The 57,120-nt window shown below is 48.2% G+C and carries 56 protein-coding genes, 2 tRNA genes and 1 riboswitch (2 of these 59 only partly in view); of the genes, 20 read left to right on the forward strand and 38 right to left on the reverse strand.

Annotated features, from left to right (window positions below; genetic code table 11):
- Positions 1–213 carry the 5' end (the start) of an LPS export ABC transporter permease LptF gene (gene lptF, locus ACTHRE_RS03765; protein WP_004519285.1) on the reverse strand. It extends 903 nt beyond the left edge of the window, so 213 of the gene's 1,116 nt are visible here — the first part of the coding sequence; its start codon is at positions 211–213; its stop codon lies beyond the left edge, outside the window.
- A gap of 157 nt (positions 214–370) precedes the next feature.
- On the opposite strand from lptF, the gene ACTHRE_RS03770 reads away from it, so the two are divergent.
- From ACTHRE_RS03770 to znuD, 3 genes are all read left to right on the forward strand, one after another.
- Positions 371–1,780 carry a leucyl aminopeptidase gene (locus ACTHRE_RS03770; RefSeq protein ID WP_440344844.1) on the forward strand — a complete coding sequence of 470 codons (1,410 nt, stop codon included), beginning with the start codon at positions 371–373 and terminating at the stop codon, positions 1,778–1,780.
- Positions 1,781–1,881: 101 nt separating this feature from the next.
- Positions 1,882–2,364 (forward strand): cupin domain-containing protein, encoded by a 483-nt coding sequence (locus tag ACTHRE_RS03775; protein WP_377072104.1) that lies wholly within the window; start codon positions 1,882–1,884, stop codon positions 2,362–2,364.
- Positions 2,365–2,584: 220 nt separating this feature from the next.
- Positions 2,585–4,870, forward strand: coding sequence for a TonB-dependent zinc receptor ZnuD (znuD, locus tag ACTHRE_RS03780; RefSeq protein WP_377072102.1), 2,286 nt, complete (start codon positions 2,585–2,587; stop codon positions 4,868–4,870).
- A gap of 84 nt (positions 4,871–4,954) precedes the next feature.
- Here the strand turns inward: znuD and ACTHRE_RS03785 are convergent, their stop codons facing one another.
- The 17 genes from ACTHRE_RS03785 to ACTHRE_RS03865 form a co-directional block, all read right to left on the reverse strand.
- Complete coding sequence (locus ACTHRE_RS03785; protein ID WP_101755271.1) at positions 4,955–5,788, reverse strand: phosphatidylserine decarboxylase; 834 nt, start codon at positions 5,786–5,788, stop codon at positions 4,955–4,957.
- 225 nt (positions 5,789–6,013) lie between these two features.
- Positions 6,014–6,280, reverse strand: coding sequence for a hypothetical protein (locus ACTHRE_RS03790; RefSeq protein ID WP_070608048.1), 267 nt, complete (start codon positions 6,278–6,280; stop codon positions 6,014–6,016).
- On the reverse strand, positions 6,261–6,668 hold the full coding sequence (locus ACTHRE_RS03795) for a phage holin family protein (protein WP_377072099.1): 408 nt from the start codon (positions 6,666–6,668) through the stop codon (positions 6,261–6,263). Before ACTHRE_RS03795 ends, ACTHRE_RS03790 begins: the two co-directional genes overlap by 20 nt.
- A 112-nt stretch (positions 6,669–6,780) precedes the next feature.
- Entirely contained in the window at positions 6,781–7,149 is a 369-nt protein-coding gene (locus ACTHRE_RS03800) for a DUF883 family protein (RefSeq protein ID WP_070608049.1), read from the reverse strand.
- A 189-nt stretch (positions 7,150–7,338) separates the two neighbouring features.
- Positions 7,339–8,229, reverse strand: a complete 891-nt coding sequence (gene sucD, locus ACTHRE_RS03805; protein WP_002221113.1) for a succinate--CoA ligase subunit alpha — start codon at positions 8,227–8,229, stop codon at positions 7,339–7,341.
- A gap of 10 nt (positions 8,230–8,239) precedes the next feature.
- Positions 8,240–9,406, reverse strand: coding sequence for an ADP-forming succinate--CoA ligase subunit beta (sucC, locus tag ACTHRE_RS03810; protein WP_440344845.1), 1,167 nt, complete (start codon positions 9,404–9,406; stop codon positions 8,240–8,242).
- A gap of 71 nt (positions 9,407–9,477) precedes the next feature.
- Complete coding sequence (locus ACTHRE_RS03815) at positions 9,478–9,765, reverse strand: hypothetical protein (protein ID WP_004519272.1); 288 nt, start codon at positions 9,763–9,765, stop codon at positions 9,478–9,480.
- A 124-nt stretch (positions 9,766–9,889) separates the two neighbouring features.
- Complete coding sequence (gene lpdA, locus ACTHRE_RS03820) at positions 9,890–11,323, reverse strand: dihydrolipoyl dehydrogenase (RefSeq protein ID WP_101755269.1); 1,434 nt, start codon at positions 11,321–11,323, stop codon at positions 9,890–9,892.
- 259 nt (positions 11,324–11,582) lie between these two features.
- A complete protein-coding gene (gene odhB / locus ACTHRE_RS03825) occupies positions 11,583–12,764 on the reverse strand; it encodes a 2-oxoglutarate dehydrogenase complex dihydrolipoyllysine-residue succinyltransferase (RefSeq protein ID WP_377072094.1) in 1,182 nt (393 codons plus the stop codon).
- Between the two features lie 99 nt (positions 12,765–12,863).
- Positions 12,864–15,692, reverse strand: a complete 2,829-nt coding sequence (locus ACTHRE_RS03830; protein ID WP_377072093.1) for a 2-oxoglutarate dehydrogenase E1 component — start codon at positions 15,690–15,692, stop codon at positions 12,864–12,866.
- Positions 15,693–15,901: 209 nt separating this feature from the next.
- Entirely contained in the window at positions 15,902–17,185 is a 1,284-nt protein-coding gene (gene gltA, locus ACTHRE_RS03835) for a citrate synthase (RefSeq protein WP_070645446.1), read from the reverse strand.
- Between the two features lie 124 nt (positions 17,186–17,309).
- Positions 17,310–17,558 carry an FAD assembly factor SdhE gene (locus ACTHRE_RS03840; RefSeq protein WP_003678830.1) on the reverse strand — a complete coding sequence of 83 codons (249 nt, stop codon included), beginning with the start codon at positions 17,556–17,558 and terminating at the stop codon, positions 17,310–17,312.
- 3 nt (positions 17,559–17,561) lie between these two features.
- Positions 17,562–18,269, reverse strand: a complete 708-nt coding sequence (locus ACTHRE_RS03845; protein ID WP_002241462.1) for a succinate dehydrogenase iron-sulfur subunit — start codon at positions 18,267–18,269, stop codon at positions 17,562–17,564.
- Positions 18,270–18,388: 119 nt separating this feature from the next.
- On the reverse strand, positions 18,389–20,152 hold the full coding sequence (gene sdhA / locus ACTHRE_RS03850) for a succinate dehydrogenase flavoprotein subunit (protein WP_070461322.1): 1,764 nt from the start codon (positions 20,150–20,152) through the stop codon (positions 18,389–18,391).
- A gap of 2 nt (positions 20,153–20,154) precedes the next feature.
- Positions 20,155–20,496 carry a succinate dehydrogenase, hydrophobic membrane anchor protein gene (sdhD, locus tag ACTHRE_RS03855; RefSeq protein WP_004519264.1) on the reverse strand — a complete coding sequence of 114 codons (342 nt, stop codon included), beginning with the start codon at positions 20,494–20,496 and terminating at the stop codon, positions 20,155–20,157.
- Complete coding sequence (gene sdhC / locus ACTHRE_RS03860; RefSeq protein ID WP_004519263.1) at positions 20,490–20,867, reverse strand: succinate dehydrogenase, cytochrome b556 subunit; 378 nt, start codon at positions 20,865–20,867, stop codon at positions 20,490–20,492. Before sdhC ends, sdhD begins: the two co-directional genes overlap by 7 nt.
- A 626-nt stretch (positions 20,868–21,493) precedes the next feature.
- On the reverse strand, positions 21,494–21,766 hold the full coding sequence (locus ACTHRE_RS03865) for a hypothetical protein (protein ID WP_003686206.1): 273 nt from the start codon (positions 21,764–21,766) through the stop codon (positions 21,494–21,496).
- Positions 21,767–21,973: 207 nt separating this feature from the next.
- Here ACTHRE_RS03865 and ACTHRE_RS03870 point away from each other — a divergent pair, with 207 nt between their 5' ends.
- Positions 21,974–22,357, forward strand: coding sequence for a YkvA family protein (locus ACTHRE_RS03870; RefSeq protein WP_377072089.1), 384 nt, complete (start codon positions 21,974–21,976; stop codon positions 22,355–22,357).
- Between the two features lie 84 nt (positions 22,358–22,441).
- Here ACTHRE_RS03870 and ACTHRE_RS03875 read toward each other — a convergent pair whose 3' ends face one another.
- From ACTHRE_RS03875 to dapF, 4 genes are all read right to left on the reverse strand, one after another.
- Entirely contained in the window at positions 22,442–22,942 is a 501-nt protein-coding gene (locus tag ACTHRE_RS03875; protein ID WP_371444493.1) for a membrane lipoprotein lipid attachment site-containing protein, read from the reverse strand.
- Positions 22,943–23,096: 154 nt separating this feature from the next.
- Positions 23,097–24,029, reverse strand: coding sequence for a cysteine synthase A (cysK, locus tag ACTHRE_RS03880; protein ID WP_100066632.1), 933 nt, complete (start codon positions 24,027–24,029; stop codon positions 23,097–23,099).
- Between the two features lie 106 nt (positions 24,030–24,135).
- On the reverse strand, positions 24,136–24,738 hold the full coding sequence (locus ACTHRE_RS03885) for a hypothetical protein (protein WP_101755263.1): 603 nt from the start codon (positions 24,736–24,738) through the stop codon (positions 24,136–24,138).
- On the reverse strand, positions 24,735–25,586 hold the full coding sequence (gene dapF, locus ACTHRE_RS03890; RefSeq protein WP_377072086.1) for a diaminopimelate epimerase: 852 nt from the start codon (positions 25,584–25,586) through the stop codon (positions 24,735–24,737). The genes ACTHRE_RS03885 and dapF overlap by 4 nt, the downstream gene beginning before the upstream one ends.
- Before the next feature lie 180 nt (positions 25,587–25,766).
- Between dapF and ACTHRE_RS03895 the strand changes: the two genes are divergently transcribed.
- Entirely contained in the window at positions 25,767–26,258 is a 492-nt protein-coding gene (locus ACTHRE_RS03895; protein ID WP_377072085.1) for a NemA protein, read from the forward strand.
- A 139-nt stretch (positions 26,259–26,397) separates the two neighbouring features.
- Positions 26,398–26,473, forward strand: a tRNA-Asn gene (locus ACTHRE_RS03900).
- Between the two features lie 262 nt (positions 26,474–26,735).
- Here ACTHRE_RS03900 and ACTHRE_RS03905 read toward each other — a convergent pair.
- The 3 genes from ACTHRE_RS03905 to dnaX form a co-directional block, all read right to left on the reverse strand.
- The gene (locus tag ACTHRE_RS03905; RefSeq protein ID WP_377072083.1) at positions 26,736–27,302 is read right to left on the reverse strand and encodes a hypothetical protein; all 567 of its coding nucleotides are present in this window, start codon (positions 27,300–27,302) and stop codon (positions 26,736–26,738) included.
- Positions 27,303–27,594: 292 nt separating this feature from the next.
- Entirely contained in the window at positions 27,595–27,930 is a 336-nt protein-coding gene (locus ACTHRE_RS03910; protein ID WP_377072081.1) for a YbaB/EbfC family nucleoid-associated protein, read from the reverse strand.
- A 90-nt stretch (positions 27,931–28,020) separates the two neighbouring features.
- Positions 28,021–30,021, reverse strand: a complete 2,001-nt coding sequence (gene dnaX / locus ACTHRE_RS03915) for a DNA polymerase III subunit gamma/tau (RefSeq protein WP_377072079.1) — start codon at positions 30,019–30,021, stop codon at positions 28,021–28,023.
- Positions 30,022–30,219: 198 nt separating this feature from the next.
- Here dnaX and ACTHRE_RS03920 point away from each other — a divergent pair, with 198 nt between their 5' ends.
- Positions 30,220–30,933, forward strand: a complete 714-nt coding sequence (locus ACTHRE_RS03920) for an aldose epimerase family protein (protein WP_377072077.1) — start codon at positions 30,220–30,222, stop codon at positions 30,931–30,933.
- A 57-nt stretch (positions 30,934–30,990) separates the two neighbouring features.
- On the opposite strand, the gene mltB is transcribed toward ACTHRE_RS03920, so the two are convergent.
- From mltB to rpsF, 5 genes are all read right to left on the reverse strand, one after another.
- Positions 30,991–32,070 carry a lytic murein transglycosylase B gene (gene mltB / locus ACTHRE_RS03925; RefSeq protein WP_377072075.1) on the reverse strand — a complete coding sequence of 360 codons (1,080 nt, stop codon included), beginning with the start codon at positions 32,068–32,070 and terminating at the stop codon, positions 30,991–30,993.
- Between the two features lie 209 nt (positions 32,071–32,279).
- Positions 32,280–32,732, reverse strand: a complete 453-nt coding sequence (gene rplI / locus ACTHRE_RS03930) for a 50S ribosomal protein L9 (RefSeq protein WP_003678862.1) — start codon at positions 32,730–32,732, stop codon at positions 32,280–32,282.
- A 16-nt stretch (positions 32,733–32,748) separates the two neighbouring features.
- Entirely contained in the window at positions 32,749–32,979 is a 231-nt protein-coding gene (gene rpsR / locus ACTHRE_RS03935; protein ID WP_003678863.1) for a 30S ribosomal protein S18, read from the reverse strand.
- 6 nt (positions 32,980–32,985) lie between these two features.
- Positions 32,986–33,288: a primosomal replication protein N gene (gene priB, locus ACTHRE_RS03940; RefSeq protein WP_377072343.1), complete on the reverse strand. Its 303-nt coding sequence runs from the start codon at positions 33,286–33,288 to the stop codon at positions 32,986–32,988.
- On the reverse strand, positions 33,285–33,656 hold the full coding sequence (gene rpsF / locus ACTHRE_RS03945) for a 30S ribosomal protein S6 (protein ID WP_003686150.1): 372 nt from the start codon (positions 33,654–33,656) through the stop codon (positions 33,285–33,287). The genes priB and rpsF overlap by 4 nt, the downstream gene beginning before the upstream one ends.
- 246 nt (positions 33,657–33,902) lie before the next feature.
- Between rpsF and hscA the strand changes: the two genes are divergently transcribed.
- The 4 genes from hscA to fdx all read left to right on the forward strand — a co-directional run bounded on the left by hscA (position 33,903) and on the right by fdx (position 37,267).
- Positions 33,903–35,762 (forward strand): Fe-S protein assembly chaperone HscA, encoded by a 1,860-nt coding sequence (gene hscA / locus ACTHRE_RS03950; protein WP_377072073.1) that lies wholly within the window; start codon positions 33,903–33,905, stop codon positions 35,760–35,762.
- A gap of 82 nt (positions 35,763–35,844) precedes the next feature.
- Positions 35,845–36,474, forward strand: a complete 630-nt coding sequence (locus tag ACTHRE_RS03955; protein ID WP_377072071.1) for a GIY-YIG nuclease family protein — start codon at positions 35,845–35,847, stop codon at positions 36,472–36,474.
- Entirely contained in the window at positions 36,471–36,833 is a 363-nt protein-coding gene (locus ACTHRE_RS03960) for a TIGR02328 family protein (RefSeq protein ID WP_377072069.1), read from the forward strand. The genes ACTHRE_RS03955 and ACTHRE_RS03960 overlap by 4 nt, the downstream gene beginning before the upstream one ends.
- Before the next feature lie 92 nt (positions 36,834–36,925).
- Positions 36,926–37,267, forward strand: a complete 342-nt coding sequence (gene fdx, locus ACTHRE_RS03965) for an ISC system 2Fe-2S type ferredoxin (protein ID WP_003686005.1) — start codon at positions 36,926–36,928, stop codon at positions 37,265–37,267.
- 76 nt (positions 37,268–37,343) lie between these two features.
- On the opposite strand, the gene ACTHRE_RS03970 is transcribed toward fdx, so the two are convergent.
- Positions 37,344–37,964 (reverse strand): hypothetical protein, encoded by a 621-nt coding sequence (locus ACTHRE_RS03970; RefSeq protein WP_377072066.1) that lies wholly within the window; start codon positions 37,962–37,964, stop codon positions 37,344–37,346.
- A 300-nt stretch (positions 37,965–38,264) separates the two neighbouring features.
- Between ACTHRE_RS03970 and iscX the strand changes: the two genes are divergently transcribed.
- From iscX to metE, 3 genes are all read left to right on the forward strand, one after another.
- Positions 38,265–38,462 (forward strand): Fe-S cluster assembly protein IscX, encoded by a 198-nt coding sequence (iscX, locus tag ACTHRE_RS03975; RefSeq protein WP_003682097.1) that lies wholly within the window; start codon positions 38,265–38,267, stop codon positions 38,460–38,462.
- 171 nt (positions 38,463–38,633) lie between these two features.
- Positions 38,634–39,515, forward strand: a complete 882-nt coding sequence (metF, locus tag ACTHRE_RS03980; protein WP_070645429.1) for a methylenetetrahydrofolate reductase — start codon at positions 38,634–38,636, stop codon at positions 39,513–39,515.
- An 89-nt stretch (positions 39,516–39,604) separates the two neighbouring features.
- Positions 39,605–41,881: a 5-methyltetrahydropteroyltriglutamate--homocysteine S-methyltransferase gene (gene metE, locus ACTHRE_RS03985; RefSeq protein WP_070645427.1), complete on the forward strand. Its 2,277-nt coding sequence runs from the start codon at positions 39,605–39,607 to the stop codon at positions 41,879–41,881.
- A gap of 92 nt (positions 41,882–41,973) precedes the next feature.
- Here the strand turns inward: metE and ACTHRE_RS03990 are convergent, their stop codons facing one another.
- Both ACTHRE_RS03990 and ilvE read right to left on the reverse strand, forming a co-directional pair.
- Positions 41,974–44,214, reverse strand: coding sequence for a right-handed parallel beta-helix repeat-containing protein (locus tag ACTHRE_RS03990; RefSeq protein WP_377072341.1), 2,241 nt, complete (start codon positions 44,212–44,214; stop codon positions 41,974–41,976).
- Between the two features lie 1,076 nt (positions 44,215–45,290).
- Complete coding sequence (ilvE, locus tag ACTHRE_RS03995; RefSeq protein WP_285070809.1) at positions 45,291–46,289, reverse strand: branched-chain-amino-acid transaminase; 999 nt, start codon at positions 46,287–46,289, stop codon at positions 45,291–45,293.
- Positions 46,290–46,503: 214 nt separating this feature from the next.
- On the opposite strand from ilvE, the gene ACTHRE_RS04000 reads away from it, so the two are divergent.
- Together ACTHRE_RS04000 and lapB are read left to right on the forward strand one after the other, a co-directional pair.
- Complete coding sequence (locus tag ACTHRE_RS04000; protein WP_293206160.1) at positions 46,504–46,827, forward strand: LapA family protein; 324 nt, start codon at positions 46,504–46,506, stop codon at positions 46,825–46,827.
- 25 nt (positions 46,828–46,852) lie between these two features.
- Positions 46,853–48,022 carry a lipopolysaccharide assembly protein LapB gene (gene lapB / locus ACTHRE_RS04005; protein WP_070461306.1) on the forward strand — a complete coding sequence of 390 codons (1,170 nt, stop codon included), beginning with the start codon at positions 46,853–46,855 and terminating at the stop codon, positions 48,020–48,022.
- 114 nt (positions 48,023–48,136) lie between these two features.
- Here lapB and ACTHRE_RS04010 read toward each other — a convergent pair whose 3' ends face one another.
- Entirely contained in the window at positions 48,137–48,643 is a 507-nt protein-coding gene (locus ACTHRE_RS04010) for a thioredoxin family protein (protein ID WP_070461305.1), read from the reverse strand.
- A gap of 3 nt (positions 48,644–48,646) precedes the next feature.
- A complete protein-coding gene (recC, locus tag ACTHRE_RS04015; protein ID WP_293206167.1) occupies positions 48,647–51,946 on the reverse strand; it encodes an exodeoxyribonuclease V subunit gamma in 3,300 nt (1,099 codons plus the stop codon).
- Between the two features lie 199 nt (positions 51,947–52,145).
- On the opposite strand from recC, the gene ACTHRE_RS04020 reads away from it, so the two are divergent.
- Positions 52,146–52,222, forward strand: a tRNA-Pro gene (locus ACTHRE_RS04020).
- A 48-nt stretch (positions 52,223–52,270) separates the two neighbouring features.
- Here the strand turns inward: ACTHRE_RS04020 and ACTHRE_RS04025 are convergent.
- The 3 genes from ACTHRE_RS04025 to ACTHRE_RS04035 form a co-directional block, all read right to left on the reverse strand.
- On the reverse strand, positions 52,271–53,152 hold the full coding sequence (locus ACTHRE_RS04025; protein ID WP_377072061.1) for a lysophospholipid acyltransferase family protein: 882 nt from the start codon (positions 53,150–53,152) through the stop codon (positions 52,271–52,273).
- Positions 53,153–53,304: 152 nt separating this feature from the next.
- Entirely contained in the window at positions 53,305–53,763 is a 459-nt protein-coding gene (locus ACTHRE_RS04030; protein ID WP_070734681.1) for a hypothetical protein, read from the reverse strand.
- A gap of 69 nt (positions 53,764–53,832) precedes the next feature.
- Positions 53,833–54,030 (reverse strand): hypothetical protein, encoded by a 198-nt coding sequence (locus ACTHRE_RS04035; RefSeq protein WP_070734683.1) that lies wholly within the window; start codon positions 54,028–54,030, stop codon positions 53,833–53,835.
- Positions 54,031–54,277: 247 nt separating this feature from the next.
- A riboswitch (SAM-I-IV-variant riboswitch) is annotated at positions 54,278–54,388 on the forward strand.
- 173 nt (positions 54,389–54,561) lie between these two features.
- Between ACTHRE_RS04035 and metK the strand changes: the two genes are divergently transcribed.
- The 3 genes from metK to ACTHRE_RS04050 all read left to right on the forward strand — a co-directional run.
- On the forward strand, positions 54,562–55,731 hold the full coding sequence (metK, locus tag ACTHRE_RS04040) for a methionine adenosyltransferase (protein ID WP_070461302.1): 1,170 nt from the start codon (positions 54,562–54,564) through the stop codon (positions 55,729–55,731).
- Between the two features lie 109 nt (positions 55,732–55,840).
- Positions 55,841–56,161, forward strand: a complete 321-nt coding sequence (locus ACTHRE_RS04045; RefSeq protein WP_003684455.1) for an accessory factor UbiK family protein — start codon at positions 55,841–55,843, stop codon at positions 56,159–56,161.
- Positions 56,162–56,174: 13 nt separating this feature from the next.
- Positions 56,175–57,120, forward strand: the 5' portion of a protein-coding gene (locus tag ACTHRE_RS04050) for a YifB family Mg chelatase-like AAA ATPase (RefSeq protein ID WP_377072058.1). 551 nt of this gene lie beyond the right edge of the window; 946 of the gene's 1,497 nt are visible here — the first part of the coding sequence; it begins with the start codon at positions 56,175–56,177; its stop codon lies off the right edge, out of view.

Below are 57,120 nucleotides of genomic sequence, written 5' to 3' on the forward strand. Positions count from 1 at the left end.
ACTGATAAATGCGGTCAACACCAGCAAAAGCGGGGTCATGCCGATTACCCAAAAGCCGACTAAGGCCAACACGGCATCGATGGCGACACGCCCATCGGCTGCACGGCCAAGCAGGTTGATGGCCTGCGTCGACACCAATACCGCCAAGAGGACGACAAAGATGCCGACGGCGGTAAAGGAAAGTTCTTTAATAAAGTTTCTTTGGTAAATCATAAGATTGAGCGTGGTATACGGTTTATGGGAAACCTATATTTATTAATAAGGCTTCAGACGGCATGACACAAATGGAGTACAATGATTTTCATCTGTTCGGACGGTTGGTCACAGGCCGTCTGAACAACCGACAACCGTTCCAATCAGGAGAATAAACGTGAAATTTAGCACAAAAGCCGAAACTTTGCAGGCTCAACAGGCAGGTGCGCAATTATTTGTCTGCGCCGAAGCATCACAACTGAGCAACCCGACTGCCCTCGCCCTCTTCACTTCCCTTGAAGAAGGTCAAAATTTCGCCGACACCAAAATCCCGACGGACAACGGTTTGCAAGCCATTGCCGTCGCCCGCCTCGCCAAAACCGACCGCGCCGCATTGAACAAAGCCGCAGCCGAAGCCGCCAAATGGGCGCAAAATCAAGAAACGGTCAATGTGGACGTTCACGCCTTTGAAGAAGCGCAAGCAGCAGCCGTTGCCGAAGCGTTTGCGATTGCGTTCGGCAATGCCGCCTACCGTTTCGACCGCTATAAAAAAGAAGCCAAACCGGCCAAATTTGCAGAAGCCGTGTTCCACAGCGTACACGAAGCCGCCGTCAAAGAAGCCCTGCGCGTTGCCGAAGCGCAAGTTTACGGACAAAGCCTCTGCCGCGACTTGGGCAATGCCGCACCAAACGAATGTACGCCTGAATTCCTCGCGCGTACTGCCAAAGCCGAAGCCGAAAAACTGGGCGCACACGCTAAAATCATTGAAAAAGACTACATCAAAGAAAACATGGGTTCGTTCTGGTCTGTCGCCAAAGGCAGTGTCGAAGATCCATATTTGGTCGAACTGAGCTATTTCGGTGCGGCCGACAAAGAAGCCGCGCCTGTGGTATTGGTCGGCAAAGGCATTACCTTCGACACCGGCGGCATTTCCCTCAAACCCGGCCTGAACATGGACGAAATGAAGTTTGACATGTGCGGCGCGGCAACCGTCATCAGTACCTTCTGCGCCGCCGTCAAACTGCAACTGCCGATCAACCTCATCGCCGTCGTCGCCACTTGTGAAAATATGCCTTCCGGCGCGGCCAACAAACCGGGCGATGTCGTAAAAAGCATGAAAGGCTTGACCATCGAAGTGTTGAACACCGATGCCGAAGGCCGTCTGATTTTGTGTGACGCGCTCACTTACGCCGAACAATTCAAACCTAAAGCCGTCATCGACGTCGCCACCCTGACCGGCGCGTGCATTATCGCCTTGGGTCATGACGTCAGCGGCGTGATGGGCAACAATCAAGATTTGGTCGACAGCCTGCTGGCCGCTTCCCGCAACGTGGACGACAAAGCATGGCAACTGCCGCTCTTTGAAACCTACAAAGACCAACTCAAATCCAACTTTGCCGACATTCCAAACATCGGCACACCGGGGGCAGGCACGATTACCGCCGCAACATTCCTGTCTTACTTTACCGAAGACTATCCATGGGCACACCTCGACATCGCAGGTACTGCATGGAAATCCGGCGGTGAAAAAGGCGCGACCGGCCGCCCTGTTCCTTTATTGTTGAACTATCTGCGCAATGTGAAATAAATCTTTGGGGGAAGCCTGCGGGGTTACACATTTCAACCCCGCAGGCCGTCTGAAAACGGAATCCGCATTATCTGACTCAACCTGACAAACGGAGAACCACCATGAAACCACTATTTGCCGCATTATCTGCCGCCCTTCTGCTCGGCACATCCATAAGCGCTCAAGCTGCCGAACAAACCACCCCCACCGACCGCAGCATCCAAGTGTATAAACAAGCCGACTTAGCAGAATGGAACCGAGAAAACGCAGCCGGAGGCCAAGGCCCCTTGCTCGGCAGCTTTGCCTTCACACGCCATCAAACCGCCGACCAAGACGCATTCAAAGAAATCGGCTGGCTCACATTACCGCCGGGTGCTTCCATCGGCCAACACAAACATACCGGCAATGAAGACGTTTACATCATCGTATCCGGCAAAGGTGTGTTTACCGACAGCACGGGCAAACAAACCGAAGTCGGCGCCGGCGACATTACCATCGCCCGCCCCGGCCAGTCCCATGCGCTCAAAAATATCGGCAAAAAGCCGTTGGTCTTCCTTGATCTGATTGCAGAGACCGCTGGCGCTAAAGCCGCCGAAACCAAGTAATACTTTCAATGAAAGCAAACAATCTGCCATGACTTTCTGCCTTACCCAAACCAGGCAACAGAGAGATTGTTCCGTTTTCATTTAAACCTACCTACAAGCTAAAGGCCGTCTGAAAACCACGCTTCGTTTTCAGACGGCCTTTTTTTTCTCAAAAATCTTATCATATAAATAATGAAATGTTATATAATAACAGCCTTTCAAAATATGATGAGAAACTAAAATGACACAAACCACACTCAAACCCATTGTTTTATCTATTCTTTTAATCAGCACCCCCATCCTCTCCCAAGCGCATGAAACCGATCAGTCGGTGGACTTGGAAGAGGTTACCGTCGTCGGCAAAAGCCGTCCGCGCACCACATCGGGGCTGTTGCACACTTCGACCGCCTCCGACAAAATCATCTCCGGCGATACCTTGCGCCAAAAAGCCGTCAACTTGGGCGATGCTTTAGACGGCGTACCGGGCATTCATGCCTCGCAATACGGTGGCGGCGCGTCTGCTCCCGTCATTCGCGGTCAAACAGGCAGGCGGATTAAAGTTTTGAACCATCACGGCGAAACGGGCGACATGGCGGACTTCTCTCCAGACCATGCAATCATGGTGGACAGCGCCTTGTCGCAACAGGTCGAAATCCTGCGCGGCCCGGTTACGCTCTTGTACAGCTCAGGCAATGTGGCCGGTTTGGTCGATGTTGCCGATGGCAAAATCCCCGAAAAAATGCCTGAAAACGGCGTATCGGGCGAAGCCGGATTGCGTTTGAGCAGCGGCAATTTGGAAAAACTGACATCTGCAGGCATCAATATCGGTTTGGGCAACAACTTCGTGCTGCATACCGAAGGCTTGTACCGTAAATCGGGCGACTACGCCGTACCGCGCTATCAAAAAGAAGAAGGCCGTCTGAAACGACTGCCCGACAGCCATGCCGATTCCAAAACAGGCACTATCGGGCTGTCTTGGGTTGGGGATAAAGGTTTCCTCGGCGTGGCGTACAGCGACCGTCGCGACCGCTACGGCCTGCCTGCCCACAGCCATCTCTACGACGACTGCCACGCCGACATCATCTGGCAAAAGAGCTTGATTAACAAACGCTATTTGCAGCTTTATCCGCACCTTCTGACCGAAGAAGACGTCGATTACGACAATCCGGGCTTGAGCTGCGGCTTTCACGACGACGATGCACACGCCCATGCCCACAACGGCAAACCTTGGATAGACCTGCGCAACAAACGCTACGAACTCCGAGCCGAATGGAAGCAGCCGCTTCCCGGTTTTGAAGCCCTGCGCGTACACCTGAACCGCAACGACTACCACCACGACGAAAAAGCAGGCGATGCAGTAGAAAACTTCTTCAACAACAAAACACACAACGCCCGTATCGAGTTGCGCCACCAGCCCATAGGCCGTCTGAAAGGCAGCTGGGGCGTGCAATATTTGGGACAAAAATCCAGCGCACTTTCCGCCATCCCCGAGACTGTCCAACAGCCGATGTTGATTGACAACAATGTGCGTCATTACAGCTTTTTCGGTGTAGAACAGGCAAACTGGGACAACTTCACGCTTGAAGGCGGCGTACGCGTGGAAAAACAAAAAGCCTCCATCCAGTACGACAAAGCATTGATTGATCGAGAAAACTACTACAACCAACCCCTGCCCGACCTCGGCGCGCACCGCCAAACCGCCCGCTCGTTCGCACTTTCGGGCAACTGGTATTTCACGCCACAACACAAACTCAGCCTGACCGCCTCCCATCAGGAACGCCTGCCGTCAACGCAAGAGCTGTACGCACACGGCAAACACGTCGCCACCAACACTTTTGAAGTCGGCAACAAACACCTCAACAAAGAGCGTTCCAACAATATCGAACTCGCGCTGGGCTATGAAGGCGACCGCTGGCAATACAATCTGGCACTCTATCGCAACCGCTTCGGCAACTACATTTACGCCCAAACCTTAAACGACGGACGCGGCCCCAAATCCATCGAAGACGACAGCGAAATGAAGCTCGTGCGCTACAACCAATCCGGCGCCGACTTCTACGGTGCAGAAGGCGAAATCTACTTCAAACCGACACCGCGCTACCGCATCGGCGTTTCCGGCGACTATGTACGAGGCCGTCTGAAAAACCTGCCGTCCCTACCCGGTAGGGAAGATGCCTACGGCAACCGTCCTTTTATTGCACAGGACGACCAAAACGCACCCCGCGTTCCGGCTGCGCGCCTCGGCTTCCACCTGAAAGCCTCGCTGACCGACCGTATCGATGCCAATTTGGACTACTACCGCGTGTTCGCCCAAAACAAACTCGCCCGCTACGAAACGCGCACGCCCGGACACCATATGTTCAACCTCGGCGCAAACTACCGCCGCAATACGCGCTATGGCGAGTGGAATTGGTACGTCAAAGCCGACAACCTGCTCAACCAATCCGTTTACGCCCACAGCAGCTTCCTCTCCGATACGCCGCAAATGGGCCGCAGCTTTACCGGCGGCGTTAACGTGAAGTTTTAAAATCGGACAGGCAAATAAAAAAGGTTTTCAGACGGCCGTCTGAAAACCTTTTTCTTGTTTTAACCAATCATTTAAAACTGACTATTAATCTCTCAATACATCTTGCACAGCCGCTTGAATCTTAGCCGCCGCCGCTTCAATTTGCTGCTGTTCGGTAGATTGGCTTGCCACTGTTTCAACCGGAGCAGCTTGAGAAGCCGGAGTAGCTTGAGAAGCAGGCGCAGCTTGTGGAGCAGCGGCGGCTTTAGGCTCAGATTCAGTTTGCGGCGCAGTCAGCGGCAAACGCGCCAATACAGTGCTGACGCCGGTGACTTTATCGCCAATCGCCACTTGCGCCTGCGCATCGACAGGCAGATACATATCCACGCGCGAGCCAAAACGGATAAAGCCATAGCGTTCGCCGCGAGACAGTTTCGCACCTGCTTGGGTGTAGCACAAAATACGGCGCGCCACCAAACCGGCCACTTGAACAAAAGTAATTTCACGACCTGAAGCCGTAGTCGCCAACACCGCATTACGTTCGTTTTCCGTGCTGGCTTTGTCCAAATCCGCATTCACGAATTTGCCTTTGTTATAGACCACTTTCGTTACCGTACAATCGGCAGGCGATTTTTGCGAATGCACGTTGAACACGTTCATAAAAATACTGATTTTCAAAGCATCAACATCACGATACGGATCGCGTGCGCGCTCGACCACCACGATACGGCCGTCAACAGGGCTCAACACCGCTTCAGGATTTTGCGGAATCTCACGCGCAGGGTCGCGGAAAAACTGCAAAGCAAATACGGTAAACACCCAAAACGGCAAAGACCACCAGCCGCAACACATCGACACCAGCAGGCTCAAAGCCAAACCACCGCCGATAATCGGCCAGCCCTCTCGGGCGATAATCGGGTGGGGATACAAACGGTTCATCACTTATCCTTCATTTAATAATTTCAAAATTGCCGCCATTATATCTGAAACTCCAAACATTGAGGCCGTCTGAAATGTTCAGACGGCCAGTGTCTTTTGTAAAAAATACTCAACATAGATAAAGTTTCAGTTTCGGCAACACAATGACGCAGCGTCCTCAACCAGCGGCTAACACGAGCCAACAATACGCTGCAAATATCATTTCGACCAAACCTCCGCCCTCGATTATCTCGACAAGCCCAGTATGACCGCCAACACTAGCCAAATCCAATGCCGACGGCGCGATGTAGAAAACAAAGAGCGTTGAGACAGCAAACGCGTTTGGCTCAACTGATACGCCACATCTGCGAGCTTAATCAACTGATTGCCCTGTCGTGTTTTGCTTTCTTCCGCTTTACGCAGTTTCAAATTTTCCGCTTCAATCCGCAGCCGCACCAGCTTAGCCTCTAAAAGCAGCAGCTCGCGCTCTTCTTCATACTCCTGTCGCTTCATCGTCCGTATCCTTGTCTATCTCACCGCGCAAATACGCAATATCCGATCGAATATCCTGCAAGGTCTCAGCCACGCGACTGCCCTGCTCCCGATAGTCCGCCGATACTTTGCGGAACAATACAGCAATAATCAGCAGACTTACAAAGAAAATGCCGAAAAATACCCACAAAGCGGCCACATCCGACAGCACGCGGTTCAAGCCGAACAGCAAACCGACCAAGCCCACCATCAACAGCGCGCCGGACAACACCAGCCAGATCGCCAACCGGAACACATTCTCCGCCTGACGCGTCAAATCCAAGCTCAATACATGCAAACGCAGCAACAGCAAATCCGCGCCCTGATTCAACAAAGCCTTGCCATGTTCAAAACGCTGGCGAATTCCCATCTTAACTATCCTTTTTTTTTCAGGAAAACATAAGGCAGAGGCCGTCTGCACGGCGCAATGAAATCCATGATCTCATGTACACACCTGTTCAGACGGCCTTAACATATTCGCATTAACGGCGGTTCAACAACACACCGACAACCAAACCGGCCAATGCGGCAAAACCCATTGCATAATATGGTTTTTCATGCACCACTTCATCAGCTTGTTTGGCACCGCGTTTCAAGCGCGCACCAGCATCTGACTCTAATTCGGAAAAAAGCTCTTTACCATCTTTAAATCGTTCGCTAATTTCTTCTTCGAAGCTGCTAAAACGCTCTTTGGCTTCTGCCAATTTTGCTTCCAATTTAGCGCGAATTTTACTACCCTCTTCCGAACCGGCTTCAACACCATTGCGGTACAGTTCGTCCACATCATCCATTACTTCTCGGATGTCTTCCAACAAAGCATCACGACGTTTTTCAAAATTATGTTTTTTCATACTACTCTCCTATAGATTGATATGGTTACAGATTGTTCATCTGTTAATAGTATTATAACCATTTATTTCCAAATAAACGTTAATTTAAATTAAATTAAGTGCTTATTCTGAAAACAACCCAATGTAATTTAAAAAAGGCCGTCTGAAAACTTCAGACGGCCTTTCCAATTCAGCTCAAAGACTTAAGTCTTATGCCAAACCTTTTGCTTTCAACACTTCCAGCATGGTAGTGCCCAACTCGGCAGGGCTGCGGGTGTAAGCGATACCGGCTTTTTCGAAAGCGGCGAATTTTTCTTCGGCAGTACCTTTACCGCCGGAAATAATCGCACCGGCGTGGCCCATGCGTTTGCCTTTAGGAGCGGTAACACCAGCAATGTAACCTACAACAGGTTTGGTTACGTTGGATTGGATGTATTCGGCTGCCTCTTCTTCCGCAGTACCGCCGATTTCACCGATCATGATGATGGCGTCGGTATCTGGGTCTTCTTGGAAGAGTTTCAGTGCGTCGATTTGGTTCATACCAGGAATCGGGTCGCCGCCGATACCGATACAGGTTGATTGACCCAAGCCCAGTTTGGTGGTTTGTGCCACGGCTTCGTAAGTCAATGTACCAGAACGGGAAATAATACCGATGCGGCCCGGAGTGTGGATATGACCCGGCATAATACCGATTTTGCACTCACCCGGAGTAATCACGCCAGGGCAGTTAGGGCCGACCAAGCGGGTACCGTTGCCGTTGGTTTCCAAGTAACGTTTGGCTTTGAGCATGTCCAAAGTAGGCACGCCTTCGGTAATCACAACGACCAAGCCTACGCCTGAATCAACTGCTTCAACGATAGAATCCAAAACAAACGGAGCGGGAACGTAAATTACAGATGCGTCAGCGCCGGTTTCTTTAACGGCCTCTTTCATAGTGTTGAATACAGGCAGGTTCAGGTGGGTTTGACCGCCTTTGCCTGGGGTAACGCCGCCGACAACTTTAGTGCCGTAAGCCAGAGCTTGTTCGGAGTGGAAAGTACCGTTTTTACCGGTGAAACCTTGAACCAATACTTTGGTGTCTTTATTAATCAATACGCTCATTCTTTTCTCCTTAGGCGTTTACGGCTGCAACAATTTTTTCGGCTGCGTCATTCAGGCCGTCTGCAGAAGTCAGTTTCAGACCTGATTCGTTCAGGATTTTCGCGCCGAGTTCGGCGTTGTTACCTTCCAAACGAACAACGACAGGAACGTTGACGTTGATTTCTTTAACGGCTGCCACGATGGCTTCCGCAATCATGTCGCAACGTACGATACCGCCGAAGATATTGATCAATACGCCTTTAACGGATTTGTCTTCCAGAATCAGTTTGAACGCTTCAACCACACGGTCTTTGGTTGCGCCGCCGCCAACGTCCAAGAAGTTGGCAGGTTGGCCGCCTTTGAGTTTGATGATGTCCATAGTAGCCATCGCCAAACCGGCACCGTTAACCATACAGCCGATGTTGCCTTCCAGGGCAACATAGTTCAGGTCGAATTCAGAAGCTTTCAGCTCACGTTCGTTTTCTTGAGATTTGTCGCGCAATTCAGCGATTTTTGGCAGGCGGTAGAGCGCGTTGCTGTCGATACCGATTTTGCCATCTACGCAAGCCAGCGCGCCGTTTTCGCGAACTGCCAATGGGTTTACTTCAAACAGGGCGAAGTCGTTTTCGATAAACGCTTTGTACGCGCCGGTCATCAGTTTGACGAACTCGTTGATTTGTTTTTCTTTCAAGCCCAGTTGGAAGGCAACTTCGCGAGCTTGGCAAGGTTGCAGGCCGACCAGCGGATCAACGGTTACTTTGAAGATTTTTTCTGGAGTTTCGGCAGCAACTTTTTCAATTTCCACGCCACCTTCGGTAGAAGCCATGAATGTAACGCGGCGGGTAGAACGGTCAACCACTGCGCCCAAGTACAGCTCGGTTTGAACCGGATACATGTCTTCGCAAACCAAAACGCTGTTGACAGGTTGGCCGTTGGCATCGGTTTGGTAAGTTACCAAGTTGGTGCCAATCAGGCTTTCAGCCACTTCTTTAGCTTCTTCGCGGCTTTTAACGACTTTTACGCCGCCCGCTTTACCGCGGCCGCCGGCGTGTACTTGTGCTTTGACAACAGCGAATTTGCCGCCCAATTTGTCGTAAGCTGCAGCGGCTTCTTCGCCGTTGTGTGCCAAAATACCGCCTTGTACGGGCAAACCGTAGCTAGCCAGCAGTTCTTTAGCCTGATACTCGTGTAAATTCATGGATTTCTCCTTAAGGTGAGTGGGTTTTAGGAATCGCCCTGCGGCCAATCCCATATTTTCAGACGGCCCTACTATTTACTGAAGGGCAACCACATCCGCGCCAGCAGATACATGGTTGCGCCGCCTCCCCCGAGAATAAAAAAGACGATGCCTTTTTTACGCGAATTCGGGCAGAGCAGATAAACGGCAAGGCTGAAACTGATAAACAACAATGCCACGCGCCAAACCAATTCTTTATCTTTGAAACGGTTGAGCGTATAAGTTTCGGTCATCATCACATACATTTGCCACAATGCGGCCATACACATGCTGATGATGCCCATCGGTATAAAGAAAATACCGACTATTTCTTTGTTCATAATGAATGTAAATGCTGTTTGTTTGCCTGACGGAATTATAAATCAGAAAACGAAGCTCTCGAAACATTCAATTTGTCGAAGGTCTTAAAGCCGTCTGAAAAGTTTCAGACGGCTTTAATGTCTATCAACCGTGCAAAGCGCGTTTGTCGGCCGCCAATGCAGCTTCGTGAACCACTTCGGACAAGGTTGGGTGAGCATGGATAATGCGGGCAATATCTTCGCTGCTGGCGAAGAATTCGAGCGCAGTCACGCCTTCGGTAACCAATTCGCTGACAACCGGGCCGATCATGTGTACGCCCAAGATGCGGTCGGTTTTGGAATCTGCCAACACTTTAACCGTACCTTTGGCTTTGCCCATTGCCAATGCGCGACCGTTTGCACCGAAACCTGAAGTACCTTTTTTGTACTCCACGCCTTCGGCTTTGAGCTGCTCTTCGGTTTTACCCACCCAAGCGATTTCAGGGTCGGTGTAAATCACGAATGGTACGTTGTTGAAGTCGATATGCGGTTTTTGACCGGCAATGCGTTCGGCAACGGCAACGCCTTCGTCGCTGGCTTTGTGTGCCAACATCGGGCCGCGAACCACGTCGCCGATTGCCCATACGTTAGGCAGGTTGGTACGGCATTCGCCATCTACTTTGATAAAGCCGCGTTCGTCTTTTTCCAAGCCTACGGCTTCGGCGTTCAGGCCTTTGGTGTTTGGAATACGGCCGATGGCAACGATCAGTTTGTCGAATACTTCGGTTTTGGCTTCGCCGGCAGCAGTTTCGTAAGCAACGGAAACGCCTTTGCCTTCAGACTTGATGTCACCGATTTTCACGCCCAATTCGATGCTCAAGCCTTGCTCTTTGGTGAAGTATTTGAAGGCTTCTTTGGCGATTTGCTGGTCGGCGGCAGCCAGGAAGGTCGGCGCAGCTTCAAGAATGGTAACTTCTGCACCCACACGATTCCATACGGAACCCATTTCCAAACCAATCACGCCGGAACCGATCACGCCGAGTTTGGCAGGTACTTCAGTCAGGTTCAATGCGCCTTCGTTATCCAATACGTTCACGTTGTCGATAGCGACTTGTGGCAGCGGACGCGGTACAGAACCGGTGGCTACGATGACGTGTTTGGCTTCGATAACGGTTTTCTCGCCTTTGTTATCGACTTCGATTTGGTAAGCATCGCCATTTTTACCGGCAAAGGAAGCAGTACCGAACAGGCTGGTTACTTTGTTTTTTTGGAACAGGAATTTCACGCCGCCGGTCAGTTTGGTCACGATGGCATCTTTGCGCTCAATCATTTTGGCCGCGTCGAATTTTACGTCGCCGACAGTGATACCGTGTTCGGCAAAATCGTGTTGCGCAGCGTGGAAATGTTCGCTGGATTGCAACAGGGCTTTAGAAGGGATACAGCCTACGTTCAAGCAAGTACCGCCCAATGCAGGGGCATTGCCTGCTTTGTTAACGCCTGCATCGACGCAAGCGGTTTTGAAACCCAGTTGCGCAGCACGGATGGCGGCAACGTATCCGCCCGGGCCTGCACCAATCACTACTACATCATATTGAGACATCGTGTCATCCTTTGCTTTTAGCAGTATCTCAAAATAAAAACGATACTTTTCGTTTCTTTTTTATTTTGAATGACTGCGTTTTGATGGTTTTAAGAAAAGGCCGTCTGAAAGTCCATATCTGTCGATTCATTCGAATCAAATGTTTCAGACGGCCTCAATCGTTCGTTGAGCCTATTGTAGCACGATACTACATTACGCTACATCTAAATAAAAATTCAGACGGCCTTTTCATTAACAAATAAAAGGCCGTCTGAAACGATTACAGATCCAATAACAGGCGAGCTGGGTCTTCCAACGCGTCTTTAATGGCTACCAAGGTCAATACAGCTTCGCGGCCGTCGATGATACGGTGGTCGTAAGACAGAGCCAGATACATCATTGGACGGACAACAACTTGACCGTTTTCAACCACAGCGCGCTCTTTAGTGGCGTGCATACCCAAAATCGCAGATTGAGGCGGGTTGATGATCGGGGTAGACATCATAGAACCGAAAGTACCGCCGTTGGTAATACTGAATGTACCACCGGTCAGATCTTCGATAGCGATTTTGCCGTCTTTAGCTTTTTTCGCGTAATCAACAATTGCTTGTTCGATGTCGGCAATGCTCATTTGGTCGGCATCGCGCAGGATTGGTACAACCAAACCGCGTGGGCTGCCAATTGCGATACCGATGTCGAAGTAGCCGTGGTACACGATGTCTTTGCCGTCAACAGAAGCATTCACAACCGGGTATTTTTTCAGGGCGGCAACAGCGGCTTTAACGAAGAAGGACATAAAGCCCAGTTTCACGCCGTGTTCTTTCTCGAATTTTTCTTTGTACTTCGCACGCAAGTCCATGATTGGTTTCATGTTGACTTCGTTGAATGTAGTCAGAATGGCGTTTTCTTGTTGAGAAGCCAAGAGGCGTTCTGCAACACGGGCACGCAGGCGGCTCATTGGTACGCGTTCTTCAGGACGTGCGCCGGCAGGAAGTGCAACGGCAGGGGCTGCGGCTGCTGCAGGTTTGGCAGCGGCATTTTGTACGTCTTCTTTCAATACGCGACCGTCACGGCCAGAACCTTGCAATGCGTTCACGTCAACACCGGTCTCGGCAGCCAGTTTGGCGGCGGCAGGCATAGCGGCGTTGTTTTGTGCAGCAGCAGGAGCGGCAGCTGGGGCTGCTTCTGCAGGCGCGGTGGCAGGTGCTTCAGCGGCAGCGGTAGCAGCTGTATCGATGCGTGCCAAAACTTGGTCGGCAACAACGGTTTCACCGTCTTGAGCTACGATTTCAACCAATACGCCGGCTTGTGGAGAAGGTACTTCCAAAACCACTTTGTCAGTTTCGATATCGATCAGGATTTCGTCACGGGCAACGGCTTCGCCAACTTTCTTCTTCCATTCCAAGAGCGTGCCTTCAGATACGCTTTCAGACAGCATAGGTACTTTTACATCAATAATCATTTTGTGTCTCCAATGGCCCTTTCAGACGGCCTGTTGTGTGTTTTTAATTCTGCATATAGGCATTCCGCCTGAGCAGACTCAGACGGAATGCTACTTGGTTTATAACGCCAAAGCGTCTTCAACCAATTGTTTCAATTGAGCAATGTGTTTGCTTGAGTAGCCCACTGCAGGCGATGCGCTGCTTGGACGACCGGCATAAGACAGTTTTTGCTCTTCGCTGATAACGTCTTCAATGCGGTGGCGGATTTGGTAGAACGCACCTTGGTTTTTCGGCTCTTCTTGTGTCCAAACCACAGATTTTGCGTTCAGATATTTCGCCAGTTCAGCTTTAACCTCCTCGTATGGGAACGGATACAGCTGCTCAACGCGGACGATAGCGACATCATCTTCCAGTTTACGCTCGGCACGGCCTGCTTCCAAGTCATAGTAAACCTGACCGGCACACAATACTACGCGTTTCACGCTGTCGTTGCTTGTGCGTTCTGCGGTATCGCCGATAACCGGACGGAAAGTCGAACCTTCGGTGAAGTTTTCCAGCGGGCTCATTGCACCTTTGAAGCGCAACAGGCGTTTGGACATGAAAATCACCAGCGGTTTGCGGTATGAACCCAAGACTTGACGTTGCAAGAGGTGGAACATTTGCGACGCTTCAGACGGCATGATGACTTGCATATTGTTCTCAGAACACAGTTGCAACCAACGTTCTACACGTGCAGAAGAGTGCTCAGGGCCTTGACCGTCGTAACCGTGCGGCAGGATGGTGGTCAGACCGCACAAGCGACCCCACTTGGTTTCGCCTGAAGACAGGAATTGGTCAATAGTCACTTGCGCGCCGTTGGCGAAGTCACCGAATTGAGCTTCCCAAATGGTCAGCTTGTCAGGTGCGGAGCAGGCAAAGCCGTACTCGAACGCCATCACGGCTTCTTCGTTCAAGATAGAGTCGATAACCAGGAACTCGCCCAAGCCTTCGCCCATGTTGCGAAGAGGAACATAAGTACCGTCGTCCCATTTTTCGCGTTTTTGATCGTGCAGAACGGCATGACGGTGTGAGAATGTACCGCGGCCAGAGTCCTCACCGGAGATACGCACGCCATGACCTTTGGTCAGCAGGCTTGCGTATGCGAGGGTTTCGGCCATACCCCAGTCGATGGCTTGTTTGCCGGATGCCATGGCTTTACGCGCTTCGATCACACGTTTTGCAGTCGGATGCAGGGCAAAGCCTTCCGGTACGGCGGTAAATTTCTCGGTAAGGCGCTCGATGTCGGCGGCAGGCAAACCGGTTTCGATTTTTTCGCGCCAATCTTTGCCTTGGTATTTGCTCCAGTCGATTTGCGTGCGTTGGAAATTGCTCAAAGTTGTTTGTTCAACATGTTCGCCTTTGTCCAAAGCATCACGGTAGGCTTGGATGTAACCGTCAGCCTCAGCTTGGGTTACCACGCCTTCGGCAATCAGTTGCTCGGTGTACAAAGCACGCGCACCCGGGTGTTGCGATACTTTTTTGTACATCATCGGTTGGGTCAGGGTCGGATCATCGCCCTCGTTATGGCCCCATTTACGGTAGCAGACAACGTCGACCACGATGTCTTTATGGAATTTTTTGCGGTAATCCAAGGCAGCTTGGATGGCAAAGCAAACGCGTTCAGGATCATCGCCGTTCACATGGATAACCGGAGCGGAAACCATTTTCGCGATATCGGTACAGTATACGGTTGAACGGGTATCGCGGGTATCGGAAGTCGTAAAGCCGATTTGGTTGTTGATCACGATGTGAACAGTACCGCCGGTGGTATAACCGCGTGTTTTAGACAGGTTGAATGTTGCTTGGTTAACACCCAAACCGATAAATGCGGAGTCACCGTGAATCAATACCGGCAAGACTTTATCGCGGCCGTTTTCGCCCAAACGTTTTTGTTTGGCGCGCGCAGAACCTTCCACTACTGGGTTAACAATTTCCAGGTGTGACGGGTTAAATGCCAAAGAAACGTGCATTGGGCCGTGCGGAGTGGCGATGTCGGAGCTGAAGCCCATGTGGTATTTCACGTCGCCGCTAGGCAATTTGATTTCGGCACGGCCTTCAAATTCAGCAAACAAATCAGCCGGTTTTTTGCCCAAAATGTTAACCAAAACATTCAGACGGCCACGGTGTGCCATACCGATAATGACTTCTTCCACGCCGTCTTTACCAGCGTTTTGAATCAAGTAATTCAAACCGGCAATAGCGCTTTCGCCGCCTTCTACACCAAAGCGTTTTTGACCGACATATTTGGTATGCAGGTAGCGTTCCAGAGTTTCGGCAGCAGTCATTTCTTTCAAGATACGGCGTTTTTGTTCAACGTTGTAGCTTGGCGTAGACAGTACGCTTTCAAAATAATTGCGAACCCAGCGACGCTCTTCGGTATTTGGAATGTAGATGTACTCTACCGCGATATGGCCGCAGTAGGTTTGTTTGAGGTTGCTGATGATTTGGGACAGAGGCAGTTTGCTCTGACCGGAAAAATCGCCCTCGCCCATATTAAACTGAAGCGCCATATCGGCATCTGACAGACCGTGGAATTTAGGATCGAGAGCTTCAATATTTTGAGGAGGAATACGTTTGAGCGGATCAAGTTGGGCTGCACCCACGCCTTGGATACGATAGGCAGAAATCAGTCGCAAAACGCTGACTTGCTTTTTCATCATTGCCTCATCCACACCGCCTGCGACGGCTGCGGCAATTTTCTTTTTAGCCAAAGTGGCAAATGATTCACGAATCGGTGTATGGGCAACATCGACAGCGACTGCGCCCGGCTGTTTACTCAAATCGGTAAAGTACTGTTTCCATTTTTCATCGACAGATTCCGGATTATCCAGAAACTTTTCATACAACTCCTCGATGTATGGCGCATTAGAACCAAACAGATAAGAGAAATTGAGTTTTTCGTCCATCATGGCGTGAGCTCTTTTCTTTAAAATATAAACAAAGGGTAGAATCCCGTGTTCTCCGAACGGAATTCAGGCCGTCTGAAATGACACTTTATTCTACCCTATTTCAAATCAAATTACCTGCTATCAACTTAATTAATTACGACCAACCTCATTGAAAACGGCAATTCGATTTTTTCAAACGACTTTTCAACAATATATTAATGTATTGTCTATTAGCGTTTATCTACCGGAACGTAATCACGACGTTCTGCACCGGTATACAGTTGACGTGGGCGACCGATTTTCAGTGCCGGATCGCTAATCATTTCATGCCAATGAGAAATCCAACCTACACTGCGCGACAATGCGAAGATAACGGTAAACATTTCAGTTGGAATGCCCAATGCGGACAAGACGATACCGGAGTAGAAATCGACGTTTGGATACAGCTTGCGCTCAACAAAGAATGGGTCTTTCAGTGCAATTTGTTCCAATTCCATCGCCAGCTTGAATTTAGGACTGTCTTCCAAGCCCAATTCTTTCAAGACTTCATAACAGGTTTCGCGCATGATGTTGGCTCGTGGATCCATATTGCGGTATACGCGGTGACCGAAGCCCATCAGACGGTATTTGCGTTGTTTCACACCTTCCATGTATGCGGCAACATTAGATACATCGCCGATTTCGTCCAGCATCTTCAACACAGCTTCGTTTGCACCGCCGTGTGAAGCACCCCACAGACAGGCGATACCGGCAGCGATACAGGCAAATGGATTTGCACCAGAAGAGCCGGCCAAACGTACGGTCGAAGTAGAAGCGTTTTGCTCGTGGTCGGCATGCAAAATAAAGATGCGGTCGAGCGCGCGAGCCAATACTGGATTAGGTTTGTATTCTTCACATGGTGTCGCAAACATCATGTGCAAGAAGTTTTCAGCATAGGAAAGGTTATTTTTTGGATAATTGAACGGCAGACCGTTGGAATAACGGTAACACATTGCTGCAATTGTCGGGATTTTGGAGATTAAGCGGTAAATCGCAATTTTGCGGTGCTCAGGATTGGCAATATCCAAGCTGTCTTGGTAGAAAGCAGACAAAGCGCCAACCACGCCAACCATCATCGCCATTGGGTGCGCATCGCGACGGAAACCGCGGAAGAACCAAGTCAGCTGCTCATGCAGCATAGTATGGCGACCGACTGTGGCATCAAATTCTTTTTTCTGTTCAGGGGTAGGCAGTTCGCCGTAAATCAACAGATAGCAAACTTCCAAATAATCGGATTTTTCGGCCAGCTGCTCGATAGGATAACCACGGTAATACAACAGACCTTCATCGCCATCAATATAAGTGATTTTGGATTCGCAACTTGCAGTTGACACGAATCCGGGGTCGAAGGAAAACAGACCTGTATTTTTTGTCAAAGCACGAATATCAACCACATCATGGCCGATACTTGCTTCCAATACTGGCAGTTCCAAGGTCTCTTGATTTGGGGTGGTGAGCTTGACTGATTTAGACATTCTTAAACTCCTTTGTAAGTTGGGGCTTTCGTTGCCGCCCAAGCGGCACGGTCCTTTTTTTCAGACGGCCTCCGTATGGAAAGAGCTTGTTCGGATTGGCATCGCAAACAAGCTCTATAACACGTCATGCCTGTCTGATTTTTTCAAGCATGGGAATCAGGTGTTTCTTGTCCGTCGCCGAATGTCCGTTAATCAAGGCAAGCAACTCTTGGTCTTGAAATTCGAGGATTTCGGAAAATTCGGACAACTCCTGATCACTCAGGTGCTCGAATTCTTTTTCCATGAACCTGCCGAAGATTAAATCTAATTCCAATAATCCCCGGCGGGTTTGAAAACGGATTTTCCGTTTGGCAATATCGTCAAAAACCATCATTTCTTAAACAGCTCGTTTCAACATAATCTCTTTAATCTTACCGATGGCTCGGGTCGGATTCAAGTGTTTAGGACATACGTCTACGCAGTTCATAATGGTGTGGCAACGGAACAAACGGTATGGGTCGTTCAGATTATCCAAACGCTCGTTAGTAATGGTATCACGGCTATCCGCAATGAAACGGTAAGCATTCAGCAAACCAGACGGACCAACGAATTTATCAGGGTTCCACCAGAATGACGGGCAGGCAGTCGAGCAGCAAGCACACAAAATACATTCGTACAAACCGTCCAACTCTTTACGCTCTTCCTGAGTTTGCAGACGCTCTTTGTCCGCATCGATAGGGTTATCGTTGACAACGTAAGGTTTGATGGAGTGATATTGTTTGAAGAATTGGGTCATATCCACAATCAGGTCGCGGATAACAGGCAGACCTGGCAGAGGGCGGATTTTAACCGGCTGTTTCAAACCACGCAGATCGGTCAGACATGCCAAGCCGTTTTTGCCGTTGATGTTCATACCGTCAGAACCGCAAATACCTTCGCGGCAAGAACGGCGGAAAGACAATGTATCGTCTTGTGCTTTCAGACGCACCAAAGCGTCCAAAAGTTTAACGTCCGTTGGTTCCAATTCCAACTCGTAACGTTGCATATAAGGTTTGGCATCAACATCCGGGTTGTAACGGTAAATTTCAAAACTCATTTTTTCCATGAGAAGTGTTCCTTTTCTCATAAACTGCCCAATGATTTTGTATTATGAATTCAAGCAGTTCAATGTGGGTATAGTTAGGTTTCAGACGGCCTTTAAGATAAAGGCCGTCTGAAAACTCATCAATAAACGCGTTTGGCCGGTTTGATGTATTCCACGCTCAAAGGCTTGGTATGTACCGGTTTGTAAGACAAAGTATTGGTATCTGAATGATACAGGGTATGTTTCATCCAGTTTTCGTCATCGCGCTCAGGATGGTCGTCTGAAGCGTGTGCGCCACGCGATTCTTTACGCGCTTCGGCGGACACCAAAGTCGCTTTCGCTACTTCAATCAAATTATCCAATTCCAAAGCTTCGATACGCGCGGTATTCCACACTTTGCTCTTGTCTTTGATTTCAGTACGTTTCACGCGCTCGGCAATCTCCATGATTTCTCGAACGCCTTTGCTCAGAATCTCATCGGTACGGAACACACCGGCGTGCAGTTGTACGGAGCGTTGCAGTTCGCGACGCAATGCATCAACGTTTTCGCCGCCAGTTTGATTATCCAAACGCTCGATACGTTGGCGGGTCAATTCACCGGCATTAGCAGGCAGAGGTTTCCAGTCGCTTTGCTCTTTGATGAATTTAATCATGCTGTCGCCGGCAGCTTTACCGAATACCACCAAGTCCAACAGGGAGTTGGTACCCAAGCGGTTCGCACCGTGTACGGAAGCACATGCGCACTCACCTGCCGCATACAGACCTTTTACAGGCACTTCGTAATCTTCACCTTGCGGAACAACAACTTCGCCATGATAGTTGGTCGGAATACCGCCCATCATATAGTGGGTAGTCGGCACAACAGGAATCGGGTCTTTAATCGGGTCAATACCGGCAAACTGAATGGAAATCTCGCGGATGCCCGGCAGTTTTTCCATAATTTTTTCTGCGCCGATATGGTCGATTTTCAGCAATACGTGGTCTTTGTTTTTACCGCAGCCGCGACCTTCGTAAATTTCCATCGCCATCGCACGGGAAACCACGTCACGGGAAGCCAAGTCTTTTACGGTTGGAGCATAACGTTCCATAAAGCGTTCGCCGTCGGCATTCAACAGAATACCGCCCTCACCGCGCACACCCTCGGTAATCAATACACCGGCACCGGCTACACCGGTCGGGTGGAATTGCCAGAATTCCATGTCTTCCAACGGAATACCTGCACGGGCACAAATACCCAAACCGTCACCGGTATTCATATAAGCATTGGTAGAAGAAGCATAAATACGACCGCCACCACCGGTAGCAAACATCACAGCTTTAGCGTGGAAAATATAAACTTCGCCGGTTTCCATTTCCATGGCGGTTACACCGACTACGTCGCCGTTTTCATCACGAATCAAATCTTGCGCTGTCCATTCCACAAAGAATTGTGTATTGGCACGGACGTTTTGTTGGTACAAAGTATGCAACATCGCATGACCGGTACGGTCAGCAACAGCACATGCACGTTCTACCGCGCGTTTACCGTGTTCTGCAGTATGACCACCGAAAGGACGTTGGTAGATTTTGCCACTTTCCACACGGTCAAAAGGCATACCCATGTGTTCCAACTCAATTACGGCTTCAGGCGCGGCGCGACACATAAACTCAATCGCATCTTGGTCGCCCAACCAGTCAGAACCTTTCACGGTATCGTACATATGCCAATCCCAACGGTCTTCCTGCACATTACCCAATGAAGCAGAAATACCGCCCTGAGCCGCTACAGTATGAGAACGGGTTGGGAAGACTTTAGACAAAACAGCACAATTCAGGCCGGATTTAGACAATTGGAGGGCTGCGCGTAAACCTGCACCACCACCGCCAACAATCACGGCATCAAACTTGCGAACAGGAAAACCCATATTTACCCCCAAATTACTTTAACTGAATACACCAAGCAGCCTACCAACCAAACGATGGTGGCAACTTGTAAAAACAAACGCACGCCGAAAGGCTTAATGTAGTCCATCCACAAATCGCGGATACCTACCCATGCATGCAGGAATACGGCCAAGAAGCTCACTTGGGTAAATACTTTTACCCAAGTTTGATCAAAAAATGCCTGCCATGCCGAATATTCTTTAGGCAACGTAAACAAAACAACCAAAAGAACCACGGTGTACACCAGCATGATGACCGCAGTTGCACGTTGCATTGCCCAATCGCGCAAACCGTAATGCGCACCTGTCAATTTACGTTCTACCATAACAAAGCTCCCAAAACGACGGTCAGAATCAAAGCAGAAGCAAATACAACTTTAGCAGTAGTACGGGCAGTATTTAATTCCAGGCCTTTATGCACATCCAAAAACAGAAAGCGGATACCGGCAAAAAAGTGGTGCAGATATGCCCACAACAGACCGATAAGGATCAGCTTCACAAACGGATTGGAGATAGCAGAACGATATGCTTCAAACGACGCTTCGCGATCCAGCGTTCCAGAGAAGAAATACAAGAGAACAGGCAGCATCACAAACAAGCCGACGCCGCTGATACGGTGAAGAATAGATACAATCCCCGGTATGGGCAATCGGATATTCGGAATTTCCAAAAATACCGGGCGTGATTTGGCGGACATGGTCAGTTCCTCTAGATTTATTATCAGCTCAAAACCTATAGCTCAGCACTACAATAAGCTACATAAACCATAATTTACCTGTTTTATCTCATTTTGAACAGTGCAATTTATGAATGCTCTAATGATTTTTACCAAAAGACTAATAAAATCAAACAATCATTCTTAGATTTTTTTTTGCGTGGCTAGCCTTTTTTGTTACTTTCCTGCAATTAAGCCATCTCCCCATCAAAGCACTTACGATAACATCATTATTATTTGAGAATTGTATCTATTGTGAGATAAATTCTCACTCTTGATACCTAATCTTTACAAAGGAATCTGTCGTTGAAGCAGAGTTCAAAGGCAAGAAAGTCCACATGACATATATGAACAAAGCCGAACGCAATGTCTCGGTTGTTTTAGACAATCCGTGTGTGAAATAATGTGCCAAATTTGATGGACAAGGCCGTCTGAAAAGATATAGTGGATTAACTTTAAACCAGTACGGCGTTGCCTCGCCTTAGCTCAAAGAGAACGATTTTCTAAGGTTCTGAAGCACCAAGTGAATCGGTTCCGTACTATCTGTACTGTCTGCGGCTTCGTCGCCTTGTCCTGATTTAAATTTAATCCACTATATAAAGTTTCTATCAATCCATATCATTTGAGTTTTCATCTTCATAATATGGATGATCGAACAGCTCTCCTTCCCAGATACATTCATCCGTTATACCTTGGGATTCCATGAAAGGAACATAAGAATAAAAATCTTTTTCATATTCTCCATAAAATATATTCACTCCTTTGAGCCATACTGCATCGCATTCATCACACAGAATAATTTCATCATGAAGATATTTAGGTTTTGAATGGTAGAGATAGCCTTGTTGACAAGCGGGACATATTTTTATTCTCTTATTCATGATTACTCCATATAATCGATTTATTTTTGTGGGTAAGCAGTAGTGATTTGATTGCTGCGGCATAAGCCATTCTTAACTTATTACCATTGCATTATTATCACTACTCTTACATAGTTATACATTCAAAGACATTTCATCCATCTCTAGATGGACTAAAATACAGCACAACACCAACAATGTTTCCATACCTTATAAGGAAGCTGCATTATGACACACTCCCCTCATCAAAACACACCCGATCCGGAAGACTATATCCCCTCCTTCCGCCGTCGAAACTTGGACACATCCGGTTTTATGAAAAAACTCGGACGCTTTGCCGGCCGCCTGGGCAAACCTGTCGTCCGACAGTTTTATGCACTTTATTACCTTTGGGAATCCGAACACACGCCCAAACGGGCCAAAATGATTATTGTCGGTGCACTGGTTTATTTTCTCAGCCCCATTGACAGCATTCCCGACCTGCTGATTCCATTTGGTTTCAGTGACGACATTGCCGTCATTGCATTGGTTTATTCTCAGATGAAAAACTATCTGACCGAAGATATTCAAGAAAAAGCCCGTCAAGCGGCTGACAAGCTGTTTGGTTCTTAATTGGATACAATTCGACTACACATATATAAATATGAGAAGAAGGCCGTCTGAATATTCAGACGGCCTTCTCAGTTTATGACTTTTTTATTTCAAAGGTTGCATGCCCATAACTTCCATCAGAAAGTTGGTAAACGCAGGATTGCTTGGCTTGGTATCCATGTTTTTCCAACGTTGTTGCCAACCGCGCAAAGCACCTTGGATGTACTGTTTGGATTGTTCGGTAGTAATCTCACCACGCTGGCTGTCAACGGCAGAACGCAGATAAACTTCGTACATACTGTCATCGACGGAGTTGCGTCCCACTTGTTGGATACGGAAGCGGTTCAAATATTGGGCAGCCTGAACTTTGGTCAGACTACCTTGGCTCACTTGGGTACTCAAGCGACGTGCTTCATCATGAATCTTGGAAACATCTGCCCAATGCGAAGGAGCCAAATGATAACCGGTAGCTGAAACTTGTGAATCAGCCTTAGGTTTTTTGACGTTGGTTGGTCGAACTGGCACTTCTTTCAAAGTCGGAACATAAATCGATTCACAACCGGCAAGTGCCGCTACGGCAAGGATAGGAAGAATGTATTTTTTCATAATGCGCATTATAAGCATGATTCGTTGAAGAAACCAACTTTTGAATAACGGTATTCAAAGCTCATTAACTGAATTACAACAGATTTCATACGATATCTCAAGCCCATACGCAAAAAAGGCCGTCTGAAAACGGCCTTTTAACAACAATCCTATATTATGCCAAATCGGCAAAGAGAGGCGTAGAAAGATAGCGTTCGCCATATGATGGCAACAAGACAACGATCAGCTTACCTTCGTTTTCAGGTTTTTTGGCCAGTTGCAATGCGCTCCATACTGCGGCACCTGAAGAAATACCTACCAAAATGCCTTCTTTTTCAGCCATAGCGCGTGCAGTTTCAAACGCTGCTTCGTTAGGTACTTTGACAATGCTGTCGTAAACAGTCGTATTCAAAACGCTGGGGATAAAGCCTGCGCCCAAACCTTGAATCGGATGTGGGCCTTTTTCGCCACCACTCAATACCGGAGAAGCTTCAGGCTCGACAGCCACGATTTGAACTTCGGGTTTGTATTTTTTCAACACTTCGCCCACGCCGGTAATCGTGCCGCCAGTACCCACACCGGCCACGAAAATATCTACTTTACCGTCTGTATCGCGCCAAATCTCTTCGGCAGTGGTTTTGCGGTGAACTTCAGGATTGGCCTCGTTATCAAATTGGCGCGGCATGAAATAAGTGCCCGGATGTTCGTCCACTAAAGATTGGGCTTTGGCAATAGCGCCTGCCATGCCTTCGGCAGCAGGAGTCAAAATCAATTCTGCACCAAACGCACGCAGCAGCATTTTGCGTTCTTTACTCATGCTTTCAGGCATAGTGATGGCCAATTTATAACCGCGGGCCGCGCACACCATGGCCAAACCGATACCGGTATTGCCACTGGTTGCCTCGACGATAACGGTATCTTTATTGATTTTACCGGCTTGCTCGGCCGCTTCAATCATGGCTTCGGCAATACGGTCTTTTACGCTGCTGCCCGGATTGAAAAATTCAAGTTTAACGGCGATTTGTGCTTTTAAACCTTCGGTCAGGCGGTTCAGTTTCACCAGAGGTGTGTTGCCGATCAGCTCGGTAATATTATTTGCAATTTTCATTTCCTGCTCCTGATTTAGATGTAATACAGCCTGCATATTAAACTCAGGCCGTCTGAAAAACCAATATCGAAAATTTCTTTCTTTATAACTTTTGGTTCAAGCGCGGTCAATATCCACTTCGCTCAAAAATCAATGCAACAGCAACCACAGCCTGCATCACGACGGCAACCATCCAGCCTGCCCACATCTGCCGCATACTGAAAAGAGAGGCAGGCTGCTTGCAAACAACCACACGGTGCAGATAAAACACCAGCATCAACACGCCCTGCAATGCAAACCAATAAATGGGTTTCAAAGCATAAATTTTCAGCAAGGCCGCCCATGCAAAAACCGAGCCTGCCAGCGGCAAGATGAAATAAACCACGCCTGCCAAGAAAACAAAAGCCAAAGTCATGACGACATTGGAAACCGCAAATAAGGTCAAACCGGCATATTCGCCTGCCGACCAAAACTTTTTGTCTTCCGTTTTACTGCAGTCATCGATAAAGAAGAAAATACTGGCGATTGTCAGATAAAAATGAGGGATGAACAAAGGGCCTGTATGCGTAAAGCCCCACATTCCAGGCAACAAGCGTGCGCCCAGTGCCGAAATCCCCAGCCACAACAACACCGTAGCCCAAAGCCATTGAAACCGCTGTGCGCGAAAAATAAATGCCAACGATACCGCAGCATACGCGACGGCAAACCAAAAATCCAAAGAAACCATCATGAATACTGCAACTCGCCTTCAAAAACGGTTTCAGCAGGGCCGGTCATTTGCACATCGCCGCCTTCTTCCCAACTGATAAACAGTTCGCCCCCAGGCAGAGTAACACGCACAGGCGCACCCGCTTTCAGCAAGCCATTGCGCACGCCTGCCACCACGGCCGCACACGCTCCAGTGCCGCAAGCCTGAGTTTCCCCCACCCCGCGTTCAAACACGCGCAGGCGGACTGACAACTCATCTTCAACCTGCAAAAAGCCGACATTGACCCGTTCAGGAAACTGCTCGTGCGATTCAATAGCGCCGCCCCAATGCTCCACCGGTGCGGTTTCAACATTATCAACCAAAATTACCGCATGCGGATTACCCATATTCACACAGCTTACCGGTACAGACTCCAAACCGACTAAGACAATATGTGTCAACGCATCTTCCGTTTCACCATGCGCAGGCACAAACGGAATTTCAGACGGCATGAAACGTGGTTTACCCATATTGACGGTAACCAAACCGTTATCCAACAGCTTCGGCACAATAATCCCTTTGGCCGTTTCGACCAAGATTTCCGTTTTATCCGTCAAACCCTTATCTGCGACAAAACGCGCAAAACAACGCGCGCCATTGCCGCACTGCTCTACTTCCCGACCATCGGCATTGAAAATGCGGTACCGAAAATCGACCGCATCAGAAGAAGGCTTCTCCACTACCAAAAACTGATCAAAACCCACGCCGCGATAGCGGTCTGCCCATTGAGCAAGCGGTGCAGCCAACGGATCAAAGTCCTGTTCGATGGCATTGACCACCATAAAATCATTGCCCAAGCCGTGCATCTTCGTAAATTTCAAAGTTTTCATTATTCATTCACATTCTTATTAAATCATTATTTCGGCACATTCTACACCAGAATGATATATTCGTTTCTATCTTGTTTTTCAGACGGCCTTGCGCCCTTTTACCAATACTAACACCAGCCACCCCGCAAAAATACTATACTTCCCACATTACAAACATTTCTTATTACAAGGATACACATTATGAAAAAAGTTCTCTTACCAGCCCTTTTGGCCGCTTCACTCAGCGCATGTACAGTCGGCACGCCCGGCGTTTCCGTCGGCTTAGGCGTCGGCACCAGCATCGGCCGCCATGTCGGCCTGGGTACATCCATCAACATCCCTGTCGGCTTGGATAAAACCAAAACCACCAAAGGCACGGATTCAGACGGCATCCGTATCTCAGAAGAACAAATCGTGACCTATTTTGATGCACACGGCACACCCAGCAACAGCGCAGTCAAAGGCGGCTTCCATCGCCAACTGATCAGCAAACGCAACAACGAATATGTCGTCCAAGACTTTTACAGCGACAACAGCCAAAAACGCACGGACCCTTACATCCTCAGCCGTAACCAACTGATGCAGTTCCGCGCCACGCCAAGCAATGGCTCGTTAACCACTTACGCCTACAACGGCACGGTGATGCAGCAACAAGTATTCCAAAACGGCAAATTGGTTAACTCCAAATACTAAAGGCCGTCTGAAACGGCTGGGGAGCATGTGAAACTTGATTACAAAATATTTTTAACATTCAAACATTTGAAATATTTTGCACCATTTTCTTAAAAATATTGATTGACACATTTTTTCCAGCCATTATAATACGCCCCATTCCCCGATAGCTCAGTCGGTAGAGCGACGGACTGTTAATCCGCAGGTCCCTGGTTCGAGCCCAGGTCGGGGAGCCAAATTTAAAAAGCCTGAACTTCTGTTCAGGCTTTTTTACATCAATAAGGAACGCTTGTTCTTTCCCAAAGAAAGCCCATGAATCCTCATGAGACCTTTGCAAAGGTCTCTATCCGCCAAACTGGCACGCCTTGCGCCCTACCCGCTTCGTCTGGCGAACAGGTGCAAACAGCCCGAAACCTTTTTTCAGTCAGGTTTCGGGCCATTTCGTTTTTTGAATAAACGGCATCTTTTCAGACGGCCTTATCCATCAAATTTGGCACATTATTTCACACAAGGATTGTCTAAAACGACTGAGACATTGCGTTCGGCTTTGTTCATATACGTCATGTGGACTTTCTTGCCTTTGAACTCTGCCTCAACGACAGATTCCAGCGTGACAACATCTTGGGGGAAGCCAAATTTTTTGTCGTTTGCAGCAATGAATTTGACGGGTTTGTCGCGGAACAGCGAGTAGAAAGACACACCTTTATTATCTGCGGCTACGGCGCATTGCGTTTTGCTGTCGGTGGCGATGACGGAGGAAAGCGTATAGGGCTTGTGGGTACGGTCGGCGAAGGTGGTATAGGAATCATACGACCCGAAGCTGGTTCTTAATGCGAAGGTATTGCCAAGCCATTCATAGCCAGTCCTGTCTTCAGGAAGATTTTTTTCGATGGCTTTTTTACCTGCAAAGAAAGAGCATTCTTGGGTTTTATGGTTGCAGACTTTTTTGACGCTGAACTGTTTATCCGGAGAAGTAATGACGGTTTCGGCGGCAAAGCTGTTTGCAATTGCTGCGGCGAGCATACAGCTTAAAAGAAGTGAGCGGATGGGAAGGGACGATTTCATTTTGTTTGGTGTATCGGTTGGTTTTTATAGTGGATTAAATTTAAATCAGGACAAGGCGACGAAGCCGCAGATAGTACAGATAGTACGGCAAGGCGAGGCAACGCCGTACTGGTTTAAAGTTAATCCACTATAATATTGATTGAGCGGGTTTGAATGCAATAAACACTCAATATGCCTGCGGCGGAATAACTGCCGATATGTTGATTTCAATCTGCAAAACAGATAATACGAAGGCCGTCTGAAACTGATTTTTAGTATTTCAGACGACCTTTGTTTGCTTTGCGGCGCGGGTTTAGCGGAAGAAGTCGCCCATGCCTGCTGGCAGGCCTTGGGTGAATGCACCCATGGTTTTGTTGGTGGTTTCTTCGGCTTTTTCAGAAGCGGCATTGATGGCGGCCAATACCAAATCTTCCAGCATTTCTTTGTCGTCAGCGGCTTCTTGAATCAAAACAGGGCTGATTTCAAGTTTGCGGACAACGTGCGAGCACGTCATCACAACTTTCACCAAACCATTGCCTGCTTCGCCTTCAACTTCGGTTTCAGCCAGCTTGGCTTGTGCCTTTTTCATATTTTCCTGCATTTGTTGAGCCTGTTTCATCAGGCCGCCTAATCCGGCTTTTCCGAACATGTTTTACTCCTATGGGTTTGAATAAATGGGTTTCACTCATGCCGTCTGAAAAACGCTATTGCCTTTCAGACGGCCTTGTATATCAGTATTTTAAGAATGTCCTGCCAACTCTAAAGAATCCGGCAGCCATTGCGCTTCAAAGGTTTGCAAGATTTTCTGCGCCGTTGTATCCGCTTCCAGCAAATCTTGCGCCTGCTGCCGTCCTTCTTCTTGAATACGTTTGCGGCGCATCACCGGCGTTTCCCAGCCTTTATCATCCTGCCAAGGCTCGGTTTGCAGCCTTAAATTGCCAAGATGGTAGGCCTCGCTCAACGTCTGGCAGATTTTGTCCAAGCGCTCTTTATTGGCAGTAGCTTTGGCCTCATCCGTCAACGACAGCATGATTAAACCTGCTTCCGCATCATAACTCGTCCATGCCGCATTTTGCGCCAACATCTGCGCCGCGCCTAATTTACGGGCAAAGCGTTCGATAATGCTGTGCCAATTCTCTGTTTTAAACTCAGGCAAAGGAGCGAACTGAAGCTCTTCTTCATCACCTTCCTCTTCTTCAGGCTCAGCAGACGCAACCGGCTGCGGTACTTCCATCACATCAGCACGGTGTGAATCTTCATATGTATATGCTTCATCAAAATACGGAGGTGGAATTTCCTCATCCATGTGCGGATATTCTTCCGGCTCAGAGGCCGTCTGAACTTTTGCAACAGGCAATGTCTCCGCAGTTTCTTGTATCTGCGCCGTTTGTGTTTGAGGCGTTTCGTCTGATACTTGGCTCGGCATTTCCTCCCAAGGCGGTACATCCGCCTGTTGTTGAGCAGACTGAATAGTTTCTTCAGACGGCCTTTCAACGATATCCCGTTTAGTCGGAACAGCCTCTTTCTCAACCGCCGGTGCTGCTATCGGCTCAGATTTCGGCAGCTGAAAAGGCTTTTTTTCGGCCTCAGCTTTCTGATGATCGGAATGCAAATCCGTGTGTTCAATCTGACTTTGCGTATCACAACCCGAAGCGGCCAACGGCGCAAATGCAAGCATGCGCAAAAGCGTCATGACAAAACCGGCATACTCGTCCGGAGCCAGCGGCAAATCCTGTTTGCCATGAATAGCACATTGATAATAAAGCTGAATCTGCTCTCCACTCAAAGCCTGACTTAATCGCAGCAAAGTTTCACGTTCAGGGTCATCATTTGCCAAGGCGGAAGGAATGGTTTGAATTAAAGCCAAACGTTGCAACAACATGGCCAATTCTGCCAATGCGCTGTCAAAACCAATCGCTCTGGCGGACATTTCCTGAGCTTTTTCCAGCAAGGCCTCACCGTTTTGATTGATGATTCCTTCAAGCAATTCAAACAAATATTGTTTATCGACTGCTCCGATCATCTGGCGGACATCTTGTTCGGCAACTTTACCCGAACCCATGGCAATCGCCTGATCCAAAAGACTCAACGCATCGCGCATCGAGCCGGCGGCGGCACGGCCTAAAAGTTGCAAAGCCTGTGGCTGATAAGGAACGTTTTCACGATCCAAGACATGCGCCAAATGCTCCGCAACCTGCTGGGTTGTCATGTTGCGCAACACAAACTGCAGACAGCGGCTCAATACGGTAATGGGGACTTTGTGCGGATCGGTGGTCGCCAAAATAAATTTAACGTGCTCAGGCGGCTCTTCCAAAGTCTTCAGCATGGCATTGAACGCGCTTTTGGAAAGCATATGCACTTCGTCGATGATATAGACTTTGTATTTACCCGCAGTCGGCGCGTATTGTGCGTTTTCCAATACTTCGCGGATATTGTCGATACCGGTATTAGATGCCGCGTCAATTTCCAATAAATCCACATAACGGCCGCTGTCGATTTGCGTACAGCTTTCACACTGACCGCACGGCTCACCATGCACGGCATTTTCACAGTTCAAGCTCTTGGCCAAAATCCTGGCAATCGTGGTCTTGCCCACACCGCGCGTCCCTGTCAGCAGATAGGCATGGTGCAGACGGCCTTCGTCGAGCGCGTTGCGCAGAGCTTTGACGACGTGTTCCTGACCGACCAAATCGGCAAAGGTTTTCGGACGCCATTTTCGTGCAAGAACTTGATAAGCCATGTTGTTTCTCTACGGGAAATAAATCGGAAGGCCGTCTGAAAAGAATTATCCGCTTTTCAGACGGCCTCAGAAAATGGCATATATTCTAGCATTTTTTTGATTTTTATTAAGGATTTTCTATCAAGGCTACGGCGACAGCATGTTATTGCAATGTTAGAATGCTACATAAATGATAAACAATTTGAAACTCAAATCATTATGACTGAAATCATACTACACAACAAATCAGCCACTATGCAAGTCAATACAATAGGCGGATATATTGACTCCCTGATTCTAAAAGGACGGGAAGTCTTATTTCCGAAAACCAGCGTTCAAGTGGGCGATGACACAAAATTACGCGGCGGTATGCACGTTTGCTTACCCCAATTCGGACCAGACAGTAAAAATCATCTGGCCCAACATGGTTTCGGCAGAACTTCAGACTGGGAAATCCGTCATCAAAATGAATCAGATATCGGCTTGAAATTAATCAGCGCAGAAAAAGGCTATGAACACGTCGAATGGTTGCTCGATTACAGCCTGCCTAACGAAAATGAAGCCATCGCCATCCTGACCGTCTGCAATTACGGCGAATCGCCCGTCCGCACGTCTCCGGGATTTCACCCCTACTTTACCGCTGCTGGCACACAATTTGATTTCAACGGCGCGCCATACGATGCCGACTATATCTCCCATACCGAATTTGTTTCCTCCGACCAGGATGCACACGTTGCATTTGACGGCTTGAAACTGGATATCCGTACCCACAATCTGCCTGTGTATGCTCTTTGGAGCGATCGAAACGGCCAATATACTTGTGCAGAACCAACCGCAGAAGGCAATGCGTTTTTATCCCCTGCCCGAGGCGGACAATTTGTTTCAGGGCACAGTAAAAAACGTTACGCCATGAAAATCAGACTGATGGCTTAACCCCCTTACAAATCCTCAATATTTAAAAACCACCCCGAAGGGTGGTTTTCTTATGGCTCACAGGCCATTGTTATTGATTGCATTCGCAATATCGCGTACCGCTGTTACATACATGCGGCTGTGGTTGTATTGCCATACTGTGTAGAAGTTATTCAGGCCCAAATAGTATTCAAATACGCCCGGGCTGGTTTCCAAAGCATACAATACAGCCTTTTCATTATCCACAACAGCAGCTTGAGGCACGACACCCAAAGCTTTGAAATCTGCGACAGTGCGCGTCAAGGCAGTTTTCTCATCGATAATCGCCTGCAAGTGCGGCGTAATCGTCAGACTGACCGGCACAACCATCTTACCGCCGGTCTGCCAGCCATGCTGCTTCATATAATTGGCGACAGAAGCCGCCACATCGCCGACATTATTCCAAATATCGCGATGACCATCACCATCATAGTCCACCGCCCATTTACGGTAGCTTGAAGGCATAAATTGCGGCATGCCCATCGCGCCGGCATAGCTGCCTTTGAAGTCAAAGATATTTTCTTTTTCTTCTTTTGCCATCAGCAAAAGTTCGCTCAATTCATTTTGGAAGAACTCGGCACGGCGTGGATAATCAAAGGCCAATGTACTCAAGGCATCGGCAACGCGGAAGCTGCCTGTATTTTTGCCATAATTGGTTTCAATACCGAGAATTGCCACAATCAATTCGGCAGGTACGCCGTATTTGCGTGCCACATCATCAATTACGGCACGGTTTGCCGCATAGAATTGTCTGCCGCCGTTAAATTTGGCTGCACCAGAGTTACCGGTGCGGAATTCATACCAAGGACGCGAAGTGCTTGGGCGGTACATAATAGTAATAATGTTGCCTTTATACACCACACCATTAAAGAAGTTACGCAATTCTTCCGCACTGAAACGACGGTTTTTCACTTCATATTGGATAAACTGCTGAACATTGACGTTCTCATTAAAACCGCTGCTGGCAACAGATTCAGCCGCAGCATCAAATACAGGTCGTTTTGCAGAGGAAACAGGCTCGACAGGTTTTGCCGTATCAACAGCAGGCTTTTGCGGGGTACTACATGAAGCCAGAGCCAAAGCAGCCAGACCCATCCCAAAGATTTTGATTTTATTCATAAATAATCTCTTTACTAAATAATACGACAAACCCAAACACGAATGAATATTCGGCCAATACTTCATCTCTTCATATCAACCGCTATATTTCTAGACAAACTCAAAAATATAGACAAATCGATATTTACTTACTTCGACTCAAGCACATAAACAAGGCCGTCTGAAATCCAAGGAAACCCTTGATTTTCAGACGGCCTTGAATGAATCAATTACTCAGCGGCTGCAACAACAGCAACGGTAATTTTAGCAACAGCGTCGGTGTGCAGAGCCACTTCAACTTCGTATTCGCCAACAGCTTTCAATGGGCCATTAGGCAGACGTACGTTTGCTTTAGCAGCTTGGATACCGGCAGCAACAATCGCTTCAGCGATGTCAGCATTGGTAACAGAACCGAACAGACGACCATCAACACCGGCTTTTTGAGCAACAGTAATGGTTTGGCCTTCCAGTTTTTCTTGACGTGCTTTAGCATCAGCCAAGATTTCAGCTTGTTTGGCTTCCAATTCAGCGCGGCGTGCTTCGAATTCTTTCATGTTGGCTTCGGTTGCACGTTTTGCTTTACCGGCAGGGATCAGGAAGTTGCGTGCGTAACCGTTTTTAACGGTAACGATGTCACCCAAGTTACCCAGACCGCCGATTTTTTCTAACAGAATAATTTGCATGATTTAAACTCCAAAATTATTTGTGTTGATCGGTGTAAGGCAACAGAGCCAGGAAACGGGCACGTTTCACAGCAGTAGCCAACTGACGTTGGTAGTGTGCTTTAGTACCAGTAATGCGGGCAGGGATGATTTTGCCGTTTTCAGAGATGAAGTCTTTCAACAAATCAACTTGTTTGTAATCAACTTCTTGGATTTTTTCAGCCGTAAAGCGGCAGAATTTTCTACGTTTGAATGATTGACGAGCCATTGTCGTTTAACCTTTATATTCTTTAATGTTCTGTATGCGTAGTACCGGCTTGGGGAAGCGTTGGCTGCGTTGCGCCAAAAAACCTTCCGACTCGATGACGGCATCTTGCCGATACTGCCATTCCTCAGCCTGCTTACCTAAAATCCGCGCAGGAATTTCAAATTTGACCAGACATTTCTGTCCGTTTTCTTCCTGCCAAGATTCATGTTGTAACACAACATCTAAAACAGGAATTCCTGCCGGCGTATATCTCAAAGGCTGAACCTGCAAGATACGGGCGGTAAGCTTAATCAGATTGTCCAATCTTATTCGGCTGCTGCAACTTCTTCAGCTGCACCGTTCAGCAAGTTTTTTGCTTTTTCGCCGCCCAGCATTGGGGAAGCTTCAGTTACAGCGTGTTTTGTTTTGATGGTCAGGTGACGCAGTACGGCATCATTGAAGCGGAAAGCAGTTTCCAGCTCTTCAACCACTTCAGGAGTAGTTTCGATATTCATCAAAACATAGTGTGCTTTGTGGATTTTGTTGATTGGGTAAGCCAATTGACGACGGCCCCAGTCTTCCAAACGGTGGATTTTACCGCTGGCTTCAGTAATCATGGTTTTGTAACGCTCAACCATAGCAGGCACTTGCTCGCTTTGATCAGGATGAACGATAAACACGATCTCGTAATGACGCATGTTATCTCCTTATGGATGATTAAAAACAGCCTTTCACCATGCGAAGTAAAAGGCAAGGCAAAGAGGCTGAATTTTATCCGCATTTCTTAAAAAATACAAGTCCGGATTCAAAATCCACTTTCTTTTCAATTAAAAAAACAACATTAGGCCTTATGGTTATTTCCTAGCAATCCACTCAACTATCTGCCAAAAATCTGCTAAAATCTGCCCCATCCTAATAAATACAACATCAGAAGGCACACAATCATGGCTCTTTTGCAGATTTCAGAACCCGGCATGTCCGCCGTCCCCCATCAACACCGCCTCGCCGTAGGCATTGATTTAGGCACAACCAACAGCTTGGTTGCCACAGTCCGCAGCGGCAGCGCAGTCTGCCTGCCCGATTCAGACGGCCGCGCCACCCTGCCTTCGGTTGTCCGTTATTTGGATGGCGAAGTTGAAGTCGGCAAAAACGCTCTTTCCGCCCAAAAAACCGATCCTCTAAATACAGTCAGCTCCGCCAAGCGCCTGATCGGCCGCACCCTTACCGACCTCGCACAAGAGGCGCAATACCTGCCCTATCGATTTACACCCAATGAGCGCGTGGTTGAATTAAACACCCGTCAAGGTGCAAAAACGCCTATCGAAGTATCGGCAGAAATCCTCAAAGCCCTCAAGTCTCGTGCCGAAGAAACATTAGGTGGCGATTTGGTCGGCGCCGTCATTACCGTACCCGCTTATTTTGACGATGCTCAACGTCAAGCCACTAAAGATGCCGCGCGTTTGGCAGGCTTGAATGTATTGCGCCTCCTCAACGAGCCGACCGCCGCCGCAATCGCCTACGGACTGGACAACGCCTCAGAAGGCACGTTTGTCGTTTATGACTTGGGCGGCGGCACATTCGACGTATCCGTATTGCAACTGACTAAGGGCCTGTTTGAAGTTAAAGCCACCGGTGGCAACAGCGCATTGGGCGGCGATGACTTCGACCATCGTTTGTTCTGCTACCTGCTCGAACAAAACGACCTTTCCAAACTCAACGAACAAGACAGCCAGCTTCTGCTTTCCCTTGCCCGTACCGCCAAAGAAAAACTGACCACTCAAACCGAAGCTGTCATCGAAACCACACTTTCAGACGGCCATAAAATCCATACTGTCATTACCCGCCAAGAGTTTCACAATCTGACCCAAAATCTGGTACAAAAAACCATCGAGCCCGTCAAACAGGCTTTGAAAGATGCCGGCGTAACCAAGGCCGATGTCAAGGGCGTGATTATGGTTGGCGGCTCTACCCGCATGTTGCATGTTCAACAAGCAGTTGCCACATTTTTTGGTCAAACTCCGCTGAATAACCTCAATCCTGACGAAGTGGTCGCACTCGGTGCCGCCATACAGGCAAATGTCCTTGCCGGCAACAAAACCGATGGCGAATGGCTGCTGCTTGACGTTACACCTTTGTCACTCGGACTGGAAACCTACGGCGGTCTTGCCGAAAAAATCATCCCGCGCAACTCCACCATTCCTACTGCTCGCGCTCAGGACTTCACCACTTTCAAAGACGGTCAAACCGCCATGACGATACACGTCGTACAAGGCGAGCGCGAACTCGTTTCCGACTGCCGCAGCCTTGCCAAATTTACCCTGCGCGGCATTCCGCCGATGGCCGCAGGTGCAGCGCGTATCCGCGTGACCTTCCAAGTTGATGCCGACGGTTTGCTGTCCGTTTCTGCACAAGAGCAAAGCACCGGCGTACAGGCGCAAATCGAAGTTAAACCTTCCTACGGCTTAGACGACGGCACCATTACCCAAATGCTCAAAGACAGCATGAACAACGCCGCCGAAGACATGGCCGCACGCGCACGCGCCGAAGCCGTAGTCGAAGCCGAAAGCCTGACCGACGCTGTCAACGCCGCCCTTGAGTTGGACAGCGATTTATTGGAAGCCGAAGAATTGCAACAGATTCAACAAGACATCGCCGCTTTGCAAGGTCGTCTGAAAGACGGCAAAGCCGAAGACATCCGTGCCGCCGTCGCCAAACTCAGCCACAGCACAGACAACTTCGCCGCCAAGCGCATGAACCGCAACATCCAACGCGCGCTTACCGGCCAAAGTGTTGATAATATTTGATGGCAAATGGTTTCAGACGGCCTTGGATAAAAAGGCCGTCTGAAAAGATATCCTCTTACAGAAATAAAAATAAAGAACAACAATGGAAAAAGCAGGCATTGTCTACCTGATGAAAACTGTCATCAAAGGCGTATATAAAATTGGTATTACTGACAAAAATAATTTTGAAACTAGAATGCGCCATTTGGAAAACAACGGCTACGCAAACGTTGCCGGGTTAGAACGCGTTCTAGCCATCAAAACCGATAACTATAAAGAAAAAGAAACCTTACTTCATGAAATTTTCGGTAAAAGCCGAATAGGAGAAACTGAGCTTTTTGCGATTGATGAAAATCTTGTGAAAAGGCTTTTTCTCTCGTTAAGAGGCGAAATTGTATTTCCTAAAAATGAAATAGCAGAGTTGGGTTTTGAAAAAACTGTCAAAGAACATCATCAAGAAAAAATTTTTGAAGTAAACAGAAGTGCATTTATCTCCTTTATCAAGGAAAAGCATCAACAAAATCCTTCCATATTAAGAAATCTCCTCTCTTCAGAAAATGCATATAAACCCAAAAATTCTAAAGTCCGTCTATATAAAGACGAATACTTTGGAAAAAGTGGATCAAAGCTAACCACTGAAATTGAAGAGGATCTTCACATCTATACTACCTACTCAAAAAAGGATTTGAAGATAGCTTACGAAGATTATTCAGAATTATTTAAATCACTATGAGACTCTGGCACCAAACCCTTATCCCCCTACTCCCCCGCGCCCAGCTTTTGGGGCAACACCGCGAATGCGCCGCTTTACGCGGAGCAGGCTGGGGCAGGCCACACGCGACGGTGAATTATGTCTTCATCCATTCGCCCCACAAACTCTATCTATATCACGCACTGATTATGGAAGAGATGGAAAGGCGCGGTTACAAACCCGATGCTTTATGGAAAGACCCGCTATATCGCGGCAAAGCCGTTGCACCATACCATTCGCACGCGGCTGAAACAGTTACTTCGCCGATTTATGCCGAACATGATGATGCTTATTTGGACGAATGTCTGGAAAATTTAAGAAGCAAAGGCATCATGTTATAAACCCATTTTTCAGACGGCCTGAATATTGAATACTCAAGGCCGTCTGAAACCACTTTAACCACAACCACTCTTAAACAACCGAGACAATAAAAATGCCAAAAATTACCGTACTCCCACACGCGACATTATGCCCCGAAGGCGCGGTTATCGAAGATGCACCGGAAGGCCAAACCGTCCTTGACGTACTGCTCGACCACGACATCGAAGTCGATCATGCCTGCGAAAAATCCTGCGCCTGCACCACCTGCCACGTGATTATCCGCAAAGGTTTTGACAGCCTGGAAGAACCGACCGAATTGGAAGAAGACCTGCTCGACCAAGCATGGGGCTTGGAAGCTGATTCACGTTTAAGCTGTCAGGCAGTGGTTGCCGATGAAGATTTGGTGGTCGAAATCCCCAAATATACGATCAACCACGCGCGTGAAGACCATTAAAACAAGGTTTGATGAAAAAGGCCGTCTGAAACCACAAATTCATGGTTTCCAGACGGCCTTTTGGTTATGCAGCAAACTATTCGATATGAGGTAAAATAAAACGCATACGGGAAATCTGCATAGCAGCCACCTTCTGCGTGGCGGAGTAATTTTCGATTTTTTCTTGAATTCTGATTTGATGCAGATTGCCGTTATGCTTAGGAGCAGATTTTTGAGGCTCACTTGTCGCCTGCAACTCTTGCTCTGTTTTCAACGCCTCCTCTGCCTCGATGGCCAGAAGTGCAGCCTCATCCCTTACCAAACCAAAACGCTCGATAATGGCATTGGCTTCATCTATATAATGAGATTTGTTCGCTCCATTTTCCAACACAGCATCTTCAAGCACGACCGACAAATGCTTGCCGCAATTTTCGATACGCTCGGCGATACGCGAATAAACCATCCAACGTTTCAACCTCAATGCGCCTGCATCGTCATTGGGTGAAGCGGCATCCAGTTTAATTAAGCCATAGTGCTTGCCGTAATACAGACGGAACACCAGCTGCTTCAAACCTTCTGTTTCGTCCAGCATCCGATAAAGTTCGCGAACCAACAACAGCAAACGGTCGAATGCGCCTGCTTTAGACAGATACTCCGGATCATCGGAAGCAAGCGCGTAAATCAGTTTGGACAGCTTGGCGTTGAGTGCGTTATTCATCTTTTTTTCCTTTTATTTTTAAGCGATGGATTTTCTTAAGAGCCATTCCAAAAAATTTGGTTGCATAACAAAGTGTAAATTTTGTATGAAAACCAAATCATACAAAGCGGAATAGAAAGTATAAAACGGCAGATTGCCGTGAATTTTAAGTGTCTTGCCGTATTTTAACGCAACTATGCTATTTTGTTAAAAAATAGCGCCATCATTTATCTGCCAATCTTCCGTAAAACAATCTGGCAGTCCGACTTCTTCTTGATTAAAATAATTACTAATAGCCCAAACCCAATAAAGGAACACATCATGAAATGGACAGATACCCAACGCATCGCCGAAGAACTCTACGACTTACACGGCGACAGCATCGATCCGAAAACCGTACGCTTTACCCAACTGCGTGATTTGATTATGGCTTTGCCTGAATTTGACGATGATCCGGCGCGTTGCGGCGAGCGTATTCTCGAAGCCGTGCAACAAGCGTGGATAGATGAAGCAGAATAATCTTTCCCCACTTCCCTATCAAACAAGACCTCAGACAGTTTTTCAGACGGCCTGAGGTCTTTATTAAATTTATTCATACAATTTCGGAAAATTTCGAAATTGACTCATACCAACCTCAAATTTATTATGCAACCTGACAACAAATAAAAGATATGCAGAAGGTGCATAACCATGAATCACGCTCGAGAAATCGCCGCTTTAAACAACAGCCTTTCTGATTTAAAAGGCGACATCAATGTTTCATTCGAATTTTTCCCGCCGAAAAACGAACAAATGGAAACCATGCTGTGGGATTCCATCCATCGCCTGCAAACCCTGCATCCGAAATTCGTTTCCGTAACCTACGGTGCAAACTCCGGCGAACGCGACCGCACACACAGTATCGTTAAACGCATCAAACAAGAAACCGGCCTTGACGCAGCCCCACACCTGACCGGTATCGACGCCAGCCCTGACGAGTTGCGCAAAATCGCCAAAGATTATTGGGACAGCGGCATCCGCCGCATCGTTGCTCTGCGTGGCGACGAGCCGCCCGGCTACGAGAAAAAACCTTTCTATGCGGAAGACTTGGTCAAACTGTTGCGCTCCGTTGCCGACTTTGATATTTCCGTAGCAGCCTATCCTGAAGTGCACCCGGAAGCCAAATCCGCACAAGCCGACTTAATCAATCTGAAACGCAAAATCGATGCGGGCGCAAACCACGTTATCACCCAGTTCTTCTTCGACGTGGAAAGCTATCTGCGCTTCCGCGACCGTTGCGTAATGATGGGCATTGACGTTGAAATCGTTCCCGGCATCCTGCCTGTAACCAATTTCAAACAATTGACCAAAATGGCCCAAGTGACCAACGTCAAAATCCCAAGCTGGCTGTCTAAAATGTACGAAGGTTTGGATGACGACCAAGGCACGCGCAACCTTGTTGCCGCCAGCATCGCCATCGACATGGTCAAAGTCCTCTCTCGCGAAGGTGTCAAAGACTTCCACTTCTACACCCTCAACCGTAGCGAACTGACTTACGCCATCTGCCATATTTTGGGTGTACGCCCCCGTTAATAAAACAGACGGCCTCCCCATTCTGATTTACAATATCGAACATTCAGGCCATACCGGCCTGATTAAAAATTCCAACTAGGAGAGTTAACATGACAACATTGCATTTTTCAGGCTTCCCGCGCGTCGGTGCCTTCCGCGAATTGAAATTCGCACAAGAAAAATACTGGCGCAAAGAAATCAGCGAGCAAGAATTGCTGGCTGTTGCTAAAGACTTGCGCGATAAAAACTGGAAACACCAAGCTGCTGCCAACGCCGATTTCGTTGCTGCAGGCGATTTCACTTTCTACGACCACATCCTCGACCTGCAAGTTGCTACCGGTGCCATCCCTGCCCGTTTCGGCTTCGACAGCCAAAACCTGTCTTTGGAACAATTCTTCCAACTGGCCCGTGGTAACAAAGACCAATTCGCTATCGAAATGACCAAATGGTTCGACACCAACTACCACTACTTGGTGCCTGAATTCCACGCCGATACCGAATTCAAAGCCAACGCCAAACACTACGTTCAACAGCTGCAAGAAGCTCAAGCTTTGGGTCTGAAAGCCAAACCGACCGTTGTGGGTCCGTTGACTTTCCTGTGGGTTGGTAAAGAAAAAGGCGCTGTTGAATTCGACCGTCTAAGCCTGTTGCCTAAACTGTTGCCTGTTTACGTTGAAATCCTGACTGCTTTGGTTGAAGCCGGTGCCGAGTGGATTCAAATCGACGAGCCTGCTTTAACTGTTGACCTGCCTAAAGAATGGGTAGAAGCATACAAAGACGTTTACGCTACTTTGAGCAAAGTAAGCGCCAAAATCCTGTTGAGCACTTACTTCGGTTCTGTTGCCGAACACGCCGCATTGCTGAAATCCCTGCCTGTTGACGGCCTGCACATCGACTTGGTACGCGCTCCTGAACAGCTAGACGCATTTGCCGACTACGACAAAGTTCTGTCTGCCGGCGTTATCGACGGCCGCAACATTTGGCGCGCCAACTTGAACAAAGTTTTGGAAACTGTCGAGCCTCTGCAAGCCAAACTGGGCGACCGTTTGTGGATCTCCAGCTCTTGCTCTCTGCTGCACACTCCATTTGACTTGTCAGTTGAAGAAAAACTGAAAGCCAACAAACCTGACCTGTACTCTTGGTTGGCATTCACCCTGCAAAAAACCCAAGAATTGCGCGTTCTGAAAGCCGCATTAAACGAAGGTCGTGATTCTGTTGCCGAAGAACTGGCTGCCAGCCAAGCTGCCGCCGACTCCCGTGCCAACAGCAGCGAAATCCACCGTGCAGACGTTGCCAAACGCTTGGCCGATTTGCCTGCCAACGCAGACCAACGCAAATCTCCATTTGCCGACCGTATCAAAGCGCAACAAGCATGGTTGAACCTGCCTCTGCTGCCGACTACCAACATCGGTTCTTTCCCACAAACTACCGAAATCCGCCAAGCACGTGCAGCCTTCAAAAAAGGCGAGCTGTCTGCCGCCGATTACGAAGCTGCGATGAAAAAAGAAATCGCCTTGGTGGTTGAAGAGCAAGAAAAACTGGACTTGGACGTACTGGTACACGGCGAAGCCGAGCGTAACGACATGGTTGAATACTTCGGCGAACTGTTGAGCGGTTTTGCATTCACCCAATACGGCTGGGTACAAAGCTACGGCTCACGCTGTGTTAAACCACCTATCATCTTCGGTGACGTAAGCCGTCCTGAAGCCATGACCGTGGCTTGGTCTACTTACGCTCAAAGCCTGACCAAACGTCCGATGAAAGGTATGTTGACCGGCCCTGTAACCATTCTGCAATGGTCTTTCGTCCGCAACGATATTCCTCGCTCTACCGTGTGCAAACAAATCGCACTGGCTCTGAACGACGAAGTATTGGATCTGGAAAAAGCTGGCATCAAAGTCATCCAAATTGACGAACCTGCCATCCGCGAAGGTCTGCCTTTGAAACGTGCCGATTGGGATGCCTACCTGAACTGGGCCGGTGAATCTTTCCGCCTGTCCTCTACCGGTTGCGAAGACAGCACCCAAATCCACACTCATATGTGCTACTCTGAGTTCAACGACATCCTGCCAGCCATCGCCGCTATGGACGCTGACGTCATCACCATCGAAACTTCACGTTCCGACATGGAGCTCTTGACTGCATTCGGCGAATTCAAATACCCGAACGACATCGGCCCAGGTGTTTACGACATCCACAGCCCACGCGTACCGACTGAAGCTGAAGTTGAGCATCTGTTGCGCAAAGCCATCGAGGTTGTACCGGTTGAACGTCTGTGGGTTAATCCAGACTGCGGCCTGAAAACACGTGGCTGGAAAGAAACTCTGGAACAACTCCAAGTGATGATGAATGTAACCCACAAACTGCGTGCCGAACTGGCTAAATAATGTGAGTTAGATGAAAAGGCCGTCTGAAAATTTTCAGACGGCCTTTTTTTATTTATCGATATTTAGACCATAAAGATTATAGCTTCAACAGCTTACAAAATCCCTGTCGTTGTATGATGCTCTTCCACTCCTGATGTATACACATTCTTAGTATGGTGATACACAGCATCTTTAGTTGTTGCGACAATATAGTTGGCTTCTGACAAGATATCGCTCAAGGCAACTTTACTGCCGGTCGTATTCACCTTTGTCAGTGCTGCACCATTATGGCTATTGCCTTCTGAATACGTTTTGATGTTATTTTCAAAGCGCAGCCATGAATCATACAGTTCATCTTTGATGTCCGTCATGATTTTATTGTTGGCTACATTTAAAGATGCCTTGCCCTTAGGGTTGGTACTGTATACGTCTACCAAAACATCATCCAGGGCACCACCAAGTTTCAATGTGTTATTGGTGATGTTGTACTCTTTGGCATTACTTTTCAAATAAGCAAATTCGACATAGCCGTCAGATTTTTCACGCACGAAAATTTTGTTGTTGTGAATGGTCACCGCACCATGCATAGCGACATTACCATGGTGTTCTTCCACATAAACCGGTACTGCGCCTTTCATAATCTTGCCGATATTGGCATCATTGCCGCTAATGGTAATAGTACCGCTGCCAATGCCGTTTTTAGATAAAACGCGGTCGTAGGTATCGTTGATGACGGCAATCAGATATTTGGTGGATTCGCCGCTTATCTTGTTATTTGCCATATTGAGCGTGTAATCCATTTTGCTTTCATGGTTACGGAACTCAATCGCGTAAGTCTGAATATTGTTTTGATAAACCGTCAGATTTTTAATGACATTATTGCTGATATCGAAATAGCCTTTGTTAGCCGAGTGCAAATCTTTGTATTGGGTATTGGTTTGCACCTGGATACCTGAATACATGTGATAGTACTTGCCCAAGTCATCATCAACATTCAAACGGAAGCTCGGGTCTTGGATAATGGTATTGCCGGTAATTTTGACTTTATCCATAGAAAACTGGCGGTTGTAAGCAGCAATACCATACAGCCGGTCACCTGTTAACACATTGTCTTCAATGACAATGCCTGTACCATCATGCACATCCAAGCCTTTGCGGTAGTTGTGGTTGGTCGTGTTTTTACGGTATGTGACACCGTAATTGTAGCTGCCCGCAACCACAGCCATACCGTAGCCGGTACCGCCGTCCGCTTCGTGGCCGTTCCAATCCAAACGGTTGCCCTCGCCGATAAAGTTTTGTTGGAAACCGATCAGCGCACCGGCAACGCGGTTGTGGTGCAGATACGAATCAACAATACGGTTGTTTTCACCCAAAGGCAGCGCTTCATATTTTTCATCAATTTCGCCGCTTTGTACGCGCTCTTTAAAGGTCAGCTTTTGACCTTTTTCCTTTTCCAAAGAAGCGGTCGACGTGAACATCACACCAGCACGATTGGCACCGGAAACCTCTACTTTACTGATTAAAGTATTGTCCGCATCGTTCACCAAAATGCCGTTTACCTTGCCAAAATAGCTTAAGCCTTTGTGGTAAAAATCAGGGTTGGTATATTGAACCGACAAGTTGGCAATGGTTTTATTGTTTTGTCCATCGATCAAGATACCGGCAAATTGGCGAATGTCATCATGGTTGGTGTTCGGATTGAACACGCCTGTCTGCGCCTTATCAAACGTTACTTTGGTTTTACCCATCCCCGAACCAAACAAACCGCGTGCGCCGGAAACGGTTTTATCCATCACAATCTGGTTAGAAATATAGTAGGTACCATCCAAGAAGACCATGGCTTTTTCTTTATGAGCAGCTTCTAAAGCCGCTTTAAATGCCTGAAGGCTGTCTTTTTTACCCTGCGCATCGGCACCAAAATCATTCACACGAACATAATTACCATACTCTTTAGATTGATACACGCGGTATTTTCCAGAGACACCTGCCCTGTTTTCGGTATGATCGTCAATTTTGTTTTCTTTGACTGAACTGAGGTGGCTATCGTGACTCATGGCTGTTTTTTTGCCGGAAGAAACGCTCACGACTTTGTTATGGCCGTCTGAATCGTTCAAAATCTTTTTATGCACAATTTCGACTGTTTTTTTTCCTTCGGCAATTCTGTCTTCTGCCTCTTTTTCTTTGCGGGCAGCGTCTTGTTTGGCTTTACGCTCTGCAATCGCTTTTTCGACTGCTGCTTTATGCGCTTCTTTTGCATGCTCGACGGCGTTTGCTTTGGCTGTGGCGGCTTCGGCTATTTTTTTTGCTTTAGCCTCTTCGTATTTTTTTTGCTTTTCAGCCAAAATTTTTTCCATCGATTGATTAACCGGTTTGTTTACCGGCTCTTTTGAAACAACCTGTTTGTCCGTTACTTTAGACGCAATGGTATTTTTACCAGAAACGCTACTTGCAGAAGCAACACTGGCCCGTACGACACGCATTTTTGTTACAACGCCGTCTGAAGATGATGAGGTACTGTTCAATCTTGCCGCCTCAGCCACATGAACCGCATCTCTCGTTACAGTATTTTTACCGCTTAATTGCTTGGGTTCAGGAAAAACAGACGGACTTCCCCCAAAATTTTGGGTGTGTATCCATTCTTTTAGAGGAGAAGATGATTCGGAAGTGGTTTCAGGAGTTGAGGAGCCTTGACGGATATGGGTACGGCCAAGAGGGGCAAGTTTATGTGACATAATCAGCGTATTTCCTTGTATCAAATATCGTCCTTTCCCACCGCACAAGCGTGCAACAAAAAAGTTCGATGAATAAAGAGGTAAGACGGATTCTGTCGTAACAGCAATTGCCTGTATAAAGCTGGCCACTTTGAGAAACTCGGCAGCGTTTCCCCTTCTGCCGATTTTCTGATTGAAAACGGTAATGGTGTTTGGACAGAACCCTTGGATGACTTTTATAGGTAATCTGTCCGCGCACCATGTGTCCGGTTATTTTTGACGGAAAATGTATCAGAGTCCCTTTTTAATTGATTAGTTCATCCAAAGTTAAGTTATTTTTGATTTTTATAGCAAAATAAAAATGGTTTTATCTTGCATTGTTTTCTTTTTTGGCGTGACAGAGTTAATACCGCGAAGCCAAAAAGGAGGGGAATTCTAACACAATATGTTTTTAGCATTCCCCATTTAACTAAATTTACAAAATATACAAAATAAATATCTATAAATGTTTTTAACTTCATCGAAAAATCAATAAAATTCGATATTTTCAATGTGTATTTTTACAACATAATTGCGCATTATATACCGATTATCTTAAAATGCTACCGTTTGTTTGTAAAATTTAGCATTTTATTATTTGTCTTCCCTCTCTAAAATCCAATAAAAAAGGCCGTCTGAAAAAATATTTCAGACGGCCTTTTTTATTGAATGCGTTCTATTTAACAAACTTCGACCAACCAGCCATGTTTGTCTTCTGCCAAACCGTATTGAATGTCGGTAATCGCCTTACGGATTGCATAACCGCGCTCTTGGCTCTTCACTTCGATTTCTTCGCCATCAATCACGAAAGAAGTTACCGGAGAAATAACCGCAGCCGTACCAGTCAGAATCGCTTCCGCACCATTCTCAATCGCGGCTTTCAGCTCGTCGACAGTAAAGTTGCGCTCGGTAACAGTGTAGCCCAAATCTTTGGCAACAGTCAGTACAGAATCGCGGGTAACGCCGTGTAAGAATTCGTCGGTCAACGGTTTGGTAATGATTTCATCGCCGTTAATCAGGATAAAGTTAGACGCGCCGGTTTCCTGAACATCGCCATTCGGGCAGAACAACACTTGGTTTGCACCATATTCAGCTTTGGCTTTCAACACCCAAGGCATGGCGGAAGCGTAGTTGCCGCCGCATTTCACACGACCCATATGTGGGGCGCAACGGATGTGTTCGGTTTCCACCAAGATTTTAACGGGCGAACCGGCTTTGAAATAGTCGCCGACAGGAGAAGCCAGAATGTACAGCAAAGCAGTTTCGGAAGGAGAACCGGCTTTACCGATCACAGGGTCGGTACCGATCAAAGTCGGACGCAGGTACAAAGCGGCAGGCGCATCAGGGATTTCCTCGGCGGAACGTTTGACCAATTCGATCAAAGCATTCAAATAAGCCTCTGTCTTAGGACGCGGCAGGTGCAGAATATCTGCGCTTTGCTGCATACGCGCGATGTTAGCGGTCGGGCGGAACATCACGATTTTGCCGTTTGCCTGACGGAATGCCTTCAAACCTTCAAAACATTCGCTGCCGTAATGCAAAGCATGTGCGCCGGGGGCGAGTGTCAGGTCTTTGGAAGATTGCCATTCTACCGGTTGCCATTTACCTTCACGATAAGCGATAACGGGCATTTCAGCGTGAAAAACGCTGCCGAATACGGCTGGAACTGGTCTGCTCATGATGATTGCCTTTCTTATTCTGATGTGCAAAATAAATTAATTAAAGACTGAACAATACGCCTTTCAATATAGGTTTGACAAGTACCCGTCAGCATAAAGACACCGTCCCCCTGCCGTCTGAAACATGCCGTCCTATCCGAAATCCGGCAAATCGTTTAAACTGATACCATTTTTCAGACGGCCTGCCCCAACCGCAGCCAACCCGGAGTAACCCATGAAACTCATCTCTACCATCATCAAAATCCTGATTCTTCTTGTTTTCCTCCTGCTGGCCATCACCAATACCCACACCGTATCCTTCTTCTACCTGCCTGGCCAAAACATCAATCTGCCGCTGATTGTCGTGCTTTTCGGTGCATTTATTATCGGCATCGTGTTCGGTATGTTTGCCCTCTTCGGCCGTCTGTTGTCCCTGCGCAGCGAAAACAACCGTCTGCGCGCCGAAGTGAAAAAACACACCCACCTTTCCGAAAAAGACCTGACTCCAGTCAAAACCGAGACACCGGCAACGACTTCCGAAACCACTCCTAAAGCGTAACGCCACCAATCAATAAAGGAATACCATGGACAATGAATTGTGGGTCATCTTACTGCCCATCGTCCTCCTCCCCGTTTTCTTCGCTATGGGCTGGTTTGCCGCGCGCGTCGATATGAAGACCGTCCTGAAACAGGCCAAAAGCATACCGGCAGGGTTTTACAAAAGCCTTGATGCCCTCGTTGACCGCAACAGCGGCCGTGCCGCGCGTGAATTGGCGGAAGTGATTGACCAGCAGCCGCAGTCATACGACTTAAACCTGACTTTGGGCAAACTCTACCGCCAACGCGGCGAAAACGATAAAGCCATCAATATGCACCGCGCCCTGCTCGATTCGCCCGACACAGTCAACGAAAAACGCGCACGCGTGCTTTTTGAATTGGCGCAAAACTACCAAAGCGCAGGCTTGGTAGACCGTGCCGAACAAATCTTCCTCGGTTTGCAGGAAGGCGATATGGCACGCGAAGCCCGCCAACACCTTTTGAGCATCTACCAACAAGACCGAGACTGGGAAAAAGCCATCGAAATGGCGCAGCTCTTGAGCCATGACGAACAGACCTACCAGTTTGAAATCGCCCAGTTCTATTGCGAAATCGCCCAAGCCGCGCTGTTCAAATCCAACTTCGATGCCGCACGCTACAACATCGGCAAAGCACTCGAAGCCAACAAAAAATGTACACGCGCCAACATCATCCTCGGCGACATCGAATACCGTCAGGGCAATTTCCCTGCCGCAGTGGAAGCGTATTCCGCCATTGAGCAGCAAAACCACGCCTATTTGAGCATGGTGGGCGAGAAACTCTATGAAGCCTATGCCGCGCAAGGCAAACAGGAAGAAGGCCTCAACCGCCTTATCGGCTATATGCAGACCTTCCCCGATCTTGACCTGATCAACGTCATTTACGAGAAAGCCTTGCTGCTCAAGGGCGAAAACGAAGCGGCGCAAATCGCTGTCGAACTCGTCCGCCAAAAACCCGATCTCAACGGCGTGTACCGCCTGCTTGGATTGAAACTCAGCAATATGAATCCAGAGTGGAAAGCCGATACCGATATGATTCGTTCCATTATCGGCCGCCAGCTGCAAAAAAGTGTCATGTACCGCTGCCGCAACTGCCACTTCAAATCTCAAGTCTTCTTCTGGCACTGTCCTGCCTGCAATAAATGGCAAACCTTTACGCCGAATAAAATCGAGATTTGATAAAGCGTTAAGCATCAAAAAAGGCCGTCTGAAATCTTTTCAGACGGCCTTTTTATTACGAAGCAAAATATCAAAACAGTTCAAAACATAGGCGCACACACCAGCACTATTTGCTCAACAACGCTGCTCTGCCCATGCCAACGCCGCTACAATCTGAGCCTCAATATCGGCATTAAACTCACCGGCACGGTACGCATCGCGCAATTCTGTGCGACGGGTTTCATCTGCCGCAATTTGGTTCAACACCACTTGCGGAAACTCTTTAAACACAGGCCCAGCCTCTTCATGCCCCATCAAAAACAGCGCAGGGATTTTTTGATTGGCGCGGACGATTTCCTGTTGGCGCGGATTCTCAAAACGGCTGCTGTCATCAAAATCGTTGCGGGCAATATAGTTGACGCGGATATTGGGATTCAACTCCGCTATTTTCTGAATAAACGGCACAAACACGCGGCAATCAGGGCAATATGGTGCAGCGGCAAGCAGCCAGTTTTGCGGACGGCTGATCTTTTTGACCGCCGCTACCGTTTGCGCCGACAGCTCGGTCGCCTGATAGAGTTGCTGCTGTTTCAATTTGTCTTCTTCGGTATCAAAATCCAAATATTCTGCATAAGTAGCCATGCTTTACTCCTGTTCTGTTGTATCGGTTTTCCCTGCCACGCCGGTCAAAAGCGGCACAAGCAGATTGACGACAAGGTTTTCAAATAGCGGCTCATCAAGAGGCGATTCTTCCGAATGACCAAACACCAGCTTCACTTCGGTATATTCTTTCTGCCCTTTACTCATTTTGTTGCCGTTAAAAACCTCATGGGCTTTTCTCAAGGCAGCATCCCAATCCTCTTTCTTGTTGTACTCCTCCGCTGCGGCAAGGCTGGTTTTGGCAAAAAACGGCAAGGGGGTATTTTGTCCGATTCGGAAATATACCAACCATTTTTTCAAAAGTTCTTTTGCTGTTTGTTGCTCGATGGCGGCATAGGTTTCGGTCTGCCCCAAGCTGACAATATAGGTTTGTCGGTTTGCAACGGATTTAGGGGCGACGGCACAAAAAATCAAATGTTCCAATAAACGGGCAATGCGGTTGGGTGCATTGTCTTTTTGGTTTAGGAACACAATGCGGCCGCATTCGTAAAGATTGCCGATGGTGCCTTGTAACACCAAGTCGTCAAAGTGTTCTTCATAAGGTTCAGACGGCCTTTTGTCACTGCGTATCAGCTCGACATCCACGTTTTTCGCAGATATCTGATACTGCTTCTGCCACAAACCGCCTAACTCGCCTACCGGCATCAGACTTTCTGCATTCAGCCGAATGGCCGTATCTTCAAAATCTTCACCTTTGCGCCGCGCATCCAAATAAGCATCGGCAATCCGACCCTCATGTTGCGGCTCAAACGGTTCGGCAGATTCCCATGCGCCGTCCAGATACGGCTGATCCCAGCTTAAATTTTTCTTCAGCCAAACTTTGACAGGGTTGCGCCAAAAACTGATGAGCTCGCCCTGGTGAATGGTTTTGCCCGGCTCTTCCTGACTTAAGGCCTCAAGGAAAAACGGCTGCGCTTCCGCTTGCGGTTGGTTCAACGCATCGGCGTAATCTTGGCGCGTACTGAAGAGGCCGTCTGAAAGCGCGTCCTTTTGGAAATAACGGCGTGAGAACGCCTGCAACGGATGATGTTTCACCCATTTCTCCGACAACTCGCGCCCGCTTTTCCCCGTCATGGCGGCAATGGTATCCAGCAGCTCGCTGATTAACGAAGACGGCGCGAACTCGGCATCATTGCGTATATCGCGGCCGATATAAGACAAATACAGCATTTCACGTGCGCTGATTAAGGCTTCGAGGAAGAGATAACGGTCGTCGTCGCGGCGGGCGCGGTCGCCTTTTTTCGGATGTTTGGCAATCAGATCGAACACCACCGCTTTGGTATTGCGCGGAAAATCGCCGTCATTCAGACCCAACAGGCAAACCATTTTAAACGGCAGGCTGCGCATCGGCACCATACTGCAAAAAGTGATGCCGCCGCTCAAAAATCCGGCTTGGCTTTCGCTGTCCAAAAAGCGGCGGATATGGCGGATAACGGTTTTACACGGCAACAATCCGTCAAATTCGGCCAACTGCGCTTCTTCCTGCCATTTCGCCAAAGACTGCTCAAACTGCTGCTTGGCGTATTGGTCGTCCGTATCCGGAGTAAACAGTTTCTCCAGCAAATCGCGGCAACGCTGCACCCAGCTTTCCACATTGGCAGGCTCTTGCCATTGCGCCGCCATATCGGCCAAAGTACGGATAAATTCGGCGAAACCGCTGAACACGTCCAGCTGATTGACATTGCTATGCCACGCGCTCACACCCTGCCACATACCGTTGCCGCCTTCAGGCAGCATCCAGCCCAAGGCCAAACGCTCTACCGCCTGCTGCCAAGTAAAGAGGTTGTCTTTGCCCTCGCGCATGGTTTGGTCCAAACCCCAATGCACATTCAATCCGGCAACAGTCTCATGCAGCAGCGGCACATCCTCCTCGCTCAAACCGAAGCGTTGCAGCACCAACCGGCTTTCCAGCAAAGGCAAAACCTTGTCCACTTCAAACCGACTTTCCAGCAAGTCCAAAGTTTGCGCCAAAGCATACAGCAAGGGCTGACGGCGGCTGAGTTTCACATCCGAAATCGAATACGGCAAAGCCTGACTGCCTGCATGCTCCTGTCCAAAAACGGCTTCGATAAACGGGCTGTACGGCTCGATGTTCGGCGTCAAAACAGCAATATCGTGCGGTTGCCAGTCGGGATTTTTTTGCAACACCTGCGACAGCTCTTCTTTCAAAATCTGCAATTCTCGCAAAGGGCTGTGCGCCGCGACGATTTTAACGGAGCCGTCATTCAGCAGCTTGTCCGGCTCGACACACACTGAATTGCCATCCGCATCGTGAACCTGAACCAGAGCCTGTTGCCCGCCTACTTCGCTTTCTTCCTGTTGATACAAGCGTTCAGACGGCATGATTAAGTTTTGGATATCGTTTTGCAGGCAATGCAACAAGGTATCGTCTTTTCCCTCTTCATAAACCTGAATATCCTGCTCGGTTTCCACTTCCGACAGAAAATCAAAGAAATCGCGCCCCTGCTTGCCCAAAGAAGCCAACAGCGGATGCCCTGCCTGCGACAAATCCGCCTCATCGCCCCTTTTCAAAATCTGCGCCTCATCGATGACCTCGCCCCAATATTGGCTGCTCGGGTTGAGCGCAAACACAAACACATCGCAATGCTTGGAAATTTGGTGCAGCAGTTGTAGATACATCGGCGCCATTGTCGAAATGCCGAATACGAACAATCTTTGCGGCAAGACCGATTTATCCAACTGCGCCAACAGCTTTTCCCACAAGGCCACGCGGTGCGGCGCTGATTGGCTGCCATCGTCCAAATAACGCCACAGCCGCGCCTGCCAATCCTCATCATCGCCCAAACCCAGCAGCTTCCCGGCCTGCCACGCATCAATCCAATCCGGGCGGTACACCAAATATTGGTCGAAAATATCCGCCATCTGTCCGGCAAGCTGATAATCCGCCGATGCCGAGCTGTGCAAATAACTTTCCAGCTTCAGGCACACGTTTTCGTATTCCGGGGCCGTCTGAAACGCTTCGCTGCGGAACAAATCCAGCAAACGCCAACGCATGACCTCAGGCGAAAACGGGCTGAGCGGCGGCACATCGGGAACCAATTTACGCATCAGCTGCCACGCCAAACCGGCCGGCAGGCTGAACTTCAAATTCGCCGCCACGCCGAGTTTGCGCGCAAAAAACACATTCAGATACCGCCGCATCCCCTGGCTCTGCACCACCACTTCTTCCTGCGCCAATACAGAATCCAAGGGCAAGGTCTGATGAATATGCGCGCACATTTCGGCAAGCGCTTCCAAACGGTCGGACTGATAAAGATAAAACATAGCAGACAATCTAAAAAACAATTGCCCACATTATAATGCCATTAGGACAAATGCTTCAGCAGAAGCGGCAAACAAAAACACAGGCCGTCTGAAACACATCGCTTCAGACGGCCTAAAACAAACCCATCGGCAGCCAATTATTAATTATTTATCGACCCCTGTACAAACCGGCTTCTCCTATCCTATAATTCCCCACATTCGGAATGTAGCGCAGCCCGGTAGCGCACTTCGTTCGGGACGAAGGGGTCGGAGGTTCGAATCCTCTCATTCCGACCAAATACAAAACCTGCTTGAGTCCAAGCAGGTTTTTTACATTCGGCAAGCCTATACTTCCGGCGGAGGGAAAGGCGCACCTTCGGGATGTTTGTAGCGGTTGTACATAAACAAATATTGTTCCGGAAAACGGCGTATCCAATATTCGGTATTTTCATTGATCACGCGCGCGTCGTTCTCCTTATCGCCGCTCAATTCGCCGCGCAATGGCTCGATGTGCAAGACAAAGCCTTTCCCATCGGGCAGACGCTCGCCGCAGAAAAACAAAGCCTTCACGCCTTTAACTTGCGCCAGCTTGCCCGCTAACGTCATGGTGTAGGCAGGTTTGCCGAAAAAGTCCACCCACACGCCATCGCCCCCTTCTTCCGGAGACGGTACATGGTCCGGCAATACAATGGTCGCTTCGCCGCCGCGCAGCGCTTTGATGATTTGTTTGACGCCCTGAATGCTGGTCGGTGCAGTCTTGCCTTTACCGCGCACGCGCCCTGCCTGCATCACCGCATCAAATGCCTTGATTTTCGGCGGCTTGTACATCGCCGTCAGAGGAAACGGCAGTTGCTGGCTGATGTAGCGGCCCGCCAAATCATAGCTGCCGATGTGCGGCGTGATAAACAGCAAACCTTCGCCCGCACTCAAGGCCGTCTGAACATGTTCCCAACCGTTGACGCTGACAAACAGGTTTTCAATTTCCTCAGGCCGTCTGAAAAACGCCACCGGCAATTCCAAGCCGCCTTTTGCCGTTTCACGGAAAACTTTTTTCACCGCCTCGTCCGTCGGGTTCAATCCGGCAAGTTTCATGTTCTCGAATACCCTTCGACGATCTTTCGACAACACGCGGAAACCCAAACCACCGAGCAGGTTGCCTAATTTGTGCAACCAAACCAAAGGCAGCGCGGCCAAAAATTTAAAAACAAAGGTAACAAGCGTTTGCATAAGGTTTTACCAAAATGAAGTGAGCAGATTGTAAACGAAACAGGCCGTCTGGGTGATTTTGATTTTATCAAAATCACTGGAAATTATGACTCAGATTGATGATATATATAAAGCTTAACCAAAAAAAAGAAGCCCGAAGGCTTCTTTGGTGGTTAATGTGAAAAAACAAGAGTTTGTTTGTCTCCTTTTTTTCTGAAAGATGCATCATACTGTATTGATTCATCATCAATACGGCTGATTACTACGTCAGAATCTGTTTCTTGATCATAAAAACAAACATTGCTTCCACAATACGTTCCTATGAAAAAAGCAAAACTTCTTTCACCTTGTGGTGAAAAAATCGTTCTTTCTATTCTAGGACCTGTTGATGTAAAAGTAAGTTTTAAATATGACTTCCAACCGTTACCTGCAAATTCATAAGGTATAGACGAGGCTGGTATTCCAGTCTTGTTTTCAACCTTAATTGTTTTCTTAGGCACAATAACCATAAAAAAAGCAGCAATTACTATCATTAATGATATAAAAGATGCGAACCTATTAGAAGGTCTCGAATCTTTTTTCAGCTCTTTTTTAGAGTTGTGTTCATTTTTTTTAATGTACATATTGTCCATAGGAATTTCCTTTCAAATAAAAAATACTGCGAAAACGCAAGGCATTTAATATAAGAAAGGAAATTCTATTTAAGTAAAAATAAATACAAGGGCCATAAAAGCAATACCGCAGAGCCACATTACAATTTCAAAAGGATCCTTTTGAAGAATTACATAATTACCATCATTATGATTACGGTATTGTCTATTCTGCTGACGTTTATTAGATGATGGTCTATCCACATATTTATAAGCATGAGGATTTCGTCTTTTTTGTCTATTACTCATGATTTATCCTTTTCAAAACTTTTTTCTTCTTATTCAATAAATTGTACAAATGCACATACAAAAGCAAAAGTGTATATACGCGCGAATACTCAACTATTTTATGTAAATAAGTACGTTCTTTGTGTGAAATAAAGGAATTATTTCATTTTAGAAGTTTAATACTAAAAGTTCTTTTTTGCAAAAGGAAGGTAACAAAACAGACTTCGGGCAAATATATTGCGGCACACCTGCTTTTCTGCTACTATCCGCGCTGCATTAAGAGTTGGGAATTCCATGCCAACCTGCTTTTCCGAAAGAAAGGTAAGGTGGACGGTTGAAAAACCGATGTGGCTCGCCAGAGCAATCCAAACCCGCTTAATGCGGGAATTTTTTTGCCTGTAAGAAACGTGCAACAGGATTCCGAAACAGCAGACAAGTGCGAATGTTTCTCACTTGTATAGAGAAAAAGCGGAGTTTTTGTTATGATTTCCGCTGTCCGAAATAAAAGGCCGTCTGAAAACACAGCAGCCTGTTTTTAATGAAAGAATAGCAATGAGCGAATATCTGTTTACTTCCGAATCGGTATCCGAAGGCCATCCGGATAAAGTTGCCGACCAAGTATCCGATGCGATTTTGGATGCCATCTTGGCACAAGACCCCAAAGCGCGTGTCGCCGCGGAAACCTTGGTCAACACAGGCTTGTGCGTATTGGCAGGCGAAATCACCACTACCGCCCAAGTGGACTACATCAAAGTCGCCCGCGAAACCATCAAACGCATCGGCTACAACTCCTCCGAGCTGGGCTTTGATGCCAACGGCTGCGCAGTCGGCGTGTACTACGACCAACAATCTCCGGACATCGCCCAAGGCGTGAACGAAGGCGAAGGCATCGACTTGAACCAAGGCGCGGGTGACCAAGGTTTGATGTTCGGCTATGCCTGCGACGAAACCCCTACCCTGATGCCGTTTGCCATCTATTACAGCCACCGCCTGATGCAACGCCAAAGCGAATTGCGCAAAGACGGCCGCCTGCCTTGGCTGCGTCCTGATGCCAAAGCCCAACTGACCGTGGTTTACGACAGCGAAACCGGCAAAGTAAAACGCATCGACACCGTCGTCCTGTCTACCCAACACGATCCGTCTATCAGTTACGAAGAGCTGAAAAACGCTGTTATCGAACACATCATCAAACCGGTTCTGCCGTCTGAACTGCTGACCGACGAAACCAAATACCTGATCAACCCGACCGGCCGCTTCGTTATCGGTGGCCCGCAAGGCGACTGCGGTTTGACCGGCCGCAAAATCATCGTCGATACCTACGGCGGCGCAGCTCCGCACGGCGGCGGCGCATTCTCCGGCAAAGACCCGTCCAAAGTGGACCGTTCCGCCGCTTACGCCTGCCGCTATGTTGCGAAAAACATTGTAGCTGCCGGTTTGGCAACCCAATGCCAAATCCAAGTTTCCTACGCCATCGGCGTTGCCGAACCGACTTCGATTTCCATCGATACCTTCGGTACCGGCAAAATCAGCGAAGAAAAACTGATCGCTCTGGTTCGCGAACATTTCGACCTGCGCCCTAAAGGCATCGTCCAAATGCTCGACCTGCTGCGCCCAATTTACGGAAAATCCGCCGCCTACGGCCACTTCGGCCGCGAGGAGCCTGAATTTACTTGGGAGCGGACCGACAAAGCAGCCGCATTGAAAGCAGCCGCAGGCGTGTAAACTTCCGCATTTGAGGCCGTCTGAAAAGCAAAACGTTTTCAGACGGCCTTTTTCCTTATACAATAGCCACTTGAATTTCTATATACATTCTGAATAAAGGATACGGATTATGTTCGGCAAACAACTTTTCGAAGAAGTCAGCTCTAAAATAAGCGAAACCATCGCCAACAGCCCTGCCAAAGACATGGAGAAAAACGTTAAAGCCATGCTCGGCAGCGCGTTCAACCGCATGGATTTGGTGACCCGCGAAGAATTCGACATCCAACAACAGGTTTTGATTAAAACCCGTACCAAACTGGCCGAATTGGAAGCCCGTTTGGCCAAACTCGAAGCTGCTCAAGAGCCTGAAGAAGCGGCTTTGAAAGCTGCCGAAGCCGCTGCTGAAGAAGCTGTTGCCGAAATCAAACAACAAACCGAAGCTGCCGAATAAGGCCGTCTGAAACATGTCGCTTGCTTTGGTTTACAGCCGCGCCTTAAGCGGCATGAATGCGCCGTTGGTCGAAGTGGAAGCCCACCTTGCCAACGGCTTGCCACATTTCAATATCGTCGGTTTGCCCGATACTGAAGTCAAAGAAAGCCGCGACCGTGTACGTGCCGCCATCATCCAAAGCGGCTTCGACTTTCCCGCCAAGAAAATTACCGTCAACCTCGCACCGGCCGACCTCCCAAAAGAATCCGGCCGTTTCGATTTGCCTATTGCCTTAGGCATTCTTGCCGCATCGGGACAAATCAATCCTGAAAAGCTCGTGCAATATGAGTTTGCCGGAGAATTGGCACTGTCCGGCCTGCTGCGTCCCGTGCGCGGCGCGCTGGCCATGGCATGGCAGGGAATGCAGGCCGGCCGTTCATTCGTCTTGCCGCAAGAAAATGCCGAACAGGCTGCCGTCATGCGCGGTATCGCGGTTTATGGAGCGCGTTCTTTAGGCGAAGTGGCCGCGCATTTAAACGGTATCGAACCGTTGACACAAACTGAATGCAAGCTGACGCAAAGGCCGTCTGAACAAAGTAAAATTCCTGATTTAGCCGATGTTAAAGGCCAACATACCGCCCGCCTTGCTTTGGAAATCGCAGCGGCAGGCGGACACAGCCTGCTGATGATGGGCCCTCCGGGTACGGGCAAATCGATGCTTTCGCAACGTTTGCCCGGTATCCTTCCGCCTTTGACTGAAGACGAATTGGTCGAAGTATGGGCATTGCGTTCACTCCTGCCCAACCATCAACAGCAACTCGACAGCAACCGTCCTTTCCGCAGTCCTCATCACAGTGCCAGCTCGGCAGCCATGGTAGGCGGTGGTTCAGACCCACGTCCGGGCGAAATCTCATTGGCGCATCACGGTGTGTTGTTTTTAGACGAATTACCCGAGTTTGACCGTAAAGTATTAGAAGTAT

The organism is Neisseria sp. P0001.S007 (assembly GCF_051963655.1).
GTDB classification, from domain to species: Bacteria; Pseudomonadota; Gammaproteobacteria; order Burkholderiales; family Neisseriaceae; genus Neisseria; species Neisseria subflava_A.

What these genes read in the sequence shown, in the direction of transcription:
- ACTHRE_RS03775 (WP_377072104.1), top strand. Translation starts at nt 1,882, where the DNA reads ATGAAACCACTATTTGCCGCATTATCTGCCGCCCTTCTGCTCGGCACA.
- znuD (WP_377072102.1), top strand. Translation starts at nt 2,585, where the DNA reads ATGACACAAACCACACTCAAACCCATTGTTTTATCTATTCTTTTAATC.
- ACTHRE_RS03785 (WP_101755271.1), bottom strand. Translation starts at nt 5,788, where the DNA reads ATGAACCGTTTGTATCCCCACCCGATTATCGCCCGAGAGGGCTGGCCG.
- ACTHRE_RS03790 (WP_070608048.1), bottom strand. Translation starts at nt 6,280, where the DNA reads ATGAAGCGACAGGAGTATGAAGAAGAGCGCGAGCTGCTGCTTTTAGAG.
- ACTHRE_RS03795 (WP_377072099.1), bottom strand. Translation starts at nt 6,668, where the DNA reads ATGGGAATTCGCCAGCGTTTTGAACATGGCAAGGCTTTGTTGAATCAG.
- ACTHRE_RS03800 (WP_070608049.1), bottom strand. Translation starts at nt 7,149, where the DNA reads ATGAAAAAACATAATTTTGAAAAACGTCGTGATGCTTTGTTGGAAGAC.
- sucD (WP_002221113.1), bottom strand. Translation starts at nt 8,229, where the DNA reads ATGAGCGTATTGATTAATAAAGACACCAAAGTATTGGTTCAAGGTTTC.
- sucC (WP_440344845.1), bottom strand. Translation starts at nt 9,406, where the DNA reads ATGAATTTACACGAGTATCAGGCTAAAGAACTGCTGGCTAGCTACGGT.
- ACTHRE_RS03815 (WP_004519272.1), bottom strand. Translation starts at nt 9,765, where the DNA reads ATGAACAAAGAAATAGTCGGTATTTTCTTTATACCGATGGGCATCATC.
- lpdA (WP_101755269.1), bottom strand. Translation starts at nt 11,323, where the DNA reads ATGTCTCAATATGATGTAGTAGTGATTGGTGCAGGCCCGGGCGGATAC.
- odhB (WP_377072094.1), bottom strand. Translation starts at nt 12,764, where the DNA reads ATGATTATTGATGTAAAAGTACCTATGCTGTCTGAAAGCGTATCTGAA.
- ACTHRE_RS03830 (WP_377072093.1), bottom strand. Translation starts at nt 15,692, where the DNA reads ATGATGGACGAAAAACTCAATTTCTCTTATCTGTTTGGTTCTAATGCG.
- gltA (WP_070645446.1), bottom strand. Translation starts at nt 17,185, where the DNA reads ATGTCTAAATCAGTCAAGCTCACCACCCCAAATCAAGAGACCTTGGAA.
- ACTHRE_RS03840 (WP_003678830.1), bottom strand. Translation starts at nt 17,558, where the DNA reads ATGATGGTTTTTGACGATATTGCCAAACGGAAAATCCGTTTTCAAACC.
- ACTHRE_RS03845 (WP_002241462.1), bottom strand. Translation starts at nt 18,269, where the DNA reads ATGGAAAAAATGAGTTTTGAAATTTACCGTTACAACCCGGATGTTGAT.
- sdhA (WP_070461322.1), bottom strand. Translation starts at nt 20,152, where the DNA reads ATGGGTTTTCCTGTTCGCAAGTTTGATGCCGTGATTGTTGGCGGTGGT.
- sdhD (WP_004519264.1), bottom strand. Translation starts at nt 20,496, where the DNA reads ATGGTAGAACGTAAATTGACAGGTGCGCATTACGGTTTGCGCGATTGG.
- sdhC (WP_004519263.1), bottom strand. Translation starts at nt 20,867, where the DNA reads ATGTCCGCCAAATCACGCCCGGTATTTTTGGAAATTCCGAATATCCGA.
- ACTHRE_RS03865 (WP_003686206.1), bottom strand. Translation starts at nt 21,766, where the DNA reads ATGAATAAGAGAATAAAAATATGTCCCGCTTGTCAACAAGGCTATCTC.
- ACTHRE_RS03870 (WP_377072089.1), top strand. Translation starts at nt 21,974, where the DNA reads ATGACACACTCCCCTCATCAAAACACACCCGATCCGGAAGACTATATC.
- ACTHRE_RS03875 (WP_371444493.1), bottom strand. Translation starts at nt 22,942, where the DNA reads ATGAAAAAATACATTCTTCCTATCCTTGCCGTAGCGGCACTTGCCGGT.
- cysK (WP_100066632.1), bottom strand. Translation starts at nt 24,029, where the DNA reads ATGAAAATTGCAAATAATATTACCGAGCTGATCGGCAACACACCTCTG.
- ACTHRE_RS03885 (WP_101755263.1), bottom strand. Translation starts at nt 24,738, where the DNA reads ATGATGGTTTCTTTGGATTTTTGGTTTGCCGTCGCGTATGCTGCGGTA.
- dapF (WP_377072086.1), bottom strand. Translation starts at nt 25,586, where the DNA reads ATGAAAACTTTGAAATTTACGAAGATGCACGGCTTGGGCAATGATTTT.
- ACTHRE_RS03895 (WP_377072085.1), top strand. Translation starts at nt 25,767, where the DNA reads ATGAAAAAAGTTCTCTTACCAGCCCTTTTGGCCGCTTCACTCAGCGCA.
- ACTHRE_RS03905 (WP_377072083.1), bottom strand. Translation starts at nt 27,302, where the DNA reads ATGAAATCGTCCCTTCCCATCCGCTCACTTCTTTTAAGCTGTATGCTC.
- ACTHRE_RS03910 (WP_377072081.1), bottom strand. Translation starts at nt 27,930, where the DNA reads ATGTTCGGAAAAGCCGGATTAGGCGGCCTGATGAAACAGGCTCAACAA.
- dnaX (WP_377072079.1), bottom strand. Translation starts at nt 30,021, where the DNA reads ATGGCTTATCAAGTTCTTGCACGAAAATGGCGTCCGAAAACCTTTGCC.
- ACTHRE_RS03920 (WP_377072077.1), top strand. Translation starts at nt 30,220, where the DNA reads ATGACTGAAATCATACTACACAACAAATCAGCCACTATGCAAGTCAAT.
- mltB (WP_377072075.1), bottom strand. Translation starts at nt 32,070, where the DNA reads ATGAATAAAATCAAAATCTTTGGGATGGGTCTGGCTGCTTTGGCTCTG.
- rplI (WP_003678862.1), bottom strand. Translation starts at nt 32,732, where the DNA reads ATGCAAATTATTCTGTTAGAAAAAATCGGCGGTCTGGGTAACTTGGGT.
- rpsR (WP_003678863.1), bottom strand. Translation starts at nt 32,979, where the DNA reads ATGGCTCGTCAATCATTCAAACGTAGAAAATTCTGCCGCTTTACGGCT.
- rpsF (WP_003686150.1), bottom strand. Translation starts at nt 33,656, where the DNA reads ATGCGTCATTACGAGATCGTGTTTATCGTTCATCCTGATCAAAGCGAG.
- hscA (WP_377072073.1), top strand. Translation starts at nt 33,903, where the DNA reads ATGGCTCTTTTGCAGATTTCAGAACCCGGCATGTCCGCCGTCCCCCAT.
- ACTHRE_RS03955 (WP_377072071.1), top strand. Translation starts at nt 35,845, where the DNA reads ATGGAAAAAGCAGGCATTGTCTACCTGATGAAAACTGTCATCAAAGGC.
- ACTHRE_RS03960 (WP_377072069.1), top strand. Translation starts at nt 36,471, where the DNA reads ATGAGACTCTGGCACCAAACCCTTATCCCCCTACTCCCCCGCGCCCAG.
- fdx (WP_003686005.1), top strand. Translation starts at nt 36,926, where the DNA reads ATGCCAAAAATTACCGTACTCCCACACGCGACATTATGCCCCGAAGGC.
- ACTHRE_RS03970 (WP_377072066.1), bottom strand. Translation starts at nt 37,964, where the DNA reads ATGAATAACGCACTCAACGCCAAGCTGTCCAAACTGATTTACGCGCTT.
- iscX (WP_003682097.1), top strand. Translation starts at nt 38,265, where the DNA reads ATGAAATGGACAGATACCCAACGCATCGCCGAAGAACTCTACGACTTA.
- metF (WP_070645429.1), top strand. Translation starts at nt 38,634, where the DNA reads ATGAATCACGCTCGAGAAATCGCCGCTTTAAACAACAGCCTTTCTGAT.
- metE (WP_070645427.1), top strand. Translation starts at nt 39,605, where the DNA reads ATGACAACATTGCATTTTTCAGGCTTCCCGCGCGTCGGTGCCTTCCGC.
- ACTHRE_RS03990 (WP_377072341.1), bottom strand. Translation starts at nt 44,214, where the DNA reads ATGGAAAAAATTTTGGCTGAAAAGCAAAAAAAATACGAAGAGGCTAAA.
- ilvE (WP_285070809.1), bottom strand. Translation starts at nt 46,289, where the DNA reads ATGAGCAGACCAGTTCCAGCCGTATTCGGCAGCGTTTTTCACGCTGAA.
- ACTHRE_RS04000 (WP_293206160.1), top strand. Translation starts at nt 46,504, where the DNA reads ATGAAACTCATCTCTACCATCATCAAAATCCTGATTCTTCTTGTTTTC.
- lapB (WP_070461306.1), top strand. Translation starts at nt 46,853, where the DNA reads ATGGACAATGAATTGTGGGTCATCTTACTGCCCATCGTCCTCCTCCCC.
- ACTHRE_RS04010 (WP_070461305.1), bottom strand. Translation starts at nt 48,643, where the DNA reads ATGGCTACTTATGCAGAATATTTGGATTTTGATACCGAAGAAGACAAA.
- recC (WP_293206167.1), bottom strand. Translation starts at nt 51,946, where the DNA reads ATGTTTTATCTTTATCAGTCCGACCGTTTGGAAGCGCTTGCCGAAATG.
- ACTHRE_RS04025 (WP_377072061.1), bottom strand. Translation starts at nt 53,152, where the DNA reads ATGCAAACGCTTGTTACCTTTGTTTTTAAATTTTTGGCCGCGCTGCCT.
- ACTHRE_RS04030 (WP_070734681.1), bottom strand. Translation starts at nt 53,763, where the DNA reads ATGGACAATATGTACATTAAAAAAAATGAACACAACTCTAAAAAAGAG.
- ACTHRE_RS04035 (WP_070734683.1), bottom strand. Translation starts at nt 54,030, where the DNA reads ATGAGTAATAGACAAAAAAGACGAAATCCTCATGCTTATAAATATGTG.
- metK (WP_070461302.1), top strand. Translation starts at nt 54,562, where the DNA reads ATGAGCGAATATCTGTTTACTTCCGAATCGGTATCCGAAGGCCATCCG.
- ACTHRE_RS04045 (WP_003684455.1), top strand. Translation starts at nt 55,841, where the DNA reads ATGTTCGGCAAACAACTTTTCGAAGAAGTCAGCTCTAAAATAAGCGAA.